We start from the raw sequence: 57,671 nt of genomic DNA, 5'->3' as shown, positions 1-57,671 counted from the left end.
AAAAAATCTCGAAAAGCCAGAAAATGCTCCTGGTGAAATTAACTTCACGCTCTCTGCGAATGAAAGAAGTGGTGATGATGTTCTTTTGGTTGAAAACCTTGCAGTTGGTTTTGATGGCAACACTATTTTCGAGAATGTCAATATGGATATAAAGCGTGGAGAGCGTGTATTCCTGATTGGACCTAATGGTTGTGGAAAAACTTCTTTACTTAAAACGCTTATGAAACTTTATGAGGCACAGAGTGGTAGGATTACGCTTGGTGAAGGTGTTAAAATCGGCTACTATGACCAGATTCAGCAGAATATTGATAGCAATAAAACTATCTTTGATGAGATTTCGGACAAGTACCCAGCTATGACCAATACTGAAATACGCAATACTCTTGCAAGGTTTATGTTCAAGGGTGAAGATGTATTTAAGTATGTTTCTGATTTAAGTGGTGGCGAGAGGGCAAGGGTTCTTCTTACAGAGCTTATGCTTTCTGGTGCAAACTTTCTATTGCTTGATGAACCTACAAACCACCTTGATATAAGCTCTTGCGAAGCTTTGCAGACTGCCCTTATGAATTACGAGGGTACACTTCTTGCGGTTTCTCACGATAGATATTTGATAAATTCACTTGCAGATAGGATTTACTATCTGACAGATAGAGGCGTAGAGGAATTTCGTGGTAGTTATGATGAGTTTATGGAGAAAACTCATAAAGACGAAGTTATTCAAAAGCCAAAGCAAAAACAAGAAAGTGAAAATAAGCTTGATTATAAAAATAAAAAAGAGCGAGATGCTCAAAGACGCAAGGCAAAAGCTGATTTAAATAGGCTTGAGGCAAAAATTACAGAAATAGAGGAGAGTATTTCTGAATTTGAGGAACAGCTTCAAGCACCTGAAACAGCGAGTGATTATGAGCTTGCAACAAAGCTTTCAGAAGAGCTTCAAGCAAAGAATGATGAGCTTGAGCAATATATGGATAAATGGGCTAAGCTTTCCGAAATTGTTGAATCGGCTGAATCCTGAAATTCTTTAACTGTATTTAAAAATATAATCGTTTTTAATCATCAATTCAAAGAGATTGTATGAAAAAAATGTAGACAAATTTCAGAATTAAGGTTGACCGAATCAAAAAATACTGCTATTATAATATGAGCAGAGCGAATTTCTGCAAATAAATTTTTTCGGCATATTGCTGTATTATAAATTTTTATTTGGGGGTAATTAAAATGTATTGTACAGATATTTTTCTGCCAAATCTTGAAGATGTAAAAAACTTTGTGGATATGACATCTAAGTATAAGTCCTTGCCAATTAACCTTGTGTCAGATAAATATGTTATAGATGCTCACTCTATAATTGGTATAATCAGTCTTGATATTACTAAGCCAATTGCACTAAAGATTGATTCTGAAGATGTTCCTCAGTCATTTTTAGTTGATATTGAGCCATATATCTATAAAAACGCTTAAAACAAAGATACTTCTCCGTATCGTAGTTGCGATACGGAGTTTTTTTATGTATAAGGTAATTTTAAATATTTGATATTACACATAAATTATTATTAAACTGTTAATTTTATAAAATGTGTTGAGTAAATTTTTATAATATGATACTATATTATAAGATATTTAAATAATTAAAAAGGTGAATCTTTTAATGTTAGCTAAGATTATTACTCTCGGCTGCAAGGTTAATCAATATGAGTCTGAGGCTATGATGAGAAACCTTAATGCTGCGGGATTTAAAACTGCAGAAGAAAACCAAAATGCAGATATTATTATTGTTAATTCTTGTGCTGTTACAAGTGTGAGCGAGCATAAGGCACAAAAAATGGTTCGCAGAGCAAGACGAGAAAATGAAAACGCTGTTATTGTTCTTACAGGTTGTGTTCCGCAGGCATTTCCTGATATTGGTGATAAATATCCAGAGGTTGATATTATCCTTGGAAATAAATGCCGTGCAGCTTTAGTCCCTGCAATAGAACAATATCTGAAAAATCATATGCGTCTTATAATGATAGATAAATATGAAAAGAATGATAAATACGAGGAACTTTCTGTTCCGTCATATCAGAAAAGAACTCGTGCATTTATAAAGATAGAGGACGGCTGTAACCGTTTTTGCTCATATTGTATTATTCCATATGCAAGAGGCAGAGTTCGTTCAAGAGAACTTGACGATATAAAAAATGAAGTCACCTCTCTTGCAAAATCAGGCTATTCTGAAATAGTTCTTGTTGGAATAAATCTTTCGTGCTATGGAACTGATATAGGCTTAGAGCTTTGTGACGCCGTTGACGCTGTGTGCGAGGTTGACGGAATAGAGCGAGTAAGACTTGGCTCCTTAGAGCCTGAGCTGATGAGTATAGAAGTGCTTAACCGTCTTAATAAACAAGCGAAATTCTGTCCGCAATTCCACCTTTCATTGCAAAGTGGTTGTGATGAAACCTTAAAGCGTATGAACAGAAAGTATACAACGGAGGAGTATGCAAAGATTGTCGATAATATAAGGTCAATCTTTGATAATTCGTCTATTACAACAGATATTATGACGGGTTTTCCAGGAGAAACCGAAGAGGAATTCGAGAAATCCTGCAAGTTCGCAGAGAAAATAGCCTTTGCAAAGGCACATATATTTCCATATTCACGCAGAGAGGGAACTGTTGCGGATAAAGCCCCGAACCAAGTTCCTAATGAACTCAAAAAAGAGCGTGCTAATATAATGATTGATATAACCGAGAAAACACGCCAAGCTTTTATGAAATCTCAAATTGGACTTATTCAAGAAGTTCTGCTTGAAACACGCACAAAAGATGGTATGCTCGAGGGTTATACTAAGAATTATACACCTGTTTTAATTGAGGGTGATAAGGATATGTGTGGAAAAATAGTTAAAGCTAAGTTAGAAAAGGTAGATGGCGAATATTGTATAGCCTCAATTATATGACAGAGATTAACGGAGGGCTTTTATGAAGATAGATAAAGCTATAAAGCAAGAGTCGATATATCTGTTGATTGGTGTTGTAATTCTTAGTGCAATAATGGAAGCTGTATTCTTAATATGCGGTGCATTTGATTATACTGTAATTTTAGGAAATATTCTTGGCGGTGGCATTGCAGTGTTTAATTTCTTCCTTATGGGAATAACACTACAAAAATCTCTTACTGATACTGAAATTAAAACTGCAGAGAATAGAATGAAAATGTCACAGTCATTTAGGTTTCTTATGCTAATTATTGTTGCAGTAATAGGTGGAGCTTTACCTTGCTTTAACATTGTTGCAGTGGTAATACCGTTTTTCTTTCCAAGAGTTGTTATGACAATTCGAGGCTTGAAAATAAAGGATTCTCCAAAGGCAAATACTGAAACATCTTCAGAATCCGAAAAGGCTACTACACCATCTGATAAAGAGGGAGGTGATAGCAAATGAAAAAGAGTGCAAAAGCGGTAATAATTGATATTCTGCTTATTGCGATGATGATACTTCCGCTGGCGGCTTGTATTGTTCTTAAAATTCTATTTTCACCAGCGACAGAGGGAATAACTGTAACAGGTGCAATAATTTATTTCACTATTCCAATGCCGATAATGGATTTGCCGATAACAGAATCACAGGTGAATTCTTGGGCAGTTATACTTACTATTCTTGCGATATGTCTGTTTTTGACACGCAGATTGAATATTAAATCTGTTTCAAAAAGACAATTTTTAGCAGAACTTATCGTAGAAAAAGCAGAAAATCTTGTCAGGAGCAATATGGGTGAACGCTTTATGGGTTTTGCACCATTTATTGCAGCAATTCTTGGTTTGTCGGCGTTATCAAGTTTATCAAGCCTTTTGGGCTTATATCCACCTACATCAGATATAAATATAGTTGCCGGTTGGGCGATATTAGTATTTATTCTTATTACACACTATAAGCTAAAGGGTGGACTTGGAAATTACCTAAAAGGATATACAGAGCCTATTGCAGTTTTCACACCGATAAATATTATCAGTGAGGTTGCAACGCCTGTTTCTATGACATTCCGTCATTTTGGAAATGTGCTTTCAGGTTCAGTTATATCAGTATTGGTTGCAGCCGCTTTGCAAGGCTTGACATCTTTGCTTTTAGGCTGGCTGCCTGGATTATTAGGAGATATACCTTTCTTGCAGATAGGTATACCTGCTGTATTGTCTTTATATTTTGATATATTCAGCGGTTGTTTACAGGCATTTATCTTCTCAATGTTGACAATGCTTTATATAGCAAACGGTTTTCCAGAGGAAGCCTACGAAAAAAGGCGATTGAAAAAACACAGAGCGTAATTTCTTGATATAGTTTCAAGAAATTATTGAAAAGTTTAAAAAATTATTGTTGATATTAAAATTATCAGGAGGATTATTTAAAATGGAACTTGCTATTGGTATTATTCTTGGTTGTTGTGCACTTGGTGCGGGCATTGCAATGATTGCTGGTATCGGACCTGGTATCGGTGAAGGTTATGCAGTTGGACAGGCTTGTGAGGCTATTGGCCGTCAGCCTGAGTGTAAGGGTTCAGTTACATCTACAATGCTTATGGGTTGTGCTATCGCAGAATCTACAGGTATTTATGCCCTTGTTATAGCTATTCTCCTTATTTTTGTAGCACCAAGCTTCCTTGTTGGTGTTCTTCAAGGTGCTGTTGCTTAATTATTAATACAGCCCGAAAAGGGGGAATTAAATTTGATACAAACTCTTGATGTTATTTCTATAAACATCTGGCATATAATCATTTCACTGCTTAACTTGCTTATACTTTTCCTTATTTTGAAAAAGTTGCTCTTTAAGCCTGTTAAAAAGATGTTCGCAGAGCGTCAGGCTAAAGTTGATAATATCTATGATAAAGCAAACGAGGCAAACGAACAGGCTCAGGCTAATAAGCAAGCATATGAAGAAAAGCTTTCTCATTCTAAAGAAGAGGCTACAAATATTCTTCGTAATGCAAGAGAAATGGCAGAGCAATCAAGTAATGAAATTTTGCAAGAGGCTCATAATAAAGCTGATTTAGCTGTCAAAAAGGCTAATGCAGAGATTGCCAGCGAGAGAAAGAAAGCTATTAACGAAATTAAGAACGAAATATCCGAAATATCCATTGATATTGCAGAACATGTTGTTGGTCGAGAGATTGACGAAAAAGACCATACTGAGCTTATCAATGACTTTATAGAGAATATAGGTGACTGATATGTACGATGTTTCCACTGAATATGGCAGAGCGATTTTTGAGCTTGCTCTTGAGGAAAATAAAGATAAGCTCTATCTTGAACAGCTCAGAGAGATAAATAAACTTCTTGAAGAAAATCCAGAATTTATTCATCTTCTTTGTTCCTTGAATATTCCATTAAGCGAAAGATTACAGGTAATTGATGAAGTATTTGAGAATAGGGCAGAGGAATATATTTGTTCCTTTATGAAGCTTATTACCGAGAGAGGATATGCTGCTCAGATTCCTGAATGTATAAAGGCATTTGAAAAGCTATACTATAAAGAGCATAAAATCACTATCGCATATGTAAAGAGTGCGGTTGCCCTTACTGATGGGCAGAAGTCCGCACTCATCAAAAAATTGCAGGTATACAGCGGAAAAAATGTCGAGCTTGACTGCACTGTTGAGCCAAAGCTTATTGGCGGAATAAGTGTAAGAATAGATGGCAAGCTTCTTGAGGGAAGTATAAAGCATAAAATCGACACAATCCGTTCTAATCTGCAAAAGGCAACATTATAAAACGGGAGAGGTGGACTATGAATCTACACCCTGAGGAAATCAGCGGTATAATTAAATCGCAGATTAAGCATTATAAAGATAAAATAGACCAAGCAGAAGTTGGAACTGTTGTTATGGTAGGTGACGGCATCGCAAAGGCATACGGACTTGAGAACTGTATGTCTAATGAACTTCTTGAATTTGAGGGCGGAGAATTTGGAATTGCACAGAACCTTGAGGAAAATTCAGTTTCTATTGCACTTCTTTCTAATACCTCAGAGATTAAAGAGGGAGATATTGTCAGACGAACACGCAAGGTTGTAAATGTTCCTGTTGGCGAAGCAATGCTTGGCAGAGTTGTTAATGCTTTGGGAGAACCTATTGACGGCAAGGGAGCTATTTTCTGCAATGAAACTCGTCCGATAGAATCCGAAGCACCTGGAATAATCAAGCGTAAAAGCGTTAAAGTTCCGCTCCAGACAGGTATTAAGGCTATTGATAGTATGATTCCTATTGGCAGAGGTCAGCGTGAGCTTATCATCGGCGATAGACAGACAGGAAAAACTTCTATTGCAGTAGATGCAATCATAAATCAAAAATCAACAGGTGTTCTTTGTGTTTATGTTGCAATCGGTCAGAAAAATTCTACTGTTGCACAAATCACAGAAACACTCCGTACAGCAGGAGCATTAGATTATACAGTAATCGTATCTGCATCAGCGTCAGAAACAGCACCTTTGCAGTATATTTCACCATATACAGGCTGTGCTATTGCAGAATATTTTATGGCACAGGGTAAAGATGTTCTTATCGTATATGACGATTTATCTAAACACGCTGTTGCATATCGTGCATTATCATTGCTTATCAGAAGACCACCAGGTCGAGAGGCATATCCAGGTGATGTTTTCTATCTTCATTCAAGATTGCTTGAAAGAGCTGCAAGAGTTTCTGATGAATATGGCGGAGGCAGTATAACTGCACTTCCGATTATCGAAACTCAGGCCGGAGATGTTTCTGCATATATTCCAACTAATGTTATATCTATCACTGACGGACAGATTTTCCTTGAGAGTGAGCTTTTCCATGCAGGCATTATGCCAGCAGTAAACCCTGGTATATCTGTTTCTCGTGTTGGAGGTAATGCTCAGGTTAAGGCTATGAAAAAGGTCGCAGGTACACTAAAGCTTCTTTATTCACAGTATCGTGAACTTCAGAACTTCTCGCAGTTTGGTTCAGACCTTGATGCAGATACCAAGGCAAGACTTGCACAGGGCGAAAGAATTGTTGAAATTCTGAAACAGGATAAAAACACACCGGTTGCTGTTGGCTGTCAGGTAGCGATTATATATGCGGCTGTTCATAACCTTATGAAAGACATAGAGCTTGAAAATATCAGGGAATATGAAAAAGAGCTTTATTCTCATATGACCTTAGAGCATAGAAAGCTTATGAAACGCTTTGCTGATGGATATTATGAGGAAAGCGACCAAAAAGAGCTTGATGAGGCTGTCAGAAGCTTTACTGAAAGATTTGTCGGCTTGCATAGCTAAGGAGGTTGAAAAGCTTTGGGTGCTAATATTAAAGCAATAAAAACCCGTATAAAAAGCATAGATTCAACTATGCATCTTACTAAGGCTATGCAGCTTGTTGCCTCATCTAAGATGAAGAGTGCAACAGAAGCTATGGAACAGAGCCGCTGCTATCTTGATGCACTTATGGCAACAGTTTCTAACCTCATCTCTAATGAAACAAAAAACTCAGAATTTATCAAACCTCGTGAGGTCAAAAAAACCTGTCTTATTGTAATAGCAGGTGATAGGGGACTTGCAGGTGGTTATAATGGCAATATCTATAAAAAGACTGATGCAGTAGCTGAAGGAAAATCTGTCTGTATCTTGCCGATAGGAAAGCGTACTGTTGAGCATATGATTGCTCATAAATATGAAATCCTTTCGGATAAGTATATCAGCACAGAAAAGCTTACTCTTTCAGATTGTGCAGAGCTTGGCAGAGATATTACAGAACGCTTTAAAAATGGAGAATTTGATAAGGTTGAGCTTATTTCTACGAAGTATGTTTCAATGCTGGCTCAGGTTCCACAGAAAACACAGCTTTTGCCTATTCCGCAATCAGAAGATAAAAAAGCTGATGGATATATTATGTTTGAACCAGATAGTATTACGGTTCTTAATTCAATTATTCCAAGCTATATTTCGGGTATGGTCTATGCGTCTACAAGAGAAAGCTTCACAAGTGAGCTTTCAGCGAGAAGAAACGCTATGGATAGTGCAACGAAAAATGCAGAAGACATGATGGACAAGCTGAGTATAGAATACAATCGTGCAAGACAAAGCACAATTACTCAGGAAATTACCGAAATTGTTGCGGGTGCAGAGGCATAATGCAACATACGGAGAGCGAGGTAAATTTACTTGGCAAATGAAAAAAATATCGGAAAAATAATACAGGTTATAGGACCTGTTGTTGATGTTCGCTTTGATGAGGGAAAGCTTCCTAAAATCCTTAATGCACTTGATATTCAAAATGGAGATAAGAAGGTAGTTGTTGAGGTTTTTCAGCATATAGGAAACAATGACGCTCGTTGTATAGCTATGAGCAGTACCGATGGACTTGTCAGAGGTATGGACGCTGTTGATACTGGCAGAGCGATAAATGTTCCAGTTGGAAAAGAAACTCTCGGAAGAATATTTAATGTTCTTGGTGAACCTATTGATGAACTTCCAGCTCCTAAGGATTGTGAGCATTGGGATATTCATCGTGACCCGCCAAGCTATGAGGAACAATCCTCAACAACAGAAATTCTCGAAACAGGTATAAAGGTTGTTGACCTTATCTGCCCATACGCAAAGGGTGGAAAGATAGGCTTATTTGGTGGTGCTGGTGTTGGTAAGACAGTTCTCATTATGGAGCTTATCAACAATATTGCAAAAGAGCATGGCGGTATATCAGTTTTTACGGGTGTAGGTGAGAGAACCCGTGAAGGTAACGACCTTTATAACGAGATGAAAGAATCTGGCGTTATAAATAAGACAGCACTTGTTTATGGTCAAATGAACGAACCACCTGGAGCAAGAATGAGAGTAGGACTTTCAGGCTTGACAATGGCAGAATATTTTCGTGATAAAGAGGGACAAGATGTTCTTTTATTTATAGATAATATATTTAGATTTACTCAAGCAGGTAGTGAGGTTTCCGCACTTTTGGGAAGAATGCCATCAGCTGTTGGTTATCAGCCAACACTTGCAACAGAAATGGGTGCTTTGCAAGAGAGAATTACTTCTACAAACCACGGTTCTATTACATCAGTTCAGGCTGTTTATGTTCCTGCCGATGACCTTACGGACCCTGCACCTGCAACGACATTTGCACACCTTGATGCAACTACGGTTTTGAGCAGAAATATTGCTTCTCAGGGTATTTACCCAGCGGTTGACCCGCTTGAGTCAACAAGTCGTATACTTACACCTGATGTTGTTGGCAAGGAGCATTACAGAGTTGCGAGAGCGGTTCAACAGATACTTCAAAGATATAATGAGCTTCAGGATATTATCGCAATTATGGGTATTGATGAGCTTAGCGAAGAAGATAAGCTGACTGTATCAAGAGCAAGAAAGGTACAGCGTTTCCTTTCACAGTCATTCTCAGTTGCAGAACAGTTTACAGGCTTGCCCGGAAAATATGTTCCACTTAAAGAAACAATCAGAGGCTTTGCAGAAATTATTGACGGCAAGCATGATGATTTGCCAGAATCGGCGTTCCTTTTTGTCGGAACAATAGACGAGGCTATTGAGAAAGCTAAGAAGGGGAGCGAGTGATGAAAAAATATCATCTTCGTATAACGACTCCTGCAGGAAATATTTTTGATGGAGATGCAGTTCGTCTTTCAGTACGAGGTGTAATGGGTGACCTTGCGATTATGGCAGGGCATATACCTTTTGTTACCGCTTTAGAGGACGGAGAAATTAAGATATATCTAAGCGATATCGAGATTAAGAGAATAACTTGTAGTGGAGGAGTTTTAACAGTATCTAAGGATATGGTTCAGGTTCTTGCATCAACAGCAAGTTATTCTCAAGATGTATGATTTTATAAATAATTAATATTTTATATGGAAACCCCAGTAACAGAGCTATTTTTAAGTTCTATTGCTGGGGTTTAGTTTATAAATTAAAATACTGTTATTATTAAGACGCTCGATAAAAAGCTGTCTTTACAATCACTTTTGCTTGTAAAGGCTCTTAGATATAGAAAAACTTTCTATAAGGAGTATGGCTGATCAAGTCTTTCAGTTTTTTTAAATATATTATTTTATTAGCAAATATATTAGATATTTCTCTTACAAGATTAATTATAGAAATCTCATAGGTGTTATAGATTTGAAAATAAAAGGTGAAATATTTTTATTGAAATTTTATGAAAAATATTGACATTGAAGTATATTATGCGTTATAATTCCAATTAGAAGAATTGCTGAATAAGTTTGAACTTTGTTACATACTTTTATTAGTTAATTACAACTTATTGGCAATTTAAAATATTTTATAATAAATACTTAAATAATGGAGGTATACTTACAATGGCACGATTTACTTTACCAAGAGATTTATATCATGGAAAGGGTTCTCTCGAAGAACTTAAATCATTAACAGGAAAGAGAGCTATCGTTGTTGTCGGTGGTGGCTCTATGAAGCGTAACGGTTTCCTTGATAAAGCAGTTGATTACCTTAAAGAAGCAGGTATGGAGGTTCAGCTTTTTGAAAATGTTGAGCCAGACCCAAGTGTTGATACAGTTATGCGTGGTGCAAAGGCTATGGCAGAATTTAAGCCTGATTGGATTGTTGCAATGGGCGGCGGTTCTCCTATTGATGCAGCAAAAGCTATGTGGGTATTTTATGAATATCCAGACACAAGCTTTGAGAATTTGATTACACCATTTAGTTTCCCAACACTTCGTACAAAGGCTAAATTCTGTGCTATTCCATCTACTTCAGGCACAGCAACAGAGGTTACTGCTTTTAGTGTTATTACAGACTATGAAAAGGGTATTAAGTATCCGCTTGCTGATTTCAATATCACACCTGATGTTGCGATTGTTGACCCTGCACTTGCAGAAACAATGCCTCAGAAGCTTACAGCTCATACAGGTATGGACGCTATGACACACGCAATCGAGGCTTATGTTTCAACCTTGCATTGCGATTATACAGACCCTCTTGCACTTCATGCAATTAAGCTTATTCATAATAACCTCAAAAAGTCTTATGATGGCGATATGATAGCAAGAGATACTATGCACAACGCACAATGTCTTGCAGGTATGGCTTTCTCTAATGCACTTCTCGGTATAGTTCACTCTATGGCTCATAAGACAGGTGCAGCTTTCTCAGGTGGTCATATCATTCATGGTTGTGCAAACGCTATGTATCTTCCTAAGGTTATTAAATATAACTCAAAGAATGAAGAAGCTGCTGAACGTTATGCAGAAATCGCAAGATTTATCGACCTCAAGGGTGAAACAACAGAAGAACTTGTCGATGCACTTATCGCAGAACTTCGTTCAATGAATGACCAGCTTAATATTCCACAGGCTATCAAGAATTATGGTCCTGGTGGTGTTAAGGCTGATGAAAGCATTATTGATGAAAAAGAATTTATGGATAAGCTTCCAGAAACAGCAAAAAATGCTATCGCAGATGCTTGCACAGGTTCTAACCCAAGAATTCCTACACAGGAAGAAATGGAAAAGCTCCTTGTTGCAGTATATTATGATAAGGATATAGATTTCTAATAATCTATATTAAGCTGAAAATTTTATTTTTATATGCGTACAGGGTATTTTCGCCTTGTACGCATTGCTATGCGGTGACTTATTATAGGTTCTCAACATTCTTTTGACAAGCAGATTATTTTGTTGTATAATGTAAAAGTTACTTTAATTATTTGAAAGGATGAAATAAAATGTTTAAAATAGTCGAAAAGCAGCACTTAAATCCGACTGTTGCAAAAATGGTCGTTTCTGCTCCGCTTATCGCAAAAAAGGCTGAACCTGGTCAGTTTATCATCTTCCGTACAAAGGAAGACAGCGAGCGTGTTCCTCTTACTATTGCTGATTATGATAGAGAAGCAGGCACTATTACAATTATTTATCAGATTGTTGGTGCGTCTACTATGGAGCTTGATACTCTTGAGGCTGGAGATTATATCCACGATTTCGTAGGCCCTCTTGGAATTCCAAGCCATACTGATGGACTTAAAAAGGTTGCTGTTGTAGGCGGTGGTGTAGGCTGTGCGATTGCTTTTCCTATTGCTAAGAAGCTTCATCATCTTGGCTGTGAGGTTCACAGCATAGTAGGTTTCCGTAATAAAGACCTTGTTATTCTTGAGGACGAATTCAAGCAAAATAGTGATAAGCTTTGCATGATGACAGATGACGGAAGCTATGGCACAAAGGGACTTGTAACAAACGCTCTTGAGGAGCTTATCAAAGAGGGTAACCAGTATGATGAGGTTATCGCTATTGGTCCATTAATAATGATGAAATTCGTTTGCCAGCTTACTAAGAAATATGATATAAAAACAGTTGTAAGTATGAACCCAATTATGGTTGATGGAACAGGTATGTGTGGTGGCTGCCGTTTAACTGTTGGTGGAGAAACAAAGTTTGCTTGTGTTGATGGTCCAGACTTTGACGGTCATCTTGTAGACTTTGATGAGGCTATGAAGCGTGGCACGATGTATAAAGAGTTCGAGGCACACCAGCGTGAGGCTTCATGCAACTTATTCAAAAAGGAGGTCAAATAATATGGCAGTCAAGAGAAATATGAGTCCTAACAAATGTCCTATGCCTGTTCAGGACCCAGAAGTAAGAAGAAATAACTTTGAAGAGGTTGCTCTCGGCTATACATATGAAATGGCAGTAGAAGAGGCAAAGCGTTGTCTTAATTGCCCTAAGAAGCCTTGCAGAAGTGCTTGCCCTGTTGCTATTGATATTCCTGCATTTATTGAGAGAGTTGCTAATGAAGATATGGAGGGTGCTTTTGAGATTCTTTCCGCTTCAAGTGCATTGCCAGCTGTTTGTGGTCGTGTTTGCCCACAGGAGAACCAGTGCGAAGGTAAGTGTGTAAGAGGCATCAAGGGTGAGAGTGTTGGTATCGGTCGTCTTGAAAGATTTGTTGCTGACTATCATCGTGAACACGCTACTGCTACTCCAAAGGTTCCAGAGCAGAACGGCCATAAGGTTGCTATCATTGGTGCAGGCCCAAGTGGACTTACAGCTGCAGGTGACCTTGCAAAGCTTGGATATAAGGTTACTGTTTATGAAGCACTCCATGTAGCAGGTGGTGTTCTTAGCTACGGTATTCCACAGTTCAGACTTCCTAAGGAAATCGTTCAGAAAGAAATTGATAATCTCAAGGCTATCGGTGTAGATATAGAAACAAATATGGTCATTGGTAAGGTTCTTACTATTGATGAGCTTTTCGAGATGGGCAATGAGGCTGTTTATATTGCAAGTGGTGCAGGACTTCCACGCTTTATGAATATTCCAGGTGAGAGCCTTAATGGAGTTTATTCTGCAAATGAATTCCTTACAAGAATTAACCTTATGAAAGCTTATAAGGAAGGTTCCAAGACACCTATCAAGCATTCTAAGAATGTTGCTGTTGTTGGTGGCGGTAATGTTGCTATGGACGCAGCAAGAAGTGCAAAAAGACTTGGTGCAGAGAATGTTTATATAGTATATCGCCGTAGTATGAATGAACTTCCTGCAAGAAAAGAAGAGGTTGAGCACGCTGAGGAAGAGGGCATCATTTTCAAGACACTTACAAACCCTGTTGAAGTTATCGGTGATGAAAACGGCAATGTATGCGGTATGAAGTGTGTAGAGATGGAGCTTGGTGAGCCTGATGAGAGCGGTCGTCGTCGTCCTGTCGTTAAAGAGGGTAGCGAGCTTACTCTTGATATAGACACAATGATTATGTCTATCGGTACAAGTCCTAACCCACTTATCAGAAGCACAACACCTGGTCTTGATACAAACAAGCATGGCTGTATCATTACAGATGGCGAAGATGGTCTTACAACTCGTGAGGGCGTTTATGCTGGTGGTGACGCAGTTACAGGTGCGGCTACTGTTATTCTTGCTATGGGTGCAGGTAAGAGTGCTGCTAAGGCTATTGATGAATACATCAAAAATAAAAACGCTTAATTGTTTTTGAATAATGCTTTGCTATAAGGTATCTTAGCAAAGATTTGTGACTTAATATAGGAACGCTCAAAATTCAGTATTTGAATTTTGAGTGTTTCTTTTTAGGTTGAAATTGGCTGGTAATTATGCTATAATGACAACAATCGTTAAAAAAGAGGTTGATTTTTATGATGGATAATTATAGTGAACAGATTGTCAAGAAAAGAGTAAATCCTGCTAAGTTTACTTTTCTTATACTGTATTTTGTCTTTGCGTTTATATTTATACTTCTGACAGTATATCTTTCACAATTTTTTGATTGGATGATTCCAGTAGCTTTGCTTATTATCGGCTTTGGCTGTTATGGCGGTTGGTATCTTTGGTCACACAAAGGTATTGAGTATGAATATATCGTAGTTCAGGGCGAAATGACTGTCGATAAAATTATCGGTATGAAAAAGCGTAAGAGAATGTTAAAATTTGATGTCAAAAGCGTTGATATGCTTGGAAAACTAAGTGAAAAGCCAGCTGATTTTGACGAAAAGCAATTTAAGGATTGTGTATATCATGCCACTGACTATACCGAGAGTGAGAATACTTATTATGCAGCTTTGCATGATATTTATTCAAAGAAGCATTGCCTGTTATACTTTGCTCCAAATGAGAAAACTCTCGAAACTATGAAACCTTTCCTTAAGAGAGAGCTTAAGGTCAAGATTTTTGGTAAATAATAAATTTAGCCGTCCGAATATCTGGACGGCTTTTTTGTAAGGAGATGTTGATTTATGAAAGTTTTATCCGCACAACAGATGAGAGATTTAGAGCAAGCTGCTGTTGATAATGGGGCAACTTATATCAAGCTTATGGAAAAAGCCGGTACAGCCGCCGCAGAGGCACTAATTAAATATGGTGCAGAGAGTAAGAAGGTTGTCATAATTTGTGGTAAAGGCAATAATGGCGGTGACGGCTATGTTATAGGCAGAGTTTTAAAAAAATATAGCTGTAAGGTTGATATAATTAGGCTTGGAGAACCAAGAACAACCGATTCCAAGCTTAATGCAGAAAAAGCTATCAAACTTGATATAGCTATGGTAAATTTTCCAGAAGATAAAGAAACTGCTTTTGAACTTATCAAAAATGCAGACTATATTGTTGATGCAGTTTATGGTATAGGATTTCGTGGAGCTTTAGATGAGAATACCGCAGAGATTGCAAAGTTTGTCAATACTTCTAAAGCTTTTGTAATGGCAGTTGATATTCCAAGTGGTGTAGGCTGTGATGACGGTTCAGTAAAAGGAGAATGTTTCAAGGCAAATCTGACTGTTACATTTACAACATTAAAGCCAGCACATATTTTATATCCATCAATGGATTATTGTGGAAAAACAGAGGTAGCAAGTGTTGGAATTTCAGATGAACTGATAAATTTATCTGAATATATTATGCAGACAACAGATGAATTTCTCGGAGAAAAACTCTTACCTGAGCGTAAAATATCATCAAATAAAGGTACTTTTGGAACCTTGCTTGCTGTTGTAGGAAGCTATGGTATGGCGGGAGCAGCTATTATGTGCGGAAAAGCTGCACAAAGAAGTGGTGCAGGCTTGGTGAATATTGCTTTGCCTAAGTCGATTTATCCAATAGTTGCAGGAAAGCTTATAGAAGCTGTTTTCACCCCCTTGGCAGAAAAAAACGGCATTTCATCTGCTGAAGACTGTAATAAGCTTGTTTCTCTTGCAAATAAATCTAATGCAGTTGTTCTTGGCTGTGGTATGGGGCATAATGAAGATACCGAAAAGATAGTCTGTGAAATACTTACAAATTGTAAAAAGCCAATTATTCTTGATGCAGATGGAATAAATTCAATTGTTCCGCATATACATTTATTAAAGAAAGCCAAAGCCCCGGTTATACTTACACCTCACCCAGGAGAAATGGCAAGACTTCTTGGTTGTACAGTTGCCGAGGTTCAGCAAAATCGAGCTGAAATTGCTTTGAATTTTGCCAAGGAGCATAATGTAAGCTTAGTTCTTAAAGGTGCAAATACACTTATATCTGATGGCAATATTTTGCTTGTAAACAGAACAGGAAACGCAGGAATGGCACGAGGCGGAAGTGGCGATGTGCTTGCAGGAATGATAGGTTCGCTTGCTGCACAGGGAATTAATCCGTTCAGAGCTGCTGTTTGCGGAGTATATGCACATGGGTTGGCAGGGGATAGGACAGCGAAAAGGCTTTCAGAAACAACAATGCTTCCTACTGATATGATTGAGGATATTAGCTTCTGAAACTGAGGGTGATGTTATTGCGTAGAGTATTTAAAATAACATTTACTATTGCTGTGGCAATAGTACTTATATTTTCAATAAGTTCTTGCACAGAAAAAGTACCGAAAATACCTGAGCTTGTTACAGGCTTTTCGGGTAATGCTGATGTAGAGCTTGGCGAAACAAAGCTTAAATGCAATATTTCGCATACTGAAAAAGGTGTGTCCTCGATTATTATATCAAGCCCCGAAAACCTAAAGGGTATGTCTTTTAAAAATCTTGGCGGTACATACGCAATATCATATAATGAGCTTATCTGTGAAACAGAGAAATCATATTTACCAAGTTCTTGTTTTGCACAGGCTATGACTAATGTTCTTGATAAAGCCTCTGAAGAAAATGGTGCAATATATCAGAAATCAGAAGATAATAATGCAATATTTACAGGCGCAAGTAAATCAGGCAATTTTACAATTTATGCTGATAGCAAAACTGGAATAATTAAAAAAATAGAAATTCCTGAAATAAATTTTACAGCTAACCTTACAGATACTAAGGCTATATAATTATATAAAAATGGCACAGTTCGCTTATTTGAAGTGAACTGTGCCATTTTATAATTGTATATTTACTGAATCTTAATGGCAGGAATCCTCACCATGTTCATCGTGTTCCTCAATTTTACCAACGATTGGCTCTGGGTCAATACCCTGTCTGCGGTAATAATCACTTAGAGCTGCTTTAATAGCCTGTTCAGCAAGAACTGAGCAGTGAACTTTAACTGGAGGTAAACCATCAAGAGCTTCCATAACAGCCTTATTTGTAAGCTTGAGAGCATCATCTATTGATTTGCCCTTAATAAGCTCTGTTGCCATAGAGCTTGTTGCAATAGCTGCTCCACAGCCAAAAGTCTTAAAGCTGACATCAACAATAATGTTGTTTTCAACCTTAATATACATCTTCATTATATCTCCACAGCGTGAGTTTCCGACTTCACCAATTCCGTTTGCGTCAGGAAGTTCACCGACATTTCTTGGGTTTGCAAAGTGGTCCATAACCTTTTCACTGTATGCCATTTATATTCAACCTTTCTATATATAAATCTTAAATAATAAATTATGAATTTTTGATTATCTTTTCCCATAATGGTGACATAGAACGAAGCCTCGTTACTATTGGTGGGATAACCTCTAAGAGATAATCTATATCTTCTTCAGTATTTTCATCGCTGAAGCTAAGTCTTAATGAACCATGAGCGACTTCATGAGGAAGTCCGATTGCTAAAAGAACATGGCTTGGGTCAAGAGAGCCTGATGTGCAAGCTGAACCAGATGATGCTGAAACACCCTTTAGGTCAAGAGAGAGGAGGAGAGATTCACCCTCAAGCCCATGGAAACACATATTGACATTTCCAGGAAGTCTGTGAACTCTGTCACCATTTATTCTTGAACGGTCGATTTTCAAAAGTCCGTCAATAAGTCTGTCACGCATTTTCTCAAGTCTTGCATTTCTTTCTGCCATAATTTCGCAAGAATGTTTAAGAGCAACACTCATACCAACTATGCCAGCAATATTTTCAGTGCCAGCACGACGGCCACTTTCCTGAGCACCACCATCAATAAGGTTAGGAAGCCTTAAACCTTTACGCATAAAGATTGCACCAACGCCCTTAGGACCATGGAACTTATGTGCTGACATAGAGAGCAAATCGCAGCCGATTTCCCTAACATCAACAGGAATAGCACCAACAGCTTGAACAGCGTCTGTATGGAAAATAACCTTGTGCTTTTTGCATATTTCACCAATTTCTTTTACAGGCTGAATAGTACCGATTTCATTATTAGCGAACATAATAGTTACGAGAGCGGTATCTTCACGAATGGCATTTTCAAGTTCATCTGGACGAACAATGCCATTTTCGTGAACATCAAGGTAAGTTACTTCAAAACCCTCTTTTTTAAGAGAATCAAGAGTATGGAGAACAGCGTGATGCTCAAATTTAGAAGTTATGATATGTTTTTTACCTTTTTTAGCTCCGAGATGAGCAGCACCTTTGATAGCCCAGTTATCAGCTTCACTTCCACCTGAAAGGAAGAAGATTTCTTTAGGGTCGGCATTAAGGCACTCTGCAACAGTATTACGAGCATTCTCGACAGCCTGACGAGATTTTACACCGAGTGAATAGAGGCTTGATGGGTTGCCATAGTAATCTGTAAGATAAGGCATCATAGCATCAAGAGCCTCTTTAGAAAGATGAGTTGTTGCGGCGTTGTCCGCATATATTTTCTTCATATAGGTTTCACCTCAAATATATATATAATAAATCAATGACTTTTAATATCCTTTGCCATTGTATGGAAAATTATACACCTATTCAATAGGAAATGCAATAGTTATTTTGATAATTTCTATCGTTTTAGTAGGAAATATTTAGTGTAGCCTAACTATCTTAATTTAATTGAAAAATAGTATATTTAGCTAATATGATTTATTAGTTATCAGTTAATAATTTAAGGCTCAAGCGAAACTTTTAATTTAGGATTATTTCTTGAACTTAGCCGCCTCTGCAACAGCCAATTCGTCACAGCGTTCATTTTCTGGGTGTCCTGCGTGACCTTTAACCCAAACAAATTTAACTTTGTGTTTATCAAGAAGATTTAGTAATTCTTCCCAAAGGTCAGAATTTAAAGCTTTTTTCTTATCGCTTTTTATCCAGTTATGAGCCTTCCAAGACCTTGCCCAACCTTTGGTTACAGCATCACATACATACTTTGAATCGCTTGTAACAGTTACTTCACAAGGCTCTTTAAGAGCCTTGAGTGCCTCAATAACACCACGAAGCTCCATACGATTATTTGTGGTTTCAGCCTCACCGCCAGAAATCTCTTTAATATGTTCATTATATCTAAGAATTGCACCAAAACCACCTGGTCCAGGGTTTCCACTGCAAGCACCATCTGTAAAGATTTCTATTTTCTTCAAATAAATCAATCCTTTCGAGATATATTATATATAATAAAGCTATAATTAGCAAGCTATCCGTTGAATAAAGTATCTTTTAATAGTTATAAGTAGCTTTTAGTTAATTCTATAAACTTGACAGAATTGCATTTGCGGAGTAGAATTAAGTTACTGATTTTGTTCGGAAAAATAAATATAAAGATGGAGGTTATTTTTAGTGACATCAGAATATAATAAGCAGAACCAATCCCTCGGCGATTTTCAAGGAGGTAGCTCTCAAAGAAAGGGTAGAGGGATAGGTCGAGGTATGCCCCAAAGACAGGGTTCACTTTCTCCTTATGAGAGAAGACAGCAGAGCAAGGCGGCTATGATAGAGGGTTCGTCTGCAAAGCTTTTCGGAAGAATTAACCCTAATAATCAAGATAGACAGTCAGCTCAGACTCAAAAGGGTCGTTTTCAGTCGGCTGACCAAAAGCAAAAGGCTTTTAAAAAGAGAAACCCACAGGGAAAGGCACAAAAAAGAGGTTATTCACCGCTCCCAAGCGTTAAGATTACATTTCTTGGCGGACTTAACGAAATCGGCAAAAATATCACACTTTTCGAGTGTGATGGAGATATGTTCCTGCTTGATTGTGGTATGGCATTCCCTGATGGTGAAATGCTTGGTGTAGATTTAGTTTTACCTGATTTTACCTATATAGAGAGAAACAAAGATAAAATCAAGGGTATAGTTCTTACACATGGACACGAAGACCATATCGGAGCTTTGCCTTACTTATTAAGAAAGCTTAATATTCCAATGTATGGCACAAGTCTTACACTTGGACTTGTTGGCAGTAAGCTCAAGGAGCATAATCTTCAGTCAAAGGCAAAGATGAATGTAATAAAGCCTGGTCAGAGAATAAAGCTTGGTTGTATGACAATAGAATTTATTCATGTAAACCATTCCATTCCTGATGCGGTAGGTCTTGCAATTCATACCCCTGGTGGAACAATTATCCATACAGGCGACTTCAAAATCGACTGTACACCTATAACAGGTGATATGATAGACCTTGCAAGATTCGGAGAGCTTGGCAATGAGGGTGTGCTTGCACTTATGGCGGATTCTACCAATGCAGAGCGTCCCGGATACACTGTAACAGAGCAAAAGGTTGTAAATTCCTTTGAAATGTTCTTTAGAGAGGCCGAAAAGGAAAGAATTATAATTGCAACCTTTGCATCAAATATTGGTCGTGTTGAGCAAATTATTAAGTGTGCCGCCAGACATGGCAGAAAAGTTGCTTTCTCAGGCAGAAGTATGATTAACTATATGACTATTGCCACAGAGCTGGGCTATGTTGATATTCCTGATGGTGTTGTCATTGATATTGATATGCTAAATAAATATCCAAAGGAGCAGATAGTTCTCATTACTACTGGAAGTCAGGGCGAGCCTATGTCTGCACTTTCAAGAATGGCGTATTCAGACCACAGAAAGGTTGCAGTAGGTCCAGGTGACTTTATAATCATTTCAGCTAATCCTATTCCTGGTAATGAAAAAACTGTTGGAGCAGTCGTTAATGAACTTATTAAACATGGCTGTCATGTTGTTTATGAATCTATGTATGAAGTTCATGTTTCAGGACACGCTTGCCAAGAGGAACTTAAAATTATTCAGGGACTTACAAAGCCTAAATATTTTATTCCAGTTCATGGTGAGCAAAAGCACTTGCAAAAACACGCAGAATTGGCTTATCAGATGGGTATTCCAAAGGAAAATGTCTTTATCGGAAATATCGGAAATGTAATCGAACTTAACAGAGATTATATGAAACAACTTCCTGATGTTCCTGCTGGTCAGGTACTTGTTGATGGACTTGGCGTCGGTGATGTAGGAAGTATCGTTCTTCGTGATAGAAAACATCTCGGACAGGACGGCTTAATTGTAGTTGTAGTAACAATAGATTCTGAGGACGGTCATGTTGTTTCTGGTCCTGATATAGTTTCAAGAGGTTTTGTATATGTAAGAGAAGCTGAACCACTTATGGATAACATCAAGGCAAGAGTTGAGGATATTCTTGATGATTGCTATAATGAAAATATCCGTGAATGGGGTGTTATGAAAACAAAGATAAAAGACGAGCTTTCCAAGCTTTTATATGATAAAACCAGAAGAAGTCCGATGATTCTTCCTGTAATTATGGAGATTTAATCGTGCGTATTTTTAGATGATTGGGGGGTGGCTGTCTTGAATAAAAAAATATGGGTGACAACACCTGTCTTTATAATATTTTCGATTGTAATGTTTGTTATGGCAAGTGTTTCTTACTATTATAATACAACTATTTTTATAATTGAGCTTCTTGCGGCAATAGCATCTGCGGCAACAGTATTTCTTAGCACCTATAAATTTGGCAATTATGTCAGCCGCATTATAAAGAGTGCCTCAGGTGCTTTTTCGATTATGAATCAGTCATCACTCGACCTGATAAATGTTGCTGCCATTGTAGTTGATGATTTTGGCGTTATTATGATGTGCAATAAAAATTTCACTCAAAAGATGTGCAATAATGAGGATAAAATCGGAGAAACTGCGGCACAATTTATAGAGTCTAAAGATATAAGGGATTATTTTAATCACAATGGCATAGATGTTAGCTATAACGATAAATGGTATGTTGCTTTTGGAGTTCTTGCTGAAAACGGCGGAATAATATATTTTGTTGATAATAGCTTATATAAAGCAAATTCTGATGAATATTTACTTTCAAGGCCTGTTGTAGCTCTTATTGATTTCGATAATAAAAGCGAAATAGAGAGAGCAAGTGACGAAAATGTCTGCGACCAGATTTCTATATTTATAGAAAGTAAGCTTCAGGAATGGGCTACAGGTATGAAAGGCTTTTATAAAAAGCTTGAAAAGAATGATATGTACCTTGTCGTTATAGAGGAAAGAAATATTCAGACGCTTATTGAGCAGAAGTTTAAAATCCTTGAAACCATAAGAAATATTAGAATAAATGATGTTTCTGGTGCGACAATATCTATTGGTATAGGTCATTGCGGAAAAACTCTCAGAGAATGTGAGCTTCGTGCAAGACAGGCTCTTGAGATGGCACACGGACGAGGTGGCGACCAAGCCGCAGTCAACAACGGCGAGGGATACGAGTTCTTTGGTGGCACTTCTAAGGGTGTTGAAAAAAGAGATAAAGTAAGAACAAGAGTTATTTCTGCGGCACTTGAGGAACAAATAAGAAAAAGCGATAAGGTCATCATTATGGGACACCGCTTTTCGGATTTAGATAGTGTGGGAGCGGCTGTTGGTTTGTGGAGTACCATACAAAAGGGTATGGATATGGACGCATTCATCGCCATAAACAAGAATCAAAGTCTTGCAGGCTCAGTTATTTCAAATATAGAAAAATCAGGCTTGCTCGATGTTTTTATAGATGAACATACCGCACTTAATGAGATAACGGAAAGAACGCTTCTCATTGTTGTTGATACACATTCGCCAAGCTTTCTTGAGTTCGCAAAGGTTTATAAGAAATGCAAGAGAGTTATTGTAATAGACCACCATAGAATGATGGTTAATCATATAGAAAACGCAATGATTTTCTATCATGAGCCTTATTCTTCTTCGGCTTCTGAAATGGTTGCGGAGCTTATCCAATATTTAGGCAGTGATAATCTTACAAGGCTTGAGGCAGAGGCACTTCTTGCAGGAATTATGCTTGATACTAAAAACTTTGTTTTGCGTACAGGTGTAAGAACTTTCGAGGCGGCAGCATTCTTAAGAGGAAAAGGAGCAGATACGGTTGAGGTTAAGAGATTGTTCTCTAACTCAATCAGTACATATAAGACTAAATATAAGCTTGTTAGTGAGGCTGAAATATTCAATTTCTATGCAATAGCTTGTGCAGATGAGGAAACCTCTGATATCAGAATAGCTGCGGCACAAGCGGCAGATGAACTTCTTGGCATAGAAAATGTCAAGGCATCATTTGTAATGTTTCCAACAAAGAACTGCATAAATATTTCCGCCCGTTCTCTTGGAGATGTAAATGTTCAGGTTCTTATGGAGAAGATGGGTGGTGGCGGTCATCAGACAATGGCGGCTACTCAGTTAAAGGGTGTAACTATGGAAGAGGCAAGAGAACAGCTTGTTCAAATAGTAAGTTCTATCAATAGTGAACAGGTTCAAAATCAAACAGAATCTGCAGGTGCGGAGTCAGCATTTATCGAACCACAGCAATAATACTTATAATTTAAGGACGGGTTTTGCTCACCTATTTGGTGATTTATAATAAAAATTTAAAGGTTTATAGCTTTAAGCCTTTTGTTATGAGGAAGGAAGTTAGATTAGTAATGAAAGTAATGCTTTTACAAGATGTTAAGGGTACAGGAAAAAAGGGAGAGCTTGTTAATGTAAGTGACGGCTACGCAAGAAACTTTTTGTTTCCAAGAAATTTAGCAAGAGTTGCCGATGCACAGGCTCTTAATGAGTTCAAAAATGCAGAGCAATCAAAACAGTATAAAATTGAAAAGCAGACAAAAGAGGCACAGGCTATTGCTGATAAGCTCAAAGATGTAACTCTTGAGCTTAAAGCAAAGGCTGGTCAGGGTGGCAGACTTTTCGGCTCTGTAACAAGCAAGGAAATTGCTGCTGAAATCAAAAAACAGTATAATTTCTCTATCGACAAGAGAAAAATTTCACTCGATTGCGATATTAAGGCTTTTGGTGTCTATAATTGCGAAATTAAGCTTTTCGGCGGAGTTGTCGCAAAGCTTAAGGTGTCTGTAACAGAGCTTTAATTTTGGGAGGTCTTTATAAATGGCGGATATAGATTCCGTTTCATCTTCGGTTGACGGTATGAATCTTCCGTATAGTCCTGAGGCAGAACAAGCTGTTCTTGCAACTATCATTATGGACGGAGAATGTATGGCGGAAGTTATTCAGATACTTCCACAGGCAGAGTGTTTCTATCTTGCAACACATCGTTCTATATATACTGCAATGATAGAGCTTTTTGTTATGAATACGCCGATAGATGTTATCACAATTCTTGAAAAGCTCAAACAGCAAAAAGACTATGATGACGCTTCTTTCAAATCCTATCTATATCAGATTTCAGAGATGTTGCCGTCAAGGTCTAATATTACTGAATATGCTGAAATTGTTAAGAATAGCTATCAAAGACGCAGACTTATTTTAGCTTCAAGAGAAATCATAAATAATGCTTCTGAATATGGCGATAATGTTTCTACGCTGATAGATTCTGCCGAGCAGAGCATTTTTGATATTCGTGATGACAATAGCAATCGCACGGGTCTGCAGAGAGTAGACAGTATTATTCTTGATGTTCTTGATAGAATAGATATACTGAATTCTCCAGAAAGCTCTGAAATGAGAGCTATTCCTACGGGCATAGGTACGCTTGATAATGTTATAACAGGACTTAACCGTTCGGACCTTATAATTCTTGCGGCTCGTCCTGGTATGGGTAAAACCAGTTTTGCACTAAATATTATGCGTCATGTTGCCGTAAGCGTTAAAAAGAGGGTGGCTTTTTTCTCACTCGAAATGTCAAGAGAACAGCTCGCTTCAAGACTTATCTCAACAGAAGGTATGATAGAGGGTACAAAGCTTCGTACAGGAAAGCTTCAAGATGATGATTGGGCAAGACTTATCGAGGCTGGCGATGTACTAAGAAAAACAGAAATGTATTTTGATGATACACCAGGTATATCTGTTCCAGAGCTAAAGGCAAAGCTTAGACGACTTAAAGATGTAGATTTGGTAATAGTCGATTATCTTCAGCTTATGTCTGGTTCAAGAAGAACTGAAAGTCGTGTAAACGAAATAAGTGAAATCACAAGAAGTCTGAAAGCCCTTGCTAAGGAATTTAATGTTCCCGTAATAGCACTTTCACAGCTTTCTCGTGCAAGCGAAAAGCGTGAAAATCGAAAACCACAGCTTTCCGACTTAAGAGATTCAGGTTCTATCGAGCAGGACGCAGATATTGTTTTGTTTCTTTATCGTGAGGGCTACTATGATAGTATAGGCAGTGGCAATGACGAAGAAAAGGACAACAACAGCGGTGAATGTATTGTCGCAAAGAATCGTCATGGTGAAGCTCGTTCAGTGCCATTACATTGGCAAGGCGAATATATGCGTTATACTGCACAGGAGTTAAGCCGTGGAGAATAAATTATTAAAAGCAATCAAAGAATATTCTTTAATTGAAGATGGAGATAAAATAATAGTTGCACTTTCGGGCGGAGCAGATTCAACAGCACTGCTCTGCTCTTTGATGTCTATAAGAGAAAGCCTTTCTCTCACGATTTATGCTTGTCATATAAATCATCTTTTGAGAGGTGATGAAAGCTTTCGTGATGAAAATTTCGTGCGTGAACTATGCGAAAAGCTTGGTGTAGAACTTTTTGTCCTACAATGTGATATAAATAAGCTCGCTTCCGAAAGAAATCTCGGAAGCGAGGAATGTGGCAGGCAAGTTAGGTATGACTTCCTGAATAAAAATGCCACAAGACTTGGTGCAAAAATCGCAACTGCTCATACTTCGACCGATAGTATGGAAACTATACTTATGAATATAAGCCGAGGCAGTGGTATAAAGGGTGCAAGAGGTATACCGCCTAAGCGTGATAATATAATCAGACCGCTAATTCTTGCCTCGAGAGCAGATACAGAGGAATATTGTAAATCTCATAATATTCCATATGTAAACGACAGCACAAATTCTGAAAGACTTTATACAAGAAATAAAGTTCGCCTTGATGTTGTGCCGGTTTTAAGAGGGATAAATCCCTCGATAGAGGAAGCATTTCTTAGATTTTCTAAAAGTATGAAAGAGCTTGATGAATTTATAGAAAAATCTGCTCAGACTGCACTATCAGAAAGCAAAATCGAGAATGGTTATTCTTGCGAAAAGTTGAAAAAGCTTGATAAGCCTATTCTTGCAAGAACGATTGAAATTCTCTGCAACAAGGAAAATATTGAGCCTGAAAGTGTTCATATAGAACTTATTGAAAAAGCTATTAAAAATAATGGTGCTGTTTCAATTAAAAATGGTATTATGGCAATCTCAAGTCAGGGAATATTCAGAATTTATCATAAAAATTCTTTGAATGACTCTGAGAGAAAATCAGAAATTCCAGTATTTATCAATAGTTCAGCGATGATATGTAATAAAAATATACGAACAGAATTGGTAAATATGGAGGAATTTCTTGCAAGAGCAAAATTTACAAAAAATTTATTTACCATTTCGCTTGATTATGCTACAATATCCGATGGAGCAGTTTTTAGAAATAGAAAAGCTGGTGACTTCATTGCACCGAAGGGCAGAGGACTCACAAAGCCACTCAGAAAGCTTATGTCTGAGATGAAAATTCCTGCTGAAAAGCGTGATTCTGCTATTTTGCTTGCCGATGAAAATAATATTCTATGGGCAGAGGAAATAGGCGTTTCTGAGCAGTGCTGTGTTAAAAATACTACTCAAAAGGTTTTAATGATATACATAGATGAATAGAGGTAAGGCTATGATAAATGATATATCCAAAATTTTGCTTAGCTGTGATGATATAGAAAGACTGACAAGTAGAATTGCAAAAGATATAAGTCAGAAAAATCAAGACGGAAATTTGCTAATGGTTTGTATTCTTAAAGGCAGTTTTATGTTTTTTGCAGATATAGTCAGAAAGTTGAGCGTCCCTTGTGAAGTTGATTTTATGCAGGCATCAAGCTATGGCTGTTCGACAGTTTCGAGTGGTAAAATTAATATTCTGAAGGATATTTCAATAAGTGCTGATGGAAAGGATGTTGTTGTAGTTGATGATATTCTCGATACAGGTTGTACATTATATAAGCTTAGAGAGTACTTTCTTGAAGAAAAGAATGCGAAATCAGTTACAGTTTGCACACTTTTGGATAAGCCAGCAAGAAGAAGCTTTGATATAATTCCAAACTATAAAGGCTGTGAAATTCCCGATGAATTTGTTGTAGGCTATGGTCTTGATTATGATGAATATTATAGAAACCTACCCTTTGTTGGTATCTTGAAAAGGGAAATCTATGAAAAAAGTGAATAAATCAGCTTTTCAAAAAAATAAATAGCTGTTTATGGCTAATTTAAGCGGTTTACCACTTGAAATTATTCACAATTTACGATAAACTAATATAACAATGCAAAAATAAGGAGGCAGAAATTTTGGATAATAAAAAAACCATAAGAAATCTACTGATTTATCTTGGTATTCCGATTGTTTTGATAATAATTATTGCAGTTATTTTCAGTTCACAGAGAACAGAACAACCTACTACTTCCGAGATAGTTTATTACTTTAAGGATATGAAGGTTAAGGAATATACAGTAGATTTTGGCACAGGTGCTATTGAGCTTAAGCTCAATGATGACAAAGGCACTGTTGTTAAGGCAACAGCCGCAAGTATTACAACTTTTCTTGACCAAATCAACCCGTATGTTGACCAGTATAACGAGAAGCATCCTGATGAACCGATGAAGTATGACCATATCAGGGCATCAGAAAATTCTTGGTTGATAGATTTGTTGCCGAATATTATATTGTTTGGTGCATTAGTAGTATTCTGGATATACTTTATGCGAAAGCTGTCTAATGGTATGGGTGGCGACGGCAAAACAATGGGCTTTGGAAAGGCTAAAATTAAGAGCATTTCCGATGAAAAGCGTAAGACAACCTTTGCTGATGTTGCGGGTGCTGACGAGGAGAAGGAAGAACTCCTTGAAATCGTTGAGTTTCTCAAAGACCCTAAAAAGTATAATGAGCTTGGTGCAAGAATACCAAAGGGCGTTTTGCTCGTAGGCCCTCCAGGAACAGGTAAAACACTTCTTGCAAGAGCAGTTGCAGGTGAAGCAGGTGTTCAGTTCTTCTCAATCTCAGGCTCAGACTTCGTTGAAATGTTTGTTGGTGTTGGTGCATCAAGAGTTCGTGACCTCTTTGAGCAGGCTAAGAAAAATAGTCCTTGTATCATATTTATAGATGAAATTGATGCAGTAGGTCGTCAGCGTGGTGCTGGTCTTGGCGGCGGACACGATGAGCGTGAGCAGACACTTAATCAGCTCCTCGTTGAAATGGATGGCTTTGGTGCTAATGAAGGTGTAATTATGATTGCTGCAACAAACCGTCCTGATATTCTCGACCCAGCTCTTATGCGTCCAGGTCGTTTTGATAGACAGGTTATTGTTGGCAGACCTGATATAAAGGGTCGTGAAGAAATACTCAAGGTTCACGCAAAGGGTAAGCCTCTTGCTCCAGATGTTGTTCTTAAAACTATTGCAAAATCTACAGCAGGTTTTACAGGTGCAGACCTTGAAAACCTCCTTAATGAAGCTGCACTTCTTGCTGCAAGAAAAGACCTCAAGGCTATTACAATGACTGAAGTTGAGGAAGCAACAATCAAAGTTGTTGTCGGTGCAGAAAAGAAATCACGAGTAATGAGTGATGCTGAAAAGAAGTTGACAGCATATCATGAGGCAGGACACGCAATCGCAACATATTTCTGCCCAACTCAAGACCCAGTTCACCAAATTTCAATTATTCCAAGAGGTATGGCAGGCGGATTTACAATGTCCTTGCCAAGCGAGGATAAGTCATACCGTTCTAAGAAAGAGATGAAAGAAGACATAGTTGTTCTTCTCGGTGGAAGAGTTGCAGAAGCACTCATTATCGGAGATATTTCAACAGGTGCGTCTAATGATATTGAGAGAGCAACAAAGCTTGCTTTCGCAATGGTTGCACAATATGGTATGAGTGATACGCTTGGACCTATTGCATATTCAACAGATGACAGCAATGTTTTCTTGGGTAAGGAACTTGGTCATTCCAAAAATTACTCCGAATCCACAGCTGCTAAGATTGATAAGGAAGTCAGCGATATTATCACAACTGGCTATAATAAGACAGAAGAAATTCTCAAGAATAATATAGGTAGACTTCACGAAGTCACTAAGTTCCTTATTAGCAACGAAAAGATGAGCGGTGATGAATTTAAGAAAGTTATGGAAGGTGCAAGTGCCGAAGAACTTCTTACAGAGCTTAATAAAGACGCTGATGAAGTCTAATAAAAATTTAAATCTATTCAGATGAATAACTAAACGATTTTTTGTAGTTCCTTTAAAATTATGAGTAATTATGCAGTTAGTTTTTTTCTAACTTAAATTCTCTAAAAAGTCGCCATAAAGACGATTTTTAGCTTTTATATTATATCATACAATACTTGGATTATGATTACAGAAGCCGCTCCTAACTTGAAGTGAACCCCAAATATTAGACAAATAAATATTAACTTGCAAGAGAATGAGTTCGGTATTGTACCGGGCTCATTTTCAATTTAGAAACAATCCTTTCGTTATTGTAGTAATAAATAAATGTATTCCTTGAGACAGTTGATGAATGCATTAGAAGCCAACATTCTGAGACATACACATGAGTAGACAAGCTTGTATCGCTTAACAACATCAAGAACAGAGATTTAATCTATGTTGGGCAGAAGATTAGAGTGAAATAACATATAGCAAAGATTAATCCCGTTCTCAGTGCTTAATAGCTCTGGGGCGGGATTTTTTTAAATTTTTAATCCATAAACACCAAATAAATACCAAATCACTATATTTCGTTAATTCTAAATAAAATAAAAATCCCCTCGAACGCAGTGTTCAAGGGGGAAAATATGGAGCTTGTGGCAGGACTCGAACCTGTGACCTGCTCATTACGAATGAGCTGCACTACCAACTGTGCTACACAAGCATAGTATTCAATAGAAACTATTATACACGATTGATAGGTATAATGTCAAGTATTTGATTAGTATTAGAAATAGTATAGGCTTGTATAAAAGAAAAATAGCAAATAGCTTTCTAATGTATTGTAAGCAATTTGCTGAGCTGAAGTAAGCTTAATATATTAGAAATTATTTGCTATTAAAATAATTATATATTATATAGAAATTTAGTTTTCATCTGACCTATTCATTTGTCTTTCCATATATTGCTGTTGTGTAAGAAGTACCTGTCTTGGTTTTGAGCCTTCGTGAGGACCAACAATTCCCATTGTTTCCATTTCATCAATAAGTCGTCCTGCTCTTGCGTATCCAAGACGCAATCTTCTTTGTAAAAGTGAGGTCGAGGCTTGTCCAGCTTCAACAACACACTTAATTGCTTCTTCAAGCATAGGGTCTTGGTCAGAGTCTTCATTGGCAATAGCCTTTGAACTGTTATTTTCAGTTATAGAATTGTTTTCAATTTCTTGAGCGATGCTTTCATCATATTCACAAGCTCTGTTATTTTTGATAAACTCTACAACATTCTCAACCTCTTCATCATCTACAAAACAGCCTTGAACACGCTTAGGCTTTGATGCTCCGATAGGTGCAAAAAGCATATCACCTCTGCCGAGAAGCTTATCAGCACCGCCTGAATCGAGAATAGTTCTCGAGTCTATTTGCGATTTAACCGCAAAAGCAATTCGGCTTGGAATGTTAGCTTTAATAATACCAGTAATGACATCAACAGATGGTCTTTGTGTAGCAATAACAAGGTGCATACCAGCAGCACGAGCCATTTGCGCAAGTCGGCAAATAGCATTTTCTACATCATTAGGGGCGGCCATCATAAGGTCAGCAAGCTCATCAATAATTATAACAATTTGTTCAAGCTTTTTAAGTTTTTCTTTCTTAGGAGGCTTTCCACTGTTTTCTGCTTCTGAAATAGCAGCGTCCATAATTTGTCGCTCTTCAGGAGTTTGAGGCATCTCAAACTCATCTGAATTTTCATCATCGCCTATTTTAGTTTCTTCTTTGTCTATTTCAGCGTTTGTTCTTTCGACAAGTGCATTATAGCCTCTTATATCACGAACATTATTTTCAGCAAAGAGCTTATATCTTTCAAGCATATGGTTTACAGCCCAGTTTAATGCACCCGCCGCTTTTCTTGGGTCTGTGACAACTGGTACAAGTAAGTGTGGAATACCATTATATACTCCAAGTTCAACAACCTTAGGGTCAATCATAAGCAACTTTACTTCTTCTGGTGTTGATTTATAAATCAAGCTGATAAGCATAGAATTTATACATACAGATTTACCAGAACCAGTGGAACCAGCTATAAGCAAATGAGGCATTTTAGCAAGGTCGGCAATAGTAATATTACCTTCAATATCTCTGCCAAGTACAACAGTAAGCTTGCTTTTAGCATTGTTAAATTCAGGTGATTCTATCAATTCACGCATTTTAACAATGCTTACTACCTTGTTAGCAACCTCAACACCAACAGCAGCCTTTCCTGGAATAGGTGCTTCAATTCTTACGCCAACAGCGGCAAGGTTCATAGCAATATCATCAGCAAGATTTGTGATTTTACTGATTTTAACACCAGCAGCAGGCTGAAGTTCATATCTTGTTACAGCGGGACCACGACAGATGTTTACTATACTTGCTTTAACGCCAAAGCTTGCAAGAGTTTCTATAAGCATAGAGCCATTTTGATTAAGCTCTGTTGCAATATCGCCTTCGTTTGTAAATGGAGTGGGTTTCAGAAGTGTTATAGGTGGTTTGAGATAAACACTATCATTTGATAAATATTCAGAAGAAACATTCTGTATATCAAAGCTTATAGGTTCTTCAACAGATTTTTTCTTGCTTTTTTTCTTTTCAATCTGCTTTAAAGCGTCAGCAATAGTCTTGTTATCCTTTTCTGAAAGAATACCATCTAATTCTTCAAAAGAGCCTGCTTCGTGGTTTTCATCAAAGGTTGTTTCAGATTGAATAGATTCATAAATAATAGGCTCTGAGTTATTTTGATTTTCAATATCAGGATTAGATTTTTTTCTTTTTTTACGCTTTTGAGTTGTTATCGTCGGGGTATCATAATCATTTGCATTAAAATTATTAGATTGTTTAGGTATATACTGTTCGCTTATAAAATCATCGGGGAGCATATTAGGCTTTCCTGAATCATTTCCAAGAGGTATATCTATATGGTTCGTTTTCGATTCATCAGCTCTTCTGCCATAAATATAGAATGATTGCTGTTCTTGTTTTTGTGCTTGCTGATATTCTTGACGAATAGCTCTTTGTCTGCTTATTTCCTGTTTGGTTTCAGAAAATTTAGATGATACCTTAGTAGAAACCTTTTCCACAGGCTTTTTAAAGAAATCTATAAAGCCTATAATTGTCGCCCCTGAGGCTATCATAATATCTATAAAGAGCAAAACAGCTATAATAATTCGAGAACCTGTTGCACCAATAAATGCCATCATAGGAGCACCAAGTATAGAACTGATAAGTCCGCCCCCACAATAATTAATACCTTCTATATAAGCGTCACCCATTGCGAAAAAAACATTTCCTTCAACTTTTCCGTGAGAGAAAAGATATACAGCGGTTGTAAAAAGTACAGCTAGTGATATAGCTATAAAAAATCTAAGATTCATACGATATGGAATATCTGTTTTTCCACTTTGATATGCTATATATATCATTAATATAGGAATTAATATTCCGCAGAAACCAAAAATTCCCCAAATAAACGAGTGTACAGTTGTCCAGAACATATCGCCACGAATTATAAATAAACAGAATATTAAAATAGCAATACCTGATATTATTATAGATTTTATTCGTCTGCGTCGCCTTTCTGCGGCTTCTTGTTCGGCTTTTATTCTTTCCTTTTCAGCCTTGGTTATTCGTTTGGTTTTAGGCTTTGATGCTTGTATATTTTTTGTAGTTTTCGTGCTTTTTGTGGCGGTATTTTTATTGCTTGATGAAGCTTTTTTAGTCGGATTTTTTTTAGAATCATTTGCCAAAATTCATACCTCCTATTGAAAATCAATGTCACCGACTAATGGAATCGGTGACATTTTTAAGAACGAGTATTTAATCAGGTTTCCTTAAAGCAAGTATTGCTCAATATCGGCGAAAGTAGTTTATTGCTACTTATTAAGAAATTACCAATGAACTACCGATTAAGGCAAACTGTGTTCGTTAAAGTGAACCTATTTTATTTGATAATTAGAATGTAAGTGGCTGCTGTGTAAAGAGGTTTACTCCTGAAATAAGCTCTATAATGCTGATAACAAGGCAAATTATACCAGCACCGGCCGTATAGAGAACAAAATAATACATTCTGTTTGTAGAAAGCAACCATTTGAAAAGTCGAATAGCAAGGAAACCTACAATAGCAGAAGTAATAATTCCAATTAAAGTAGGTAAAAATTCGATTGCAACCGCTGAACCGTCAGCAGGGAAAAGAGCGTCTTTTCCTTCAAGGAGAGCGGCCGCAATAATCGCAGGAGTTCCAAGAACGAACGAATAATCCAAAGCACGCTGTTTGTTTATTTTTCTGAATTCTCCAGCAGTAAGGGTAGAGCCTGAACGAGATATTCCAGGGAAGATAGCGGCTACTGCCTGAAAAAGACCAATAAAAACTGCATCAACAGGGTTTAGCTTTCTTCTTCCCGCACCGTCTGCACGAAGCTTGCCATGACTCTTATAAAGAATTGTAGTTTTGCGGTTTGCATTAATTCCGATAACAAGAAGAAAGCTTGTTACTAAGAGTGAAATAGATGTAATTATCAGATAACCATCAGAATTCCATTTATCAGCGAGGTCTTTAATTTTCATACCTCCTCCAATAGGCAAGAACAGTAAGAAAAGTGGCAACAGACCAATTATAATCATCATAACGAGGTTTTCATCAGCGTCCATTTCGCTCCATTTAAATTTTCCTGTAAAGATTTTTTTCAGTATCATAAAGAAACTTTTGATAAGTCTTAAAAATAATCTCCAGTATACAGCACAAACAGCTGTGAGTGTTCCGACATGGAGCATAACATTAAAGAAAAGGTTGTTATCATTTAACCCAAAAAAGTGCTGAAATATAGCAAGGTGTCCACTGCTCGAAACAGGAAGAAATTCTGTCAGTCCCTGAACCGCACCAAGCACAATGGCTTCAAATATGTTCATTATGTACCTCCGTTTATTTAACTAATATATATGTAGGGCGAACTTTGTCCGCCCAGACTTCCTTAGGTTTTACTTTTTTTGGAAGTTTTCTTTTTAGCTTTTTTTTCTTTATCAATCATAGCATAAAGAGCGTCAAGAGCATCAGAAAAACTGCCAAGATTATCAATCAATCCCTCTTTGACTGCGTCCTCGCCGTCAAGAACAGTTCCTACATCGAGTACAAGTTCTCCGGTATTCATAGCAAGCTCATTATATCTTTCTGGATTGATATTTGAATTTTCACATACAAATCTCGTAATTCTTGCCTGCATACGCTGAAAATATTCAAATGTCTGAGGAACTCCAAGTGTAAGACCAGTCATTCTTACAGGGTGAATAGTCATAGATGCGGACTTTGCTATGAAAGACTTTTTTGCCGCAACTGCGAGCGGAACGCCTATTGAGTGACCTCCGCCAAGTACCATAGAAACTGTTGGTTTGCGGATTCCTGCAAGAAGCTCAGCAATAGCAAGTCCAGCCTCTACATCACCGCCAACAGTATTGAGCAGAATGAGAAGCCCATCTATACGAGGTTCTTCCTCCACAGCAACAATCTGTGGAATAACATGTTCATACTTAGTGGTTTTGTTTTGTGATGAGAGAATATAATGTCCCTCAATTTGCCCGATAATCGTCAGACAGTGGATAGTATATTTGCCATTAGAAGCAATTATACTTCCAGTTTCGATAATAGAATCCGTACGCTTTTCGCTTGTAGGACCATTTTCATTAAGTTCATCAGCTTTTTCGTCAGGCTCTGAAGGATTTTTTATATATTGCTCATCATTTTTTTGATTTTTTTTCATTATATCAGACCTCCTTTGATTAGTTTATCAAATTTAGTCGTGATACATACATTTTTATTATATCATTCAGGATTAAATACATCAAGGCAATTTTTTCTTTTTAATTTTAATACTTCTGAAAATATTTTGGCAACAAAGTAATTTTTTATGTCATATTTAACTGATTATTAAAAACAAAAAGAGCGAAAGTGTTTCGCCCAGAGTAAATATTTAATATGAGTTCAATTAAAAGTTTGAGAATGAGGGAGTCTACCATAATTAGGTAGCTCGTTGATATTTTTATTAAAAGCTTTAAGCACCATAATCTCGTGAAAGTGCAATAACCTTGCCTAAGATAGTGACATCATCTGTGATAATAGGTTCGAAATCGGGATTATGTGGCTGCAATCTTACATAGTTATCTTCCTTGTAAAAAGATTTTACAGTTGCTTCACCGTCTATCATTGCGACTACGATTTCGCCATTTTCCGCAACAGGTTTTTTTTCACAGATAACAACATCACCATCAAGTATGCCAATATCTTTCATACTTTCGCCAACAACATTAAGTGCAAAAAGCTCTCGTCCTTTGCGTTTACTTTCAGGAAAAGGTACATATCCAGAAATATCCTCAAAAGCAAGAATAGGAACACCTGCAGTAACCTTGCCAATGACCGGAACCTGTGATGCTTTTTCTTCACCAACAATACGAATTGAGCGGTTAAGACCAGTTGTACGAGTTATGTAACCGAGCTCCTCAAGAGATTTAAGATGAGAATGAACCGTTGAGGTAGAGCTAAGACCTGTTGCTAAACAAATTTCACGCACAGAAGGAGTAATTCCATCTGCAATGCTTTCCTTTAAAAAGTCGAAAACTTTTGCCTGACTTTTAGTAAGTTTTTTCATAAACATCACACCTTATTCCTTTGTTTTTTATCAGCAACCAATTTATCGTGATAGAAATAATTTTTAAAATTAAGACCTTGACTTTCACAATATCCATTTATTTCAAGAGCAAGCTTTTGCCAGTACGAAAAATCATTTTTTATGTAAATCTGCTTATAATAAGGATAATATTCAGGATAGTTCCTTTTTATGTAGTTAAGAATAGTATATTTGTAACTACTCCTGAGATTAAGATTTTCAAACCAGTATTCATTAATAAAACTCTTAGATTTCTCAATTATAGCCTTAAAATCTGTAATATAAGGGAAGATAGGCGACATAAACAAAACAGTATAAATTCCATTTTCGTGCAGAGATCTTAAGGTTTTAAGCCTGTCTGAGATACTACTTGCATTATCCATATCCGATTGAAATTTTTCATCAAGCGTGTTAATTGACATATCGACTTTAAGATTTTTGCATTGCTTGAGTAAATATGTATCACGCAAAATAAGCTTTGATTTTGTAGAAATCGTAAGCTGACAATCAGCGTTTATAAGCTGTTCGAGAATTTTTCTTGTTATGCGAAATTCTTCCTCATAAGGATTATAGCAATCTGTAACTGATGATAAAAATACAGATTTGCCTTTTATTCTCGATAGGCTTATTGGCTTTTCACATTCTTTAACATCAAGAAAGCTTCCCCAGTCCTCGTTATGATTTGTAAAACGCTTCATAAAACAGGCGTAGCAGTATGCACAAGCATGAGGACAACCCACATATGGGTTTATAACATAGTCACTTTCGGGAAGCTTTGATTTAGTAAGATAGTCATTAACCGTAATGTGATTTATCTTCATTTCAATAGCCACACCCAACATACATAAGCATAATATTACCCTAAAATTATAACATATGTTCGAGAAACTGTCAAACAAAAGTTTGATTTTCGCCAAAATTCGACATATTATAATTAAGAAATTCTCCTAAGACACTTAAAAGTTTTGCTCAAGCTTTTTCAAAAGCTTGTAGGTCAAGGGCAACGCCCTTGTCGCTCTCCGCAGAGAGCGAAACACCTTTGGGCGAAGCCCAACATTCTTTTACTCCTAAACGGTGGACTTTGTCCACCGTTTTTTGCTGATGTTGTTTACAAAAGAAAAAGCGGCGGATAAAATCCGCCGCTCAAAGAGCAAAGAATGTTAAGGGCTTCGCCCTTAAAACCCACCAAAGGCTCTGCCTTTGGAAACCGCAAGCCTTTAAAAAGGCTTGACCTAAATTTTGAGTTCCTTAGGAAAATCTTCAAGCAAATGGTATGGGCGAACTATGTTCGCCTGTTCCATAGTGTATTTACATTTTTTCGACTGCAATAGTTTGCTATATTAGGCTTTCTTTTTTCTTCCTATAAAGAAAGTTATAAAGTAAATTATTGCCGCAAATAATACTATTGTTCCACCTGCTGAAGTTCCAAAATAATATGATGAAATCAATCCTGAAACTCCCGAAACCATCGAGAATACAACTGATGTGATGTGATATGAACGCATAGAAGAAGATACATTTCTGCCTGCTGCGGCTGGAAGTACCAACAGAGAATTGATAATCATAATTCCAACCCATTTAATAGAAATAGTTACCAATAAAGCAATCATTATAACAAATAAATTATTATAAAGACGAACTCTTACTCTTTTGCTTGATGCCAAGTCCGCATTGACACTTGCGAGTAAAAGCTTATTGAAAATAATAGCCCACATAACAACTGCTACAACAAGAACGATTGCGAGTAGTAAAAGTTCGTTCTGAGAAATTGCAAGAATATCACCAATCAGATAATTGGAATATTTCGTGAACCCTCCATTCGCCGAAAGCAATACAACTCCCAATGCAACTCCAACAGCCGAGAAGACACCTATTATAGTATCGCTTGAGGCTGTTTCAGATTGAATTATTCCCGTTATACATAAGGCAAAGAGTAGGGCAAAGCCTATCATAGAGAGCATATAATTGTCTACACCAAGCAATACGCCGATACCTATACCCGTCAATGCTGAATGTCCGAGTGCGTCAGAGAAGAACGAAAGCTTGTTGTTGACTATCATAGTTCCTGTTAGTCCAAGAAGTGGGGTAAGCATTAAAACCGCTAAAAGGGCATTTTTCATAAAATTATATTCTGCCCAATCGAAAGGCAAAAGAAAATCCATTACCGCATAAATTCCGTCCATTAAAGTATACCCTCCTCTCCAAGTCCGAATACTTCTCGAACTTCTTTGTGTTTAAGAATATTTTTCGCAGTGTCAGTAAGTACAATAGTTCCATCAACAAGAGCCGCACGAGTGCAGTATTTTGTGACATGACCTAAATCGTGAGAAACAAGCAAAACAGGCATATGATACTCACTTCTTAAAGAAGTTACTAAATCATAGAAAGAGCTTATTCCTCGTCTATCGAGTGCGGAAACAGGTTCATCAAGTATAAGCATATCAGGCATAGGGTCGAGTGCAAATGCAAGTAACACTCGTTGCAATTCACCACCCGAAATTCTGCCAAGTGGCTTATCAATAAGCCTTTCTGCACCAACATGGGCAAGCATTTCCTTTGCGTGAGCGAGCTTGTCTTTTTTATGTCTGAACCATACTGGCATCATACCAGAGTTTGCACAGAATAAATCTGCAACAGTAAGTGGAGTTCCTCTGTCAAAGCTCAATGATTGAGGAACATAGCCAAGCTTTGGCTGAGAAATTTTCTTTCCCATACTGTTGAAATATGTTACCGTTCCAGTATGTGGAATACGGTCCATAATTGCTTTAAGCAGAGTTGTTTTTCCTGCACCATTTCGTCCAATAATTGCTGTTATTTCGCCATGCTTAACCTCAAGATTAACATCATCAAGAATCTTTTGATTACCTCGTGTTACTGAGAGATGTTCAATCTTAACACTGCAATGGCATTCCTTGTGTAAATCAGTCATTTCAGAATCCTTTCTATAACTTAGGTTAATGCTTTTTGCAAAACCTTCAGATTTTCTTGCATCATAATAATATAGGCATCTTTATTCATATCACCGCTTACTCCAGGGTCGAGTGTATAAACCTTAGCATCAGTTTCAGCGGCTATTATATCTGCGGAAGTGTCAGGATACTGCGGTTCAACGAATAGAGCCTTAACACCAGTTTGATTGGTTAAGTCGATAATAGACGCTAAATCCTTTGCATTAGGCTCACTTCCGGGTTCACGCTCTATAACACTTACAATGTTTAAGTTAAATTCCTCAGCAAAGTAGTCGAATGCCTCATGAAATGTAATAATATTTCTATCAGAAATATTTGCAAGACCGCTTTCCATTTCATTTTGTAGCTTAGTCAATTTAGAAATGTATTCCTTGCTATTCCTTCGGTATTCCTTTTCGTGAGCAGGGTCAATCTTTACAATTCCCTCAGTTATATTCTCAACTTGCTTTATATAGTTGGCAACAGAAACCCAAAGATGAGCATTATATTCGCCGTGGTCATGATTATGTTCATCTTCATGCTCATGGTCGTGTTCATCTTCATCTTCATCTTCATCATGATGATGTCCGTCTGCAAGAAGATTTATACCTATGCTGGAATCTATTATATGCAGACCGTCAACTCTGTTTGCAATATCCTCAATAAAGCCCTCCATACCAGCACCATTGATTATAAAGCCGTCAGATTTTTCAATATCTCGCATATTGTCAGTCGAAAGCTTAAAATCGTGCAGACAACCAACTTGAACCTCAGCCATACAATCAACCTCAATACCTTCAACGCCATCAACGATATTAAGAGCCATTATATAGATAGGGTAGAAGGAGGCTAAAAATTTAACCTTGTCTTTTTGATAGTTAGTTCTTATACAGCCCGATAGGGAACCGACTGCGATAGTCGTTGTCAAAAGCAAAGCCAATATTTTTTTCATAGTAAAATATCACCAACCTGTCTTTAACATTAATATATGAGTGAGTGAACATATAAAAGGGTGAACAATTGTTCACCCTTTTGCTTATGCTTTATTTATTTTTTGTATTGCTTACACTGATTATGCCATCATCAGAAATAACTATCATATCGCCACATTTAGCTTCTTTAGGCATTTCATTTTTTTCGATAGCAAACATTTTCTTTTCTTTGTCCTCACAGATAAAGAAGTTTCCTTCTGTGCGGTCAACTTTAAGTTTTCTCATTGTGTTCTCCTTGCTTAATTATTCTTCATCTTCTTCAGCTTCAGACGGTGTGTATACAATAATCATACTTAAAATTCTCTGGTCGAGTACCTCACGAATAGTAATTTCTAATTCCTTGTATGTAAATTGTTCACCTGGCTCAGGAATATTAGCGAGCTGTTCTAATGCCCAACCACCAACAGAATTGCTTTCGGTTTCGATATATTTTGTAGGCTTATCAAAAAGCTCAAGCATATCTGAAATAGGCATATCACCGCTTACTTCGTACTTATTATCAGAGATTTTAAGGGACATTTTTTCTACTTCTTCGTCCTCGTCCCAAATTTCACCAACAATCTGCTCAAGCAAATCTTCCATAGTAACTATACCAAGGATTCCGCCGTAATCATCAGTAACAACGGCAAGATGAATCTTATTATACTTGAAGTCTGCAAGCAATGCAGAAAGTTTTTTGGTCTTATAAATAAAATGTGCTGGCTGGAGCATAGCCTCAATATTTGGCTTTTCATTATTATTTATAAGAGCCTCGAGATAATCTCTTGTGTGAAGTACACCGATTATTTTATCAATGTTATCTCTGTAAACTGGAATACGAGAGTATCTTTCTTTAAGAACGAGTTCAGTAATTTCTTCGACAGGGTCATCAATGTCTATTGCGACCATATCTACACGAGGAGTAAGAATTTCCTCAGCTGTTTTCTCATCAAATTCGAGAGCGGACTGTACAAGTTCACTTTCTTGCTGTTCAAGAACGCCTTCTTCCTCAATGCTTTCTATTATATATTTAAGCTCATCTTCTGTGACAGAAGGTTCTTGATGATTGCTATTTCTTGCAAGCTTCTTATAGAGCTTGTTTATTCCCATAAGAATAATAGAAAGAGGTGTTAGTAAAACCATGAGGAATTTAAGAACAGGTGCAAAGGTCATACAAATTTTTTCTGCATTGTCTATTGCAATATTCTTAGGTAGAACCTCGCCGAAGATAAGAACAACGATTGTAATAACAACTGTGCTGATTACAGTACCCTGAGCTTCACCAAAAATGTTTACGAAGAAAACGGTTGCCAAAGCAGAGTTTGCAATGTTTACGATGTTATTTCCGACGAGAATGGTTGTAAGAGCCTTGCTATATCTTTCTGCAACATATAGTGCAGTTTTAGCTTTTTTGTTGCCATTATCGGCAAGGTTTTTAAGGCGAATCTTACTTACTGACGAGAATGCCGTTTCCGTTGATGAAAAGAATGCAGAAAGCAAAAGTAACACAACGCAAATGGCAATCGTAGACCAAGGATCCAAAAATCATCACTCCAAATAAAATTGTTTATGCACAATTTGAAATATTTCATTGTGCAATTAAGAATCACTTCTTCATATTATATAAAGTATTAACGCAATTATATTTCTCGATTAGAATAAAAGATAAAATAATTTAAAAACTTCCCTAAGATAATTAAAAGTTTTGCTCAAGCTTTTTCAAAAGCTTGCGGATTCCAAAGGCGGAGCCTTTGGTGGGTTTTAAGGGCAACGCCCTTAACTTTTCTTTGCCCCAAAAGTGGCGGACTTAGTCCGCCACTTAATTTCTTTTGTTAGTAACAGTAGCCAAATAGCGAAATTTCTCAAACAGAGTACCTTTGCCAAGACACGGAATTGCTTTGTGAATTCACTCAAACCTTTTTATCAGCTTAAATTATCCACGAACAGAATAATATATAGTTATTTTTGTTACAATATTATCTTTAAACTCAAGCGAAATCATTTTACTTGTGTCCTCACTTGATGTATAAGTATAAGTTCCAGAATTTTTCTCGGACATACTTCTTGAGTCTGGCATACCAAATGCTTTATCAGCATCATCCATACTATCTCCAACGGTGATTCCAAGAACAGAAAGTAGAGCTTTACTTTCCATTACATCAATATTTTCTTGAGATATTATATCTAATTTTAATTCTTTAAGCTTTTTTTCATCGCTTTGCTCATCATTGCTTACATTATATATATCATAAGAAATTGCTTTAGCTTTGTTGCTAAGTAAATTTCCTACAAGTCTGCCAGAATTATTTTCGTCACCACTAAAAAGCTTAGTTCCAAGAGTAAAGTCATTTCCAAAATCAGAAATGCAAGGTGGGGAAGGAAGCATAGTTCCATTTATTTGTATACTATTAAAGGCTTTTTTAATATTGAAGTTTTCATTAGTTGTAATACTGCGAGTTTCTGAAACAATACTTTGATATTCAGATAAAGTGTTGCTTTCGTTATTAGCTTCACCTTGAGAGCAAGCCGTAGTAGAAAGTAAAATCATAGCAGAAAAGGCAAGAGCAGTTATTTTAAAAGTTTTTTTCAAGATAATCACCTTTCATTCAGTTGTTTATTTCAGGGGAATATGGAATTGTATTATAAACCTCAATAACCTTATCACGCATCCAAAGGCCAGGGGTTATTCTTGTTGCATAGCCATAACCACAGTCCATACGCCAATCATAGCTGTGAGCCTGAGGAAGTCCATATACAGCAAGAAGTGTCATAATTACTCCACCGTGAGTAACGATAGTTGCGGAAGAAATGCCAGAAGTCATCATAGAGTTTACAAGACGCTCAAAGCCACGGCATACTCTGCGAGTGAAGTCTGCACCACTTTCACCGTTTGGTGGAGGAGTTTTTTCGGAATTTGAAAGCCATTCGGCAAATTTAGGCTCACCAGCAAGCTGAGTGGCAGTTTTACCCTCCCAGTCGCCAAAATTACATTCTGAAAATGCACCATTCAAAGTAACATTCTGTGATGGAAAAATCGCATCACAGGTTTCAAGACAGCGAGAAAGAGGACTTGATATAAGCATTTCTGTGCGTGGATAGCCTTGCTCATCGCTTATTTTCAAAAGCTGTTCTCTGCCTTTTGGCGAGAGGTGTACATCAGTTACACCTATATATGCACCTTGAAGATTAGCCTCAGTTTGTCCATGGCGGATAAAATTGATTTGATAAGATTTCATATAAAAATTCTCCTTAAAATTTCTTTACAAATAGTTATGAGAGTAGTATAATCTACAATAAGTATTTTCACGAGGTGAATCACATTGAATACAGATTTCCCACGAATTATTACACTACTAAGAAAAGAAAAAGGTATGAGCCAAAAGCAAGCTGCTGCTGAACTCGGAATATCTCAGGCATTGCTTTCGCATTATGAAAAGGGAATAAGGGAATGTGGATTAGATTTCCTTGTTCGTGTAGCAAAATATTATGATGTTTCCTGTGATTATCTTGTTGGTATTACTTCCGACCGAAAGGGAGCTATACTTAATATAGAAAGCGATGAGAGCAATACTCAAGAAACTGGAAAACCACTGTGTGATAGTCATTGTGCCAATCTTGCCAATCTTAATAGAAGACTTGTAATGAATTCTATTTCTGTTATTTTCAATATACTTGCACAAGCAGGAAATAAGAATCTTACAAGCGAAGTTTCGTCATATCTTATGGTATCTGTTTATAAGATGTTCAGATTGTTATATAATGCTAATCCACAAAATCCACAAGACTTTTTCGCTATAAATATGGAACTTCAAAGAGGGCTTTCTTCCGCTCTAATGCTCGTTAATGAAACAAACGCAGAGATTTCTGCAAAAGCATTTATTAAGACCATATATAAGGATAGAGAGATAAGCCTTTCACCAAGTGTAATACAAGAGCGTTATCCACAATATGCTGCAGCACTTTCAGACCTTATAAAAATCGCAGAAAACAATATAACAGATTATTATTCATAATTTTATATAAAATTAAGCGACTGTTTTATGACAGTCGCTTTTTTATTTAAGTTAGTTTATTACTTAAGCAGAAGTTTCTGCACCAAGGCTTACAGTAATTGTAAGCTTAGAACCATAAGGAGCGGTGTCGCCAACCTTATAATCCTTATATCCAATAACAGCACCCTTTGCAATTTGGTCATTTGCAACTTCTGTCTTGTTGACTATAAAGCCCATACCACTAAGAGTTTTAATAGCTTCTTCAACAGTAAGATTGTTTATTGCAGGAAGTTCTCTCTGTTGAGGACCTTTACTTACGACAACTACGATTGAAGAGCCTTTAGTTACGACTGAGCCAGCCTCAGGAATCTGAGAAATTATATTTCCTTCTTTAACTGTATTGCTGAACATTGCCTCACTTTCTTGAAGAATACTATATTCAGCATTGCTTGAGTCTGAAAGAACACGAGTGTATTCCTTATCACAGAGATTAGGAACAACAATAGAATCAGGGTCAGAAGTATCAACAATAGCAGAAGATGCAGATGAACTTGCAGAAGACTCTACATCGGCATTGCTTTCACCATTAGAAATAACAATATTAAAGTTAGATTGGCTAACCCATATAATAGCAGCAACTACAAGAATAAGTAAAGCTGAAAGACATGAAACAAGCACCCACGCAAAGCCAGGTATACCACTCTTTTTCTTTGCATTGTAGCTTCTTACTGCGGCTGCCTGAGCTGCGTTTCGAGTTGCCTCATTCTGAATAGCACGAACAGTAGGAGCAGCAGAAAGCTGAGTCTTGAGGTCTGCACAAGTTTTTGTTCTTGCACTTCTGAGAACCTGAAGTCCACCAGCAAGAGCTGTTACAACATGAGGTGGAAGCTGCTTAAAAACAGAAGTAGGGAGTGGGAGCTTGCCATCAGGCTTACGCTTGTCCGCATCTTCCGGAAGACGACCTGTCAAGGCGAAGAATAAGGTTGCTGTAAAGCCATAGACATCTGTACGCTCATCAAGATAAGCGTTAGGGTCATATTGTTCAGGAGCAGAGCAACCATCAAAAAGCTCAGCGTCAATCATATCATTCTGCTGACGAATTTCTCTTATAGCAAAGCTTTGAAGCCTGAGCTTTCCAGCGGGTGTTACAACAAGGCTTTCTGGGTTAATGCCAAAGTGAGTAATTCCTGCCTCGTGAATTGAAGTAAGAGCAGAAAGAACAGGCATAAACATTGGTCTTGCAGTATTCCAGTCGATAGAACCACCGCTTCTTTCGATATATTCACCAAATGTAATGCAATCAAGCTTTTCCTCAACGGTATAGCAAGTGCCATTCTCAGAGAAAATATCGTAAATTGGTGTTATAGATGAAAGCTCACGAAGTCTTGCGAGTGTTCTGTAATATTCAAGAAAAGATTTTTTAAGAGTTTCAAAGGTCTGTTCGCTTCCCTCACGAATAACAAGGTCTACGTTTCCAGGAGCTCGTCCACAGATTCCAGAAGGGAGAAATTCGTGAATAACAATAGCAGAGTGCATAAAGTTATCGTAACCTATATAGTAAGCACCCTCAACACTGTTGTCGATTTGCTTGCCTACTAAATAACGCTCTTGAAGGATTGTACCCAAAGGAAGAAAGGGTGCAGATTGTACAGAGTCCTTATCAAATCCGCAATGTGGGCATTTTTGCTCACCGTTAATTTCGCACATACAACCTAAACATAATTGCGACATGAATAAAGCCACCTATCTCCGTGCTGAATCAGAATTTTAGAAGTAATTACAAGCAAAAGCTGCACGGTGCTGACTGCTTGTTTGCCAATATATAACTGATTATAGCATAGTTGATAGCAAAAAAGCAAGTTTTAGTAGAGCAATAAGAATTACAAATTTGTAAATTAAAACATAATATTAGTAATGTATATATAATTTAGAAAAACTTATAAAATTTAGTTTGAAGTGTATAGAGTGTTTTGTATAAAATTAATATTGAAATGATATATAGAAATGATATATAATTGTAGCAAATCAGATGGGGGTATAGCTCAGCTGGGAGAGCGCTTGAATGGCATTCAAGAGGTCAGCGGTTCGATCCCGCTTATCTCCACCATACCTTGGTTAAGCATAAATAAATTCTCTCGAGAGCTTTCGAGAGAATTTTTGTTTTAAAAGGAGAGTGCAATTTTTGCATTTATTGGATAAAATTTTTCATTATTTGTTTTTAAAATTGATACTCGTATCATAATAGCCAAACTTGCACAATAGTGTAAAAAACTAAAATGCTTATATTTGCCCTAATATACATATTATTATAAGAAATAATTGTAAAATAATGACTTTTTTTACCTAAATGTTGACGATTTTGCATAAAAATGCTATAATCGAAAAAAGATTAAGAAAATTTATGTAAATAGTAGGCTACATTCCATTATGAGATGCAAAAAGATTTATGGAGGTTTATGCTTTATGATAATAACATCTAAACGAAAACTAACATCAAGTGTGGCAATATTATGTGCCTTAATGATACTCATAGGCATTTTTCCTATGAATCTTTTCAGCGGAAAAAAAGCTGATGCGGCAAGCATAACTTTAGAATCGAAATATGTCTATTTGGATATATCAAACTTTTCTGATGAATGGAATAATAATGTCTATATGTTTGTTGATACTTGGGGTACTTTACAGAAAGGTGAAAAAATTTCTGGTACAGATATAATTCGTTGGGATAAGAGCGGTTGGGGAAATATTGGACATATCTTTGGGTTCAGTTGCTTTGATAATTGGAACGATATTAAAGCTCAAGATTATAGAAGAACTACTATGACATCAATCAATTTAAGTGATGCGGGTGCCAAATATTTTTACTGGGACGGAAGTTCTACAGCTATAATAGACAGTAAAACAGTATATTCAATTAGTGTTTCAGATACGCCGATTTCAAAAAGCTTAGAAGGCAAAACAATAAACTTCAAGGATATGACAGGTAAACTTGCAGGAAATATAACTGCTATATTTACCGGAGCTGAAGTTACAGAAACAAGTTCAAGTCTTACAAATAATCAAATAACAATTCCTAATGATATAAATGACAAACCTTATACAACAGTAGAATTTAAAAATGGTGATACTTCTCTTGGAAAATATAATCTATTTAATGAAAACAGCAGTGGTGTTACACCGATAAGTTATGATGAAAATACTTGTAATACATTCTACTATGGTGCAACAGAAAATCTTTCTAATAACTCGGTGATTTCTTATTGGGGAGCTGAGCCATCAACAGCAAGTGATTCTATAAATAACAATAAACTTTATCTTGATAAATTCTTTTTTGATACAACTTCTGGTGTCGTACCAACTATTACAATAAAAGATTCTAATGGAACTTTTACAAAAGATTCAGATGATGATAGTACTTACAGCTATATAATAAATACTTCCGCAACACAGCAGGATATTATAAGCGTTACATATAATAATATGAGATATAATTTCCTTTGGAGCGATTTATCTAAAAACAAGTTGAGTATTAATGGAAGTATAGCAAGTATTTCTGGTGTTTATAGCAATAGTGATGGCTTGGATTTATATTTTGATGCAACCCTTTCAAAGCTATCATATTTAGGTTCAACGGTTAATAATGCTACAATGCCTATACAAGATAGTAATGCAAAGATGTTTGTTCATTTGTTTGGAGCAACAGATGGTTCAACAGTTGGTTATGAAATGACAAAATTATCTTCAAAGACAGTTGATTCTAATACATGGTCTGATGTCTATTTTGTAAATATCAGTAAGCAAGATGTTGAAAAATATAGTAAGGTGATTTTTTATAGTAGTACTAATAAAGGCACATGGCCTAATGCTAATGCTAATGCAAGTAAAACAGAAGATTTAGATTTACCTAAAAATACAAATAAGACTTGCTTCTATGCCGATTCAAGTGATAAATGTATTTATGATAATAGTATGCGTTCAGGCTACTGGGATAAGGTCTATACCATTCGTGATGCAGAATCAGGCAAAAATAACCCAGTAGTAGATATTAAAGCATCAAGCTTTAGTAGCGAAAAGAGCAATTACGGAAGTACTGAAGTAAATTATGTAAACTCTACTTTCTATGATTACTATACAGATTTTGAGTTGAACGGCAGCAACCGTGATGATTATAATGGTGAATCAGGATTGCAAAGTGGAGCGTCTCATAGAAACTGGGTAAATTTCAGACAGTTCGACCAAGCTCTTAGTGATTATTATAAAAATAAAGGTGTAAGTGTCAACGACGCAATTTATACAGGTCATTTTCAGCCAACACATAGTGACTGGGGTTTTCCTTTTGGAGCGATAGCTGATACTATGGATTTATATGGTTGGAGCAAGTATAATACTTTTATTTCAAATAATAACTCTAATGTAAATTCAGATGGTACGGTAAAGATAGGGTCAGATGGATATTATATGTATGCAACACAGGGTATCGTTAATAGTAGTTTGGATAACGGTGTTCTGAAAACGCATGACGGCAAAGCAGCTTCACCTTATTTTGACGAGGATTTCCTAAACGGAAACAATAGCAAAAACACAAAATTAGGTAAGGTATATAACAATGTTGCTTTCCCATTTACAAAGAAAGATGTCTTTGGTGAGGGAGTTGATTACTGGTGGTATGATAGTGCAAGCACAACTCTTGCAATGCAAAAGGATACCGCAAGCGACAATTACTATTTAGCAAATCATTCTTCAGATATCAATAGAAATTGGAGTAAAAACTTAAATAGTAGTGGTATATATGATGGCGGTGATGGTGTTTCCAACATATATGGTTTGTTCCCATTTAACTATGGTGATAACAGTGCGAAAAACAATAATGGTTCTACATATAATTATGGTTATGGAGCAAAGCTTGAGTTTAAATTCCGTCTTACAGATGATGGAAAAGTAATCAATCGTAATGGAGACAAAGTAGATATTAAATTCCTGTTCTCTGGCGATGATGATGTTTGGGTTTATATTGATGGACAGCTTGCACTTGATGTTGGTGGTGACCATGGTCAGGTTACAGGTATGTTAGACTTTGCTAATAAAAAAGCTTATGTAAGCAGGGTTAAAAAATCAGCTAATAACTCTGATGTATCGGGAGGCTCTTCAGTAAGGTCAATAACATATCACGCTGATGGTGAGTCTGGCACGGAAAATAAAATATATGATTTCTATCAGCAGGAAGATTTCACTCTCGAGGGTGATAATTCTACTGAACATACACTTACCATGTACTATATGGAGCGTGGTATGTGGGAATCAAATATGAAGGTTGCATTTAACTTCCCTGACAGCAGTGAACTTGAAGTTGAGAAAACTGTTGATAAGAGTGATGTTAACACAATGTTCTCTAATCTCTTTGATGAAAACGAAAACTTTGAGTTTCTCATTCAGAATCGTGTAACACACTTTGGCACAAAAGCTGCTAATGGTAGCACAGGATTGACAACGCTTAACTTCGCTGAGAATTTCACGGGTAATTTATTTGTAACATCTGAAGGTAATATATTTGAAAAAGCAGATAGCTATAATGGACAAGATAATGTTGTACATTGGTTTGCTAATTACTCAAATGAAAATAATGAATATACACAAGCAAGATTAGGTAATTTAAGTGCTGATGATAATCAGTTGAAAGATATAAGCGAAATGACTTATCTTAACTTTAAAGCCTATATTGCCAATGATATTGCATCGTTAAATAATATGTATATTCAATTAACTGATGTAAACGGCAAAAAGCTTTATGGTTTCTTAGATGCTAATAAGGTTAAGGATACTGTTCTTAGTGGTAATGCTTGGTCAAAAGTAACTGTAATCTTAGATAAGCTTACTGCGGAAAGTGGTTTTGATAAGACTAAAATTAGCACTATAAGTTTTCAGTATAATATCGAGTGCGATGTTTACCTTGACGATTTCATCTTTAAAAATAATGCTACTTCCATAGGTACAGGCTTTACTACTGCTCAAGAAAACATTCCTGACTATGGTTCAGCTACAAGCGGAAATCTCGAAAATACAAAAAATGCACAGTATTATAAAAAGGATAGTAGCTCTTCATCTTCAAAGGGTACACTTGATTTAGTTGATGAAAGTGGTAATTTCTACTTAAAGAATAAGCAATTAGTTACTTTCTATGACCAGTTCCGTAGAGGAAGTTATATTTCATTAAAAGAAAATCTTAGTGCATCTCAGAAGAAACTCTATACGACTACATATACTGTTTACGAAGATGGCTCTGCTGTAACAAGTATGGCAAGTGGAAGTACAGTAACCAACGGCAGTATCTCGAATCTGAAAAATGTTACTGGCACAGCCGTAAATGACGGAAGAACAGAAAAGCCAGACAGTAGTTCCCCATTAGCTAACTATACAGGTACTAAGCCTGATGCAGATACTATGGTTTTCCGTTCGTATACTAACCCGGACGGAACAAATCAAAGCACAAAGTTAAAGGTTCAATTCAATAATAAAGTAAATGTCGGAAGCATCAAGATTACCAAAGATAAGGTTGGTAATGTAAACTTAGTAGGTAAATATAAATTCTATGTTGAGTTTAAGAATGTCGGCGGTTCTGGCTTGGAGGGTGCTAATTCTATAGTATCTAATGTTATTGAGCTTGGAGTTGGTGAGAGCAAGACAATCACAGGTATTCCAGTAGGCACAGAATATATTATCCACGAGGTTGATGAAAACTCTGATTACGCAGTGCTTAAGAAAGTTACAACTGGCGGTAACGATGTACTTATCAGCCAGAATACAGTTAATGGAATAGCTACTCATTCAGTAACAGGAACAGTTGTTGCTAAAGAAACTGAGTATTCATATACTTTCTATAATACTCAAATAGCTACAATGGACCTTAAAATTAGTAAAAATTGGTTTAATGTAGATGAAGCTGATAGAGATAAATATATTCCTACTGCTAATGCAGTAAGATTCTGCTTGCTTCGTCGTTCAACTGATAGTTCTTGGAGTAAAGTTCCTAACTATGAAAGTTTTACATTAGATTCCAGCTGGGAAAAGACAATTACTAAGCTTGAAACATATGATGATAATGGCTTCCAATGGCAATATGCTATAAGAGAATTAGACAAAGATGGTAACCCTATTGATAATGACAATACGACTACTATCACCGCTGCAAGTGGTAATGTAACTTATAAAGTTGAATATACTACTAGTACTTCTTCCAATATTACTACTGGTTTGATAGTAAATAATACTCGTATAGTTCAAGACATCAGTATGCCAGAAACTGGTGGTGAGGGTGGAAGCCCTAACGAATTTAACTTCGTTTTATTTGGAGCAATAGCCATAGTATTAGCAGGTGGTTTATTGCTATTAAATAAAAAATATGCCTTTGTGCATATAGGCAAGTCGTCAAAGAAGGTGCGATAATCCTCCTTGAAAAAAAGTTATAGATTATCGGTTAAGTGCGAGGCTATAATTTATAACTAAAAAATAAAAGAATTCGCACAAAATAATATTATCCGATATGGAGGTAAAAAATTATGAAAGCTAAGAAAATTTTCAAAGGAATGACCGCTGCTGCCGTTGCTGCTGTTCTCGCAGCTTCTATGGTACCAATGACTGCTTTTGCAGCTGCTCCAGGTTATGATGATTTAACAGCTCAAACAGTTACAATGCCATCTACTTTATCAAGTGCAAAATACAATGTATATCTTGTAGCCTCTGCGGCTCATAAGACTGGTGATGCAAGTGGTGTATATGAGTATACCCTTGAAACTGGTTTTACTAATGTTCCAGGTCTTGCTGTAAATCCTGATAATAAGAGATTAACTTATAATGGTTCAGTCCTTAGCACTTCTACATCTGCTTCTGATCTTAAGAATCTTGCTGATGCCCTAAAGACCGCAAGTTCAAGTGCTTCTACTGTTACAGATGGAAGTGACCTTGCAAGTGGTTCTTCCTTAACTCTTGCTCCTGGTTATTACCTTGTTACAACAACAGGAACACAAATGAAGTCTGCTCCTATACTTGTTTCTGTTACAGATGCAGCTAAAACACTTACAGCAAAATCATCTGACCTCACATTTGAGAAAAACATTGTAAGTGTTAAAGATGGTCAGGGTACTGTTGATGGTACTTTAGATAAACATAAGTCTGCTGAGGTTGCTGTAGGTTCAGAAGTTACATACGAAATTAAAACAAACTTCCCTTCATATAGTGACGAAGTTGTAGCAGCTGTTAATAGAACTGACGGTCCTTCTTTAAATATTACAGACTTTGTTATTACTGATGATCCAAGCAGAGGTATTACCCTTAAAGATATTGTAGTTAAAGTTGATAACACAGAAGTAGCTACATCATCTGGTACTTATGTCATTGATGACAGTGTTACTACAGGCAAAAATGGAGGAACAGGTTTTAAAATTACATTTGATGATGCCTATGTTGTAAATAATAAGGATAAGTCAGTTGTAGTTTCATTCAAGGCTGATGTTAATGAACATGCAGCTTCTCAGGATGCTATTCCTAATGACGCTACACTTAATTTTGCTAATGATTATGCAACAGGTGGCGGTAGTGGTGAACTTAAAGATGAAACAGACATTTATAGAACAGACCTTATAATCTATAAGACTGATGAAGCAAGTAACCCAATTGAAGGTGTTGGCTTTACAGTTTACAAGACGAATCCTGCTACTGATGCTGGCGTAACAAAGGGTGATGCTATTGGTTTGGAAAGATATACAGATGCTGAAGGTAAAATCACAATTACAGACCTTCCAGCTGGCACATACATAATTTCAGAAACCAAAGTACCTGCTAACTATAAAAAGGCTGATGATGTCACTATTACAATAGAGGCTATTAAAGATACTGCTTCTAATAAGTACACAGGTGCATATAAATTTACAGGTACTGATAAAATTTCAGATACTGAAAATGATAATATGAAGACAATTGTAAATATTAAGGGTCAGGAACTCCCAGGCACAGGTGGAATGGGTACAATCATCTTCACAGTTGCTGGTGCAGGCGTAGTACTCGTAGCTGGTATCATGCTTATCGTTTATATGAAGAAGAGAAAGATTGAGGAATAATTTATACTTATTCTTTAATTTTACTTAGCTAATCGTTAAAATCTGCTCCGCTTCCGCTTTGGACGGAGCAGGTTTTCCAAGGGGCTTGGCTCAAAAATGGGGCAAACCTCTCGGAAAACTTTGCGAAAGGGCGTAAAAACTTGAAACACAAAAAGCTTAAGAAATGGCCGCTCTTTGTTATGGCAATACTCTTTATCGTTGGTGTTGCGTCCATTCTTTATCCATTCGTGGGTAATTTGGTTTCGGTTATGACCGCCAATGTTGTTATCGGCAGCTATGATGATGAGGTTAAAAACCTCGATACATCAGAGATTGATGAGCTTTTCGCTAAGGCTAATGAGTATAACAAAAGCCTTTATAGTGGCTCGAAAACCGATATAGACGCAAAGTGTCTTAACCGCACTGATGGCATAATGTGCTATGTAGATGTACCAAAGGTTAATATCTATTTGCCAGTATATTACGGAACTTCTAATGAAGTTCTTGAAAAGGGCTGTGGCTATCTCGAAAATACTTCTTTGCCAGTTGGTGGTAAAAACACGCATAGTGTAATTTCAGGACATACGGGTTTGCCGAGTGCAGAGATGTTCACACAGCTTGACCAAGTCGAAGTAGGCGATATGTTCTATATACATATCTTGAATGAAGTTCTTGCTTATAAGATTGATAAAATTCAAGATGTTAAGCCAGATGAAACAGATACTCTTAGGATTGTTTCTGGCGAAGACTATGTCACACTATTAACTTGCACACCTTATGGCATAAATGACCGCCGACTTCTTGTGCGTGGAACTCGTGTTCCATATACTCCTGATGAAAATAGCGGAAGTACTTCAGAAATTCCCGACCAGCCTACATCTGATAACTCTCTCTCTCAAAATGTTATCAATCAGATTCTCGTAATCGGTGCGATTGTACTTGTTGCTATTATCGTTTTCATTATTGCTTGTATAATACTTCATAATGACCGTAAAAAAGCGGAAAAACGCATTAAAGATAAGCAATCAGATGAAAAACAGGAGGAATAGCAATGGGAACAATAAAAAAGCGTGTAAAACGCAGGCTTCCTCTTGTGTTCATCTTTCTATTTTTACTTGTTGGTATTGCAATTTTTATGTACCCGAAAGTTAGTAATTGGCTTTCGGTATATACATCTCGTGTAGAAATTGGCTCATATAATAATGCCGTCAAGGAAATGGACAACTCACAAATTGAAGCCCTCGAAAAAAAAGCAAATGATTATAACGAAGCCCTTGCAAAAAAAGATACGCAATCACTTTCAGTAATAAACTACGAAGCACTTCTAACCGTCACAGACGCAATCGGCTATGTAGATATTCCTAAAATAAATATTTATCTGCCGATTTTTCACGATATGTCCGATGAGGTTCTCCAAAAGGGCGTAGGTCATATGGAGGGAACATCGCTTCCAGTTGGTGGAAAAAGCACACATGCAGTTTTGCCGGCACACACAGGCTTGCCATCTGCGGAACTTTTCACAGACCTTGATAAAATGGAACTTGGCGATGTATTTTATATTCATGTTCTTGGAAAGGTTCTTGCATATAAGGTTGACCAGATTAAGGTGGTTTTGCCCGAAGACGATAGTGATATACAGATTGTCGAAGGCGAGGACTATGTCACACTTTTAACTTGTACACCATATGGCATCAATGACCACAGACTTCTTGTTCGTGGAACTCGTATTCCATACGAAGAAGAAGCAAAAGAAATTGCTACCACACCGCCAACACAAGATGACGGAGAAGAACAGCTTTCAGTAGAAGTTATAGTAACTATTGCAGTGATTGTTCTTGCTATAATAATTATAGCAATAATTTTGTTGATACTTTTCTTGCCAGTAGGCAAAGAACGCAAAAATAAAAAAAGAGCAAGCAAAGAAAAACAAAAATCTTAGCAGGAGGAAATTTTATGAGATATAAATATCTGAAAAAAATCGTAGCAATGTTTCTGTTATGTGCCTTTGCAATAAGCTTTTCGGTTATAGGTGTTAATGCAGCCGATACAAAGCTTGGCTCAATAACCGTTGAGGTAAACGAAATACTTCAAGGTACACAGCTAAAGTTGATTGATGTTGCCGATTATGTCAATGGAAGCTATGTAATGAATGATAATTTCAAAGATTGCAAAGTTTCTTTTGATGGTTGGTCAGATACAAGTACAGCTAAGAAAATCAGCTATACACTTGAAGAATATGCAAAAAGCAATAATATTTCTGGCATAGTAAACGAAGTTCAATCTGACGGAAAGGCATATTTCACAAATCTTTCAGCAGATAAGGTATATCTTATAATTCAGCCTGATGAAGATGATGAATATATAATTCAGCCGTCAATAACAGTTATGCCTTATATGAGCGATAATCAAGAAATATATGATGTCAATATAAAGGCAAAGTTTGCAGATAATTCAATTTTCAGCCAGTCCGCAGTAATTTTGAATAAGCGTGGCGATAATACAGAGCCTCTTGCTGGAGCAACTTTCAGCTTCCAGAGCAAAATTTATTATAATAATACCGAAAGTATTCCAGATAATACCGAGAAGGGTTCAGATGCTCAGGGCAATTATTATTGGAAATCTTACGGTTCGGATTTAACTACAAATGCACAAGGACAGATAGTTATTAAGAAACTTCCATTTGGAACATATCGTTTTATAGAAACTCAAGCTCCAATCGGATATGTACTGGATTCAACTCCTCGTGAATTTACATTATCAAATCATGGTTCAGTCAAGCTCGAAAATGACCGTTATATTCGTAGAGCGGGTACTATTGCAGAATTAACAGTTGTTAATACTAAAGAGATTATAGATAGTTCAGTTCCGTCTACACCAACACCACCTGTAAAAACTTCTGACGACTCAAATAATACACCATATATATTTATGTTCTGTATTGCAGGTTTGCTTGTTTTTGCAATAATTAAGAGCTATTCTTTAAGAAAGAACAATAAATAAAAATGATTTTTAATATGCACCGTGGAAGTATAACTTGCTTTCAGGGTGCATATTAGTTTAATCAATACTAGAAATTTTGTGGCAATTAAAAGTTTCGCTACAAGCCTTTTTTCAAAGGCTTATAGGTCAAGGGCAAGGCTCTTAGCTCTGTCCACAGACAGCGAAATGCTTTATACTTATTAAAACTTTAAATAATTACTAATATATAGTTATGGAGAAAATGTAATGGCGAATAATATTTTTGATTATATGTTCTGGCGTGGCGATTTATCCTTTAGTGAAAGAGAATTTAATGATGTTGATGGAGTTATTCTTGCAAGATTGTCTTATTTGCCGTTTGAGCTTATAATGAATCAAAATTCCAGTAAAGAAATAACAATCGCAGAAATGGCAAAAAAGTTGATAGCCTATCCCAATATAGAAAATATGGTCATACAAAAAGAGGATATTCAATTTTTGAATGAACTTTTGAATAGTAAGCGTTTTAATAGTATGAAATTGTTTGATTATATAAATAAAATTGATGAGAAAACGCAGACGCAATTTTCTGCTATTACGATAAAAATCAATGAAAATGAGCTTTATATATCCTTCCGAGGAACAGACAATACACTTATAGGTTGGAAAGAAGATTTCAATATGGGCTTTGTCTTTCCAGTGCCTGCACAAGAATTAGCTGTTGATTATATAGAGAAAATCGCATCAAGACATAGTGAAAATATGCTTGTCGGTGGACACTCAAAGGGTGGAAATCTTGCAGTTTATTCAGCGGCATTTTGTAGTGAGGCTGTTCAAAATAGAATAGAAATCGTTTATAATTTTGATGGACCAGGTTTTGATGAAAAAGTTTTGCAAAAAGATGGCTATAAGAGAATTTGCAATAAAGTTAATACCTTTGTGCCTCAATCATCTGTCGTAGGAATGTTGCTTAATCACGAAGAAAGATATATCATTGTACATAGTACGCAACTTGGACTTTTACAGCACGACCTTTATTCTTGGAGTGTGCAGATAGATAGTTTTATTTGCCTTGAGGCTGTTGATAATACAAGCAGATTTATTGATTATACACTCAAAGCGTGGATTGCAAATTTAGATTATGAACAGCGGGAGAAGTTTGTTGATACTATGTATACAATTCTTACAAAGACAAATGCCAATACTGTAAAAGAACTTGAAGGCAATCTTTTTATGAATGCAATAACTATGCTGAAATCAATCAAAGACCTTGATGAGCCTACACGCAAGGCATTAACTCAAGTTTTTATGTCGCTTTTAAAGAGTACAAGAGTAGGACTATTGCAGGTTGTCATAAATAAAGACCTGATTGTTAAATAATGTAGATTGTTAGTTCATAGCAGCTTTAAGTTTAGTTCATTATCAGAGGTATAGGTTTTACTTAAAAAATTGGTGAAATTTTTAGCTTTTGTTAAATGAGAAAATAAACAAATTTTATCCTATAAGCTGTTGATTTATCTTCAAAAATATATTAAAATAGGGTAAAGTTCATTTGGATTGGAGAAAAATTTTATGTATAAAAATTATCTTTTCGACCTTTATGGAACATTAGTAGATATTCATACAGATGAGGGCAAAAAAAGCCTTTGGCATAGTTTTAAGAATCTTCTTGCTATGTATGGTGCAAAATATAAAACAAAGGAACTTCAAAGTAAGTATAATGAACTTTGCGAAAAAGCAAAAAAGGCTGTTCCTGCCACAAAGTACACAAATGAGCCAGAATTAGAGCTTATTGACGTTTTCAAG

50 protein-coding genes and 2 tRNA genes (2 of these 52 cut by a window edge) are annotated in these 57,671 nt (G+C 36.7%); 34 read left to right on the top strand and 18 right to left on the bottom strand.

Translation table 11 applies throughout. From position 1 onward, the window contains the following. The 18 genes from C9914_RS09440 to C9914_RS09355 form a co-directional block, all read left to right on the top strand. Positions 1–1,015: the 3' portion of an ABC-F family ATP-binding cassette domain-containing protein gene (locus tag C9914_RS09440; RefSeq protein WP_106765018.1), read on the top strand. 902 nt of this gene lie to the left of the window's left edge; 1,015 of the gene's 1,917 nt are visible here — the last part of the coding sequence; its start codon lies off the left edge, out of view; the stop codon is at positions 1,013–1,015. A gap of 203 nt (positions 1,016–1,218) precedes the next feature. Further along, positions 1,219–1,461: an HPr family phosphocarrier protein gene (locus C9914_RS09435; protein ID WP_022264742.1), complete on the top strand. Its 243-nt coding sequence runs from the start codon at positions 1,219–1,221 to the stop codon at positions 1,459–1,461. A gap of 187 nt (positions 1,462–1,648) precedes the next feature. After that, the gene (mtaB, locus tag C9914_RS09430; RefSeq protein ID WP_106765016.1) at positions 1,649–2,938 is read left to right on the top strand and encodes a tRNA (N(6)-L-threonylcarbamoyladenosine(37)-C(2))-methylthiotransferase MtaB; all 1,290 of its coding nucleotides are present in this window, start codon (positions 1,649–1,651) and stop codon (positions 2,936–2,938) included. 22 nt (positions 2,939–2,960) lie between these two features. Beyond that, a complete protein-coding gene (locus tag C9914_RS09425; RefSeq protein ID WP_106765014.1) occupies positions 2,961–3,422 on the top strand; it encodes an ATP synthase subunit I in 462 nt (153 codons plus the stop codon). Beyond that, positions 3,419–4,300 carry a F0F1 ATP synthase subunit A gene (locus tag C9914_RS09420; protein WP_022264739.1) on the top strand — a complete coding sequence of 294 codons (882 nt, stop codon included), beginning with the start codon at positions 3,419–3,421 and terminating at the stop codon, positions 4,298–4,300. Before C9914_RS09425 ends, C9914_RS09420 begins: the two co-directional genes overlap by 4 nt. Positions 4,301–4,382: 82 nt before the next feature. Next, complete coding sequence (atpE, locus tag C9914_RS09415) at positions 4,383–4,664, top strand: ATP synthase F0 subunit C (protein ID WP_106765013.1); 282 nt, start codon at positions 4,383–4,385, stop codon at positions 4,662–4,664. A 33-nt stretch (positions 4,665–4,697) separates the two neighbouring features. Next, on the top strand, positions 4,698–5,198 hold the full coding sequence (gene atpF / locus C9914_RS09410; RefSeq protein ID WP_022264737.1) for a F0F1 ATP synthase subunit B: 501 nt from the start codon (positions 4,698–4,700) through the stop codon (positions 5,196–5,198). Position 5,199: 1 nt separating this feature from the next. Next, positions 5,200–5,739: an ATP synthase F1 subunit delta gene (gene atpH / locus C9914_RS09405; RefSeq protein ID WP_106765009.1), complete on the top strand. Its 540-nt coding sequence runs from the start codon at positions 5,200–5,202 to the stop codon at positions 5,737–5,739. Between the two features lie 17 nt (positions 5,740–5,756). After that, positions 5,757–7,271, top strand: a complete 1,515-nt coding sequence (gene atpA / locus C9914_RS09400; RefSeq protein WP_022264735.1) for a F0F1 ATP synthase subunit alpha — start codon at positions 5,757–5,759, stop codon at positions 7,269–7,271. Between the two features lie 15 nt (positions 7,272–7,286). Next, positions 7,287–8,123: an ATP synthase F1 subunit gamma gene (gene atpG, locus C9914_RS09395; RefSeq protein ID WP_022264734.1), complete on the top strand. Its 837-nt coding sequence runs from the start codon at positions 7,287–7,289 to the stop codon at positions 8,121–8,123. A 30-nt stretch (positions 8,124–8,153) separates the two neighbouring features. Then, the gene (atpD, locus tag C9914_RS09390; RefSeq protein ID WP_106765008.1) at positions 8,154–9,557 is read left to right on the top strand and encodes a F0F1 ATP synthase subunit beta; all 1,404 of its coding nucleotides are present in this window, start codon (positions 8,154–8,156) and stop codon (positions 9,555–9,557) included. Next, the gene (locus C9914_RS09385; RefSeq protein ID WP_106765006.1) at positions 9,557–9,826 is read left to right on the top strand and encodes a hypothetical protein; all 270 of its coding nucleotides are present in this window, start codon (positions 9,557–9,559) and stop codon (positions 9,824–9,826) included. The genes atpD and C9914_RS09385 overlap by 1 nt, the downstream gene beginning before the upstream one ends. 492 nt (positions 9,827–10,318) lie before the next feature. Then, positions 10,319–11,530: an iron-containing alcohol dehydrogenase gene (locus tag C9914_RS09380; RefSeq protein WP_106765004.1), complete on the top strand. Its 1,212-nt coding sequence runs from the start codon at positions 10,319–10,321 to the stop codon at positions 11,528–11,530. Positions 11,531–11,700: 170 nt separating this feature from the next. Then, positions 11,701–12,543, top strand: coding sequence for a sulfide/dihydroorotate dehydrogenase-like FAD/NAD-binding protein (locus C9914_RS09375; RefSeq protein ID WP_022264730.1), 843 nt, complete (start codon positions 11,701–11,703; stop codon positions 12,541–12,543). A gap of 1 nt (position 12,544) precedes the next feature. Next, positions 12,545–13,948 (top strand): NADPH-dependent glutamate synthase, encoded by a 1,404-nt coding sequence (gene gltA, locus C9914_RS09370; RefSeq protein WP_022264729.1) that lies wholly within the window; start codon positions 12,545–12,547, stop codon positions 13,946–13,948. Positions 13,949–14,115: 167 nt separating this feature from the next. After that, positions 14,116–14,658, top strand: coding sequence for a DUF6106 family protein (locus C9914_RS09365; protein ID WP_022264728.1), 543 nt, complete (start codon positions 14,116–14,118; stop codon positions 14,656–14,658). A 54-nt stretch (positions 14,659–14,712) separates the two neighbouring features. Beyond that, positions 14,713–16,215: an NAD(P)H-hydrate dehydratase gene (locus C9914_RS09360; protein WP_106765002.1), complete on the top strand. Its 1,503-nt coding sequence runs from the start codon at positions 14,713–14,715 to the stop codon at positions 16,213–16,215. A gap of 17 nt (positions 16,216–16,232) precedes the next feature. Next, a complete protein-coding gene (locus C9914_RS09355; protein WP_106765000.1) occupies positions 16,233–16,760 on the top strand; it encodes a hypothetical protein in 528 nt (175 codons plus the stop codon). 72 nt (positions 16,761–16,832) lie between these two features. Here the strand turns inward: C9914_RS09355 and nifU are convergent, their stop codons facing one another. The 3 genes from nifU to rnhA all read right to left on the bottom strand — a co-directional run bounded on the left by nifU (position 16,833) and on the right by rnhA (position 19,176). Then, positions 16,833–17,270, bottom strand: coding sequence for a Fe-S cluster assembly scaffold protein NifU (nifU, locus tag C9914_RS09350; protein WP_106764999.1), 438 nt, complete (start codon positions 17,268–17,270; stop codon positions 16,833–16,835). 40 nt (positions 17,271–17,310) lie between these two features. Beyond that, positions 17,311–18,486, bottom strand: a complete 1,176-nt coding sequence (gene nifS, locus C9914_RS09345; RefSeq protein WP_106764997.1) for a cysteine desulfurase NifS — start codon at positions 18,484–18,486, stop codon at positions 17,311–17,313. A 249-nt stretch (positions 18,487–18,735) separates the two neighbouring features. After that, positions 18,736–19,176 carry a ribonuclease HI gene (rnhA, locus tag C9914_RS09340; protein ID WP_022264723.1) on the bottom strand — a complete coding sequence of 147 codons (441 nt, stop codon included), beginning with the start codon at positions 19,174–19,176 and terminating at the stop codon, positions 18,736–18,738. Positions 19,177–19,522: 346 nt separating this feature from the next. Here rnhA and C9914_RS09335 point away from each other — a divergent pair, with 346 nt between their 5' ends. The 7 genes from C9914_RS09335 (at position 19,523) to ftsH (ending at position 29,261) form a co-directional block, all read left to right on the top strand. Next, on the top strand, positions 19,523–21,349 hold the full coding sequence (locus C9914_RS09335; RefSeq protein ID WP_106765051.1) for a ribonuclease J: 1,827 nt from the start codon (positions 19,523–19,525) through the stop codon (positions 21,347–21,349). Positions 21,350–21,385: 36 nt separating this feature from the next. After that, positions 21,386–23,395 (top strand): DHH family phosphoesterase, encoded by a 2,010-nt coding sequence (locus C9914_RS09330; protein ID WP_022264721.1) that lies wholly within the window; start codon positions 21,386–21,388, stop codon positions 23,393–23,395. Positions 23,396–23,505: 110 nt separating this feature from the next. Next, positions 23,506–23,952 carry a 50S ribosomal protein L9 gene (gene rplI, locus C9914_RS09325; RefSeq protein ID WP_106764996.1) on the top strand — a complete coding sequence of 149 codons (447 nt, stop codon included), beginning with the start codon at positions 23,506–23,508 and terminating at the stop codon, positions 23,950–23,952. Positions 23,953–23,971: 19 nt separating this feature from the next. After that, complete coding sequence (gene dnaB / locus C9914_RS09320; protein ID WP_022264719.1) at positions 23,972–25,348, top strand: replicative DNA helicase; 1,377 nt, start codon at positions 23,972–23,974, stop codon at positions 25,346–25,348. Beyond that, a complete protein-coding gene (gene tilS / locus C9914_RS09315) occupies positions 25,338–26,690 on the top strand; it encodes a tRNA lysidine(34) synthetase TilS (protein WP_106764994.1) in 1,353 nt (450 codons plus the stop codon). Before dnaB ends, tilS begins: the two co-directional genes overlap by 11 nt. A 10-nt stretch (positions 26,691–26,700) precedes the next feature. Further along, a complete protein-coding gene (gene hpt / locus C9914_RS09310; protein WP_106764992.1) occupies positions 26,701–27,249 on the top strand; it encodes a hypoxanthine phosphoribosyltransferase in 549 nt (182 codons plus the stop codon). Positions 27,250–27,368: 119 nt separating this feature from the next. Then, positions 27,369–29,261 carry an ATP-dependent zinc metalloprotease FtsH gene (gene ftsH / locus C9914_RS09305; RefSeq protein ID WP_106764990.1) on the top strand — a complete coding sequence of 631 codons (1,893 nt, stop codon included), beginning with the start codon at positions 27,369–27,371 and terminating at the stop codon, positions 29,259–29,261. Positions 29,262–29,481: 220 nt separating this feature from the next. Here ftsH and C9914_RS09300 read toward each other — a convergent pair whose 3' ends face one another. The 14 genes from C9914_RS09300 to C9914_RS09230 all read right to left on the bottom strand — a co-directional run bounded on the left by C9914_RS09300 (position 29,482) and on the right by C9914_RS09230 (position 43,062). After that, positions 29,482–29,598, bottom strand: a complete 117-nt coding sequence (locus C9914_RS09300; RefSeq protein WP_408003195.1) for an IS3 family transposase — start codon at positions 29,596–29,598, stop codon at positions 29,482–29,484. A 272-nt stretch (positions 29,599–29,870) separates the two neighbouring features. Further along, positions 29,871–29,946: transfer RNA gene (locus C9914_RS09290), tRNA-Thr, on the bottom strand. 201 nt (positions 29,947–30,147) lie between these two features. Then, complete coding sequence (locus C9914_RS09285) at positions 30,148–33,000, bottom strand: FtsK/SpoIIIE family DNA translocase (protein WP_242972101.1); 2,853 nt, start codon at positions 32,998–33,000, stop codon at positions 30,148–30,150. A gap of 205 nt (positions 33,001–33,205) precedes the next feature. Then, positions 33,206–34,159 carry an undecaprenyl-diphosphate phosphatase gene (locus C9914_RS09280; RefSeq protein WP_106764988.1) on the bottom strand — a complete coding sequence of 318 codons (954 nt, stop codon included), beginning with the start codon at positions 34,157–34,159 and terminating at the stop codon, positions 33,206–33,208. A gap of 62 nt (positions 34,160–34,221) precedes the next feature. After that, positions 34,222–35,004 carry a ClpP family protease gene (locus C9914_RS09275; RefSeq protein ID WP_106764986.1) on the bottom strand — a complete coding sequence of 261 codons (783 nt, stop codon included), beginning with the start codon at positions 35,002–35,004 and terminating at the stop codon, positions 34,222–34,224. Between the two features lie 291 nt (positions 35,005–35,295). Beyond that, entirely contained in the window at positions 35,296–35,889 is a 594-nt protein-coding gene (lexA, locus tag C9914_RS09270) for a transcriptional repressor LexA (protein ID WP_106765046.1), read from the bottom strand. Positions 35,890–35,894: 5 nt separating this feature from the next. Further along, positions 35,895–36,728, bottom strand: a complete 834-nt coding sequence (locus C9914_RS09265) for a radical SAM protein (protein WP_106764985.1) — start codon at positions 36,726–36,728, stop codon at positions 35,895–35,897. Positions 36,729–37,247: 519 nt separating this feature from the next. Next, entirely contained in the window at positions 37,248–38,090 is an 843-nt protein-coding gene (locus C9914_RS09260) for a metal ABC transporter permease (protein ID WP_022264710.1), read from the bottom strand. Beyond that, positions 38,090–38,836 (bottom strand): metal ABC transporter ATP-binding protein, encoded by a 747-nt coding sequence (locus tag C9914_RS09255; RefSeq protein ID WP_022264709.1) that lies wholly within the window; start codon positions 38,834–38,836, stop codon positions 38,090–38,092. Before C9914_RS09255 ends, C9914_RS09260 begins: the two co-directional genes overlap by 1 nt. Before the next feature lie 20 nt (positions 38,837–38,856). Next, complete coding sequence (locus C9914_RS09250; protein ID WP_106764983.1) at positions 38,857–39,807, bottom strand: metal ABC transporter substrate-binding protein; 951 nt, start codon at positions 39,805–39,807, stop codon at positions 38,857–38,859. 91 nt (positions 39,808–39,898) lie between these two features. Then, the gene (locus C9914_RS09245) at positions 39,899–40,072 is read right to left on the bottom strand and encodes a DUF3006 domain-containing protein (protein WP_022264707.1); all 174 of its coding nucleotides are present in this window, start codon (positions 40,070–40,072) and stop codon (positions 39,899–39,901) included. A gap of 18 nt (positions 40,073–40,090) precedes the next feature. Next, positions 40,091–41,368, bottom strand: coding sequence for a hemolysin family protein (locus tag C9914_RS09240; protein WP_106764981.1), 1,278 nt, complete (start codon positions 41,366–41,368; stop codon positions 40,091–40,093). Positions 41,369–41,759: 391 nt separating this feature from the next. After that, positions 41,760–42,416: a hypothetical protein gene (locus C9914_RS09235; protein WP_022264705.1), complete on the bottom strand. Its 657-nt coding sequence runs from the start codon at positions 42,414–42,416 to the stop codon at positions 41,760–41,762. A 16-nt stretch (positions 42,417–42,432) separates the two neighbouring features. Beyond that, on the bottom strand, positions 42,433–43,062 hold the full coding sequence (locus C9914_RS09230) for a histidine phosphatase family protein (RefSeq protein WP_022264704.1): 630 nt from the start codon (positions 43,060–43,062) through the stop codon (positions 42,433–42,435). 84 nt (positions 43,063–43,146) lie between these two features. Here C9914_RS09230 and C9914_RS09225 point away from each other — a divergent pair, with 84 nt between their 5' ends. Next, on the top strand, positions 43,147–43,839 hold the full coding sequence (locus C9914_RS09225) for a helix-turn-helix domain-containing protein (RefSeq protein ID WP_106764980.1): 693 nt from the start codon (positions 43,147–43,149) through the stop codon (positions 43,837–43,839). Between the two features lie 63 nt (positions 43,840–43,902). On the opposite strand, the gene C9914_RS09220 is transcribed toward C9914_RS09225, so the two are convergent. Continuing rightward, a complete protein-coding gene (locus tag C9914_RS09220; protein WP_022264702.1) occupies positions 43,903–45,549 on the bottom strand; it encodes a PASTA domain-containing protein in 1,647 nt (548 codons plus the stop codon). A gap of 300 nt (positions 45,550–45,849) precedes the next feature. On the opposite strand from C9914_RS09220, the gene C9914_RS09215 reads away from it, so the two are divergent. The 8 genes from C9914_RS09215 to C9914_RS09180 all read left to right on the top strand — a co-directional run. Next, positions 45,850–45,925, top strand: a tRNA-Ala gene (locus C9914_RS09215). A gap of 356 nt (positions 45,926–46,281) precedes the next feature. Further along, entirely contained in the window at positions 46,282–51,258 is a 4,977-nt protein-coding gene (locus C9914_RS09210) for a PA14 domain-containing protein (RefSeq protein WP_106764978.1), read from the top strand. 113 nt (positions 51,259–51,371) lie between these two features. Then, entirely contained in the window at positions 51,372–52,928 is a 1,557-nt protein-coding gene (locus C9914_RS09205) for an isopeptide-forming domain-containing fimbrial protein (RefSeq protein WP_106764976.1), read from the top strand. 140 nt (positions 52,929–53,068) lie between these two features. Next, on the top strand, positions 53,069–53,956 hold the full coding sequence (locus C9914_RS09200; RefSeq protein WP_106764974.1) for a class C sortase: 888 nt from the start codon (positions 53,069–53,071) through the stop codon (positions 53,954–53,956). A 2-nt stretch (positions 53,957–53,958) separates the two neighbouring features. Then, positions 53,959–54,846, top strand: a complete 888-nt coding sequence (locus C9914_RS09195) for a class C sortase (RefSeq protein ID WP_106764973.1) — start codon at positions 53,959–53,961, stop codon at positions 54,844–54,846. Positions 54,847–54,860: 14 nt separating this feature from the next. Beyond that, positions 54,861–55,907, top strand: a complete 1,047-nt coding sequence (locus tag C9914_RS09190; RefSeq protein WP_106764971.1) for a prealbumin-like fold domain-containing protein — start codon at positions 54,861–54,863, stop codon at positions 55,905–55,907. Between the two features lie 225 nt (positions 55,908–56,132). Beyond that, on the top strand, positions 56,133–57,245 hold the full coding sequence (locus C9914_RS09185; RefSeq protein ID WP_106764970.1) for a DUF2974 domain-containing protein: 1,113 nt from the start codon (positions 56,133–56,135) through the stop codon (positions 57,243–57,245). 192 nt (positions 57,246–57,437) lie between these two features. Further along, positions 57,438–57,671, top strand: partial view of an HAD family hydrolase gene (locus tag C9914_RS09180; RefSeq protein WP_106764968.1) — the 5' end (the start) only. It continues 492 nt past the right edge of the window; the window shows 234 of its 726 coding nt (coding positions 1–234); the start codon lies at positions 57,438–57,440; its stop codon lies beyond the right edge, outside the window.

The sequence above is a fragment of the Pseudoruminococcus massiliensis genome, assembly GCF_900291955.1.
Lineage (GTDB): Bacteria > Bacillota > Clostridia > Oscillospirales > Acutalibacteraceae > Pseudoruminococcus > Pseudoruminococcus massiliensis.
The sequence above is the reverse complement of the archived record's forward strand: the minus strand, read 5'-3'. Positions and strand labels throughout refer to the sequence as shown.

Excerpts from the sequence above, each read along its gene's own strand:
- nifU (WP_106764999.1), bottom strand. The coding sequence starts at position 17,270 with ATGGCATACAGTGAAAAGGTTATGGACCACTTTGCAAACCCAAGAAAT.
- C9914_RS09365 (WP_022264728.1), top strand. The coding sequence starts at position 14,116 with ATGATGGATAATTATAGTGAACAGATTGTCAAGAAAAGAGTAAATCCT.
- C9914_RS09280 (WP_106764988.1), bottom strand. The coding sequence starts at position 34,159 with ATGAACATATTTGAAGCCATTGTGCTTGGTGCGGTTCAGGGACTGACA.
- lexA (WP_106765046.1), bottom strand. The coding sequence starts at position 35,889 with ATGAAAAAACTTACTAAAAGTCAGGCAAAAGTTTTCGACTTTTTAAAG.
- C9914_RS09265 (WP_106764985.1), bottom strand. The coding sequence starts at position 36,728 with ATGAAGATAAATCACATTACGGTTAATGACTATCTTACTAAATCAAAG.
- C9914_RS09260 (WP_022264710.1), bottom strand. The coding sequence starts at position 38,090 with ATGGACGGAATTTATGCGGTAATGGATTTTCTTTTGCCTTTCGATTGG.
- atpA (WP_022264735.1), top strand. The coding sequence starts at position 5,757 with ATGAATCTACACCCTGAGGAAATCAGCGGTATAATTAAATCGCAGATT.
- C9914_RS09335 (WP_106765051.1), top strand. The coding sequence starts at position 19,523 with ATGATAGAGGGTTCGTCTGCAAAGCTTTTCGGAAGAATTAACCCTAAT.
- C9914_RS09380 (WP_106765004.1), top strand. The coding sequence starts at position 10,319 with ATGGCACGATTTACTTTACCAAGAGATTTATATCATGGAAAGGGTTCT.
- C9914_RS09435 (WP_022264742.1), top strand. The coding sequence starts at position 1,219 with ATGTATTGTACAGATATTTTTCTGCCAAATCTTGAAGATGTAAAAAAC.
- mtaB (WP_106765016.1), top strand. The coding sequence starts at position 1,649 with ATGTTAGCTAAGATTATTACTCTCGGCTGCAAGGTTAATCAATATGAG.
- C9914_RS09420 (WP_022264739.1), top strand. The coding sequence starts at position 3,419 with ATGAAAAAGAGTGCAAAAGCGGTAATAATTGATATTCTGCTTATTGCG.
- C9914_RS09275 (WP_106764986.1), bottom strand. The coding sequence starts at position 35,004 with ATGAAAAAAAATCAAAAAAATGATGAGCAATATATAAAAAATCCTTCA.
- atpH (WP_106765009.1), top strand. The coding sequence starts at position 5,200 with ATGTACGATGTTTCCACTGAATATGGCAGAGCGATTTTTGAGCTTGCT.
- rplI (WP_106764996.1), top strand. The coding sequence starts at position 23,506 with ATGAAAGTAATGCTTTTACAAGATGTTAAGGGTACAGGAAAAAAGGGA.
- C9914_RS09190 (WP_106764971.1), top strand. The coding sequence starts at position 54,861 with ATGAGATATAAATATCTGAAAAAAATCGTAGCAATGTTTCTGTTATGT.
- atpE (WP_106765013.1), top strand. The coding sequence starts at position 4,383 with ATGGAACTTGCTATTGGTATTATTCTTGGTTGTTGTGCACTTGGTGCG.
- C9914_RS09195 (WP_106764973.1), top strand. The coding sequence starts at position 53,959 with ATGGGAACAATAAAAAAGCGTGTAAAACGCAGGCTTCCTCTTGTGTTC.
- C9914_RS09250 (WP_106764983.1), bottom strand. The coding sequence starts at position 39,807 with ATGAAAAAAATATTGGCTTTGCTTTTGACAACGACTATCGCAGTCGGT.
- dnaB (WP_022264719.1), top strand. The coding sequence starts at position 23,972 with ATGGCGGATATAGATTCCGTTTCATCTTCGGTTGACGGTATGAATCTT.
- C9914_RS09230 (WP_022264704.1), bottom strand. The coding sequence starts at position 43,062 with ATGAAATCTTATCAAATCAATTTTATCCGCCATGGACAAACTGAGGCT.
- C9914_RS09255 (WP_022264709.1), bottom strand. The coding sequence starts at position 38,836 with ATGACTGATTTACACAAGGAATGCCATTGCAGTGTTAAGATTGAACAT.
- C9914_RS09425 (WP_106765014.1), top strand. The coding sequence starts at position 2,961 with ATGAAGATAGATAAAGCTATAAAGCAAGAGTCGATATATCTGTTGATT.
- gltA (WP_022264729.1), top strand. The coding sequence starts at position 12,545 with ATGGCAGTCAAGAGAAATATGAGTCCTAACAAATGTCCTATGCCTGTT.
- C9914_RS09360 (WP_106765002.1), top strand. The coding sequence starts at position 14,713 with ATGAAAGTTTTATCCGCACAACAGATGAGAGATTTAGAGCAAGCTGCT.
- C9914_RS09185 (WP_106764970.1), top strand. The coding sequence starts at position 56,133 with ATGGCGAATAATATTTTTGATTATATGTTCTGGCGTGGCGATTTATCC.
- C9914_RS09210 (WP_106764978.1), top strand. The coding sequence starts at position 46,282 with ATGATAATAACATCTAAACGAAAACTAACATCAAGTGTGGCAATATTA.
- C9914_RS09385 (WP_106765006.1), top strand. The coding sequence starts at position 9,557 with ATGAAAAAATATCATCTTCGTATAACGACTCCTGCAGGAAATATTTTT.
- C9914_RS09375 (WP_022264730.1), top strand. The coding sequence starts at position 11,701 with ATGTTTAAAATAGTCGAAAAGCAGCACTTAAATCCGACTGTTGCAAAA.
- nifS (WP_106764997.1), bottom strand. The coding sequence starts at position 18,486 with ATGAAGAAAATATATGCGGACAACGCCGCAACAACTCATCTTTCTAAA.
- C9914_RS09205 (WP_106764976.1), top strand. The coding sequence starts at position 51,372 with ATGAAAGCTAAGAAAATTTTCAAAGGAATGACCGCTGCTGCCGTTGCT.
- C9914_RS09245 (WP_022264707.1), bottom strand. The coding sequence starts at position 40,072 with ATGAGAAAACTTAAAGTTGACCGCACAGAAGGAAACTTCTTTATCTGT.
- hpt (WP_106764992.1), top strand. The coding sequence starts at position 26,701 with ATGATAAATGATATATCCAAAATTTTGCTTAGCTGTGATGATATAGAA.
- C9914_RS09220 (WP_022264702.1), bottom strand. The coding sequence starts at position 45,549 with ATGTCGCAATTATGTTTAGGTTGTATGTGCGAAATTAACGGTGAGCAA.
- C9914_RS09300 (WP_408003195.1), bottom strand. The coding sequence starts at position 29,598 with ATGCATTCATCAACTGTCTCAAGGAATACATTTATTTATTACTACAAT.